Source organism: Pseudoalteromonas arctica (genome assembly GCF_012927645.1).
Taxonomy (GTDB): Bacteria; Pseudomonadota; Gammaproteobacteria; order Enterobacterales; family Alteromonadaceae; genus Pseudoalteromonas; species Pseudoalteromonas arctica_A.
In genome coordinates this window covers 1-57,671 of sequence record NZ_JABBMT010000014.1, presented here as the reverse complement: position 1 = coordinate 57,671, position 57,671 = coordinate 1, and the positions used below count along the sequence as shown (strand labels likewise).

At 41.4% G+C, this 57,671-nt stretch carries 52 protein-coding genes and 1 tRNA gene (1 of these 53 running past the window's edge); 21 read left to right on the top strand and 32 right to left on the bottom strand.

The window, feature by feature from the left end; genetic code table 11:
- Together glnD and dapD are read left to right on the top strand one after the other, a co-directional pair.
- Positions 1-750 carry the 3' end of a [protein-PII] uridylyltransferase gene (gene glnD / locus HHO47_RS10555; protein WP_169020276.1) on the top strand. 1,869 nt of this gene lie to the left of the window's left edge, so the window shows 750 of its 2,619 coding nt (coding positions 1,870-2,619); its start codon lies beyond the left edge, outside the window; it ends in the stop codon at positions 748-750.
- A 9-nt stretch (positions 751-759) separates the two neighbouring features.
- Complete coding sequence (dapD, locus tag HHO47_RS10550; protein ID WP_169020275.1) at positions 760-1,587, top strand: 2,3,4,5-tetrahydropyridine-2,6-dicarboxylate N-succinyltransferase; 828 nt, start codon at positions 760-762, stop codon at positions 1,585-1,587.
- Positions 1,588-1,934: 347 nt separating this feature from the next.
- Here the strand turns inward: dapD and HHO47_RS10545 are convergent, their stop codons facing one another.
- From HHO47_RS10545 to HHO47_RS10525, 5 genes are read right to left on the bottom strand one after another with little or no spacing between them, the layout of a single operon-like run.
- Entirely contained in the window at positions 1,935-2,594 is a 660-nt protein-coding gene (locus HHO47_RS10545; protein ID WP_169020274.1) for a 3-oxoacid CoA-transferase subunit B, read from the bottom strand.
- 11 nt (positions 2,595-2,605) lie between these two features.
- The gene (locus HHO47_RS10540) at positions 2,606-3,313 is read right to left on the bottom strand and encodes a CoA transferase subunit A (RefSeq protein ID WP_169020273.1); all 708 of its coding nucleotides are present in this window, start codon (positions 3,311-3,313) and stop codon (positions 2,606-2,608) included.
- Positions 3,314-3,321: 8 nt separating this feature from the next.
- Positions 3,322-4,083 (bottom strand): 3-hydroxybutyrate dehydrogenase, encoded by a 762-nt coding sequence (locus tag HHO47_RS10535; RefSeq protein WP_169020272.1) that lies wholly within the window; start codon positions 4,081-4,083, stop codon positions 3,322-3,324.
- On the bottom strand, positions 4,076-5,272 hold the full coding sequence (locus tag HHO47_RS10530; protein WP_169020271.1) for an E22 family MetX-like putative esterase: 1,197 nt from the start codon (positions 5,270-5,272) through the stop codon (positions 4,076-4,078). The genes HHO47_RS10535 and HHO47_RS10530 overlap by 8 nt, the downstream gene beginning before the upstream one ends.
- 9 nt (positions 5,273-5,281) lie before the next feature.
- Positions 5,282-6,583, bottom strand: coding sequence for a GntP family permease (locus HHO47_RS10525; protein ID WP_169020270.1), 1,302 nt, complete (start codon positions 6,581-6,583; stop codon positions 5,282-5,284).
- A 255-nt stretch (positions 6,584-6,838) separates the two neighbouring features.
- Here HHO47_RS10525 and HHO47_RS10520 point away from each other — a divergent pair, with 255 nt between their 5' ends.
- The 7 genes from HHO47_RS10520 (at position 6,839) to HHO47_RS10490 (ending at position 17,242) form a co-directional block, all read left to right on the top strand.
- Positions 6,839-9,127 (top strand): TonB-dependent receptor, encoded by a 2,289-nt coding sequence (locus tag HHO47_RS10520; RefSeq protein ID WP_169020269.1) that lies wholly within the window; start codon positions 6,839-6,841, stop codon positions 9,125-9,127.
- Positions 9,128-9,226: 99 nt separating this feature from the next.
- Positions 9,227-9,892, top strand: a complete 666-nt coding sequence (locus tag HHO47_RS10515; RefSeq protein ID WP_169020268.1) for a response regulator — start codon at positions 9,227-9,229, stop codon at positions 9,890-9,892.
- Between the two features lie 152 nt (positions 9,893-10,044).
- The gene (locus tag HHO47_RS10510) at positions 10,045-11,322 is read left to right on the top strand and encodes an HlyD family secretion protein (protein WP_169020267.1); all 1,278 of its coding nucleotides are present in this window, start codon (positions 10,045-10,047) and stop codon (positions 11,320-11,322) included.
- Positions 11,319-12,071, top strand: coding sequence for an ABC transporter ATP-binding protein (locus HHO47_RS10505; protein WP_169020266.1), 753 nt, complete (start codon positions 11,319-11,321; stop codon positions 12,069-12,071). Before HHO47_RS10510 ends, HHO47_RS10505 begins: the two co-directional genes overlap by 4 nt.
- A gap of 1 nt (position 12,072) precedes the next feature.
- Positions 12,073-14,526: an ABC transporter permease gene (locus tag HHO47_RS10500; RefSeq protein WP_169020265.1), complete on the top strand. Its 2,454-nt coding sequence runs from the start codon at positions 12,073-12,075 to the stop codon at positions 14,524-14,526.
- A 53-nt stretch (positions 14,527-14,579) separates the two neighbouring features.
- Positions 14,580-15,956 carry a sigma-54-dependent transcriptional regulator gene (locus tag HHO47_RS10495; protein ID WP_169020264.1) on the top strand — a complete coding sequence of 459 codons (1,377 nt, stop codon included), beginning with the start codon at positions 14,580-14,582 and terminating at the stop codon, positions 15,954-15,956.
- A complete protein-coding gene (locus tag HHO47_RS10490; RefSeq protein WP_248290981.1) occupies positions 15,956-17,242 on the top strand; it encodes a sensor histidine kinase in 1,287 nt (428 codons plus the stop codon). Before HHO47_RS10495 ends, HHO47_RS10490 begins: the two co-directional genes overlap by 1 nt.
- On the opposite strand, the gene HHO47_RS10485 is transcribed toward HHO47_RS10490, so the two are convergent.
- The 17 genes from HHO47_RS10485 to HHO47_RS10405 all read right to left on the bottom strand — a co-directional run bounded on the left by HHO47_RS10485 (position 17,234) and on the right by HHO47_RS10405 (position 38,449).
- Positions 17,234-20,683 (bottom strand): PAS domain-containing hybrid sensor histidine kinase/response regulator, encoded by a 3,450-nt coding sequence (locus HHO47_RS10485; protein ID WP_169020263.1) that lies wholly within the window; start codon positions 20,681-20,683, stop codon positions 17,234-17,236. The genes HHO47_RS10490 and HHO47_RS10485 overlap by 9 nt on opposite strands.
- A gap of 137 nt (positions 20,684-20,820) precedes the next feature.
- Positions 20,821-21,153, bottom strand: a complete 333-nt coding sequence (locus tag HHO47_RS10480) for a Na+/H+ antiporter subunit G (RefSeq protein WP_169020262.1) — start codon at positions 21,151-21,153, stop codon at positions 20,821-20,823.
- An 11-nt stretch (positions 21,154-21,164) separates the two neighbouring features.
- Positions 21,165-21,434, bottom strand: coding sequence for a K+/H+ antiporter subunit F (locus HHO47_RS10475; RefSeq protein ID WP_016707651.1), 270 nt, complete (start codon positions 21,432-21,434; stop codon positions 21,165-21,167).
- On the bottom strand, positions 21,428-21,964 hold the full coding sequence (locus HHO47_RS10470) for a Na+/H+ antiporter subunit E (RefSeq protein ID WP_169020261.1): 537 nt from the start codon (positions 21,962-21,964) through the stop codon (positions 21,428-21,430). Before HHO47_RS10470 ends, HHO47_RS10475 begins: the two co-directional genes overlap by 7 nt.
- Positions 21,964-23,481 (bottom strand): monovalent cation/H+ antiporter subunit D, encoded by a 1,518-nt coding sequence (locus HHO47_RS10465; RefSeq protein ID WP_169020260.1) that lies wholly within the window; start codon positions 23,479-23,481, stop codon positions 21,964-21,966. The genes HHO47_RS10470 and HHO47_RS10465 overlap by 1 nt, the downstream gene beginning before the upstream one ends.
- Positions 23,478-23,825, bottom strand: a complete 348-nt coding sequence (locus HHO47_RS10460; RefSeq protein WP_169020259.1) for a Na+/H+ antiporter subunit C — start codon at positions 23,823-23,825, stop codon at positions 23,478-23,480. The genes HHO47_RS10465 and HHO47_RS10460 overlap by 4 nt, the downstream gene beginning before the upstream one ends.
- Positions 23,825-26,617: a monovalent cation/H+ antiporter subunit A gene (locus HHO47_RS10455; RefSeq protein ID WP_169020258.1), complete on the bottom strand. Its 2,793-nt coding sequence runs from the start codon at positions 26,615-26,617 to the stop codon at positions 23,825-23,827. The genes HHO47_RS10460 and HHO47_RS10455 overlap by 1 nt, the downstream gene beginning before the upstream one ends.
- A gap of 213 nt (positions 26,618-26,830) precedes the next feature.
- Positions 26,831-28,042 (bottom strand): hypothetical protein, encoded by a 1,212-nt coding sequence (locus tag HHO47_RS10450; protein WP_169020257.1) that lies wholly within the window; start codon positions 28,040-28,042, stop codon positions 26,831-26,833.
- Positions 28,026-28,904, bottom strand: a complete 879-nt coding sequence (nlpI, locus tag HHO47_RS10445; RefSeq protein WP_169020256.1) for a lipoprotein NlpI — start codon at positions 28,902-28,904, stop codon at positions 28,026-28,028. The genes HHO47_RS10450 and nlpI overlap by 17 nt, the downstream gene beginning before the upstream one ends.
- A 138-nt stretch (positions 28,905-29,042) precedes the next feature.
- Entirely contained in the window at positions 29,043-31,169 is a 2,127-nt protein-coding gene (pnp, locus tag HHO47_RS10440; RefSeq protein WP_169020255.1) for a polyribonucleotide nucleotidyltransferase, read from the bottom strand.
- A 341-nt stretch (positions 31,170-31,510) separates the two neighbouring features.
- The gene (gene rpsO, locus HHO47_RS10435) at positions 31,511-31,780 is read right to left on the bottom strand and encodes a 30S ribosomal protein S15 (RefSeq protein ID WP_016707659.1); all 270 of its coding nucleotides are present in this window, start codon (positions 31,778-31,780) and stop codon (positions 31,511-31,513) included.
- Positions 31,781-31,888: 108 nt separating this feature from the next.
- Positions 31,889-32,839 carry a tRNA pseudouridine(55) synthase TruB gene (truB, locus tag HHO47_RS10430; protein WP_169020254.1) on the bottom strand — a complete coding sequence of 317 codons (951 nt, stop codon included), beginning with the start codon at positions 32,837-32,839 and terminating at the stop codon, positions 31,889-31,891.
- Positions 32,823-33,269 carry a 30S ribosome-binding factor RbfA gene (rbfA, locus tag HHO47_RS10425; RefSeq protein ID WP_169020253.1) on the bottom strand — a complete coding sequence of 149 codons (447 nt, stop codon included), beginning with the start codon at positions 33,267-33,269 and terminating at the stop codon, positions 32,823-32,825. The genes truB and rbfA overlap by 17 nt, the downstream gene beginning before the upstream one ends.
- A gap of 110 nt (positions 33,270-33,379) precedes the next feature.
- Positions 33,380-36,037, bottom strand: a complete 2,658-nt coding sequence (gene infB / locus HHO47_RS10420; protein ID WP_169020252.1) for a translation initiation factor IF-2 — start codon at positions 36,035-36,037, stop codon at positions 33,380-33,382.
- 25 nt (positions 36,038-36,062) lie between these two features.
- A complete protein-coding gene (nusA, locus tag HHO47_RS10415; protein WP_169020251.1) occupies positions 36,063-37,562 on the bottom strand; it encodes a transcription termination factor NusA in 1,500 nt (499 codons plus the stop codon).
- Between the two features lie 38 nt (positions 37,563-37,600).
- A complete protein-coding gene (gene rimP, locus HHO47_RS10410; protein ID WP_145240432.1) occupies positions 37,601-38,056 on the bottom strand; it encodes a ribosome maturation factor RimP in 456 nt (151 codons plus the stop codon).
- Between the two features lie 316 nt (positions 38,057-38,372).
- Positions 38,373-38,449 (bottom strand) — tRNA-Met (locus HHO47_RS10405).
- A 447-nt stretch (positions 38,450-38,896) separates the two neighbouring features.
- Between HHO47_RS10405 and HHO47_RS10400 the strand changes: the two genes are divergently transcribed.
- From HHO47_RS10400 to HHO47_RS10385, 4 genes are all read left to right on the top strand, one after another.
- Complete coding sequence (locus HHO47_RS10400; RefSeq protein ID WP_169020250.1) at positions 38,897-39,361, top strand: globin; 465 nt, start codon at positions 38,897-38,899, stop codon at positions 39,359-39,361.
- 198 nt (positions 39,362-39,559) lie between these two features.
- The gene (locus HHO47_RS10395; RefSeq protein ID WP_169020305.1) at positions 39,560-40,573 is read left to right on the top strand and encodes a phospholipase; all 1,014 of its coding nucleotides are present in this window, start codon (positions 39,560-39,562) and stop codon (positions 40,571-40,573) included.
- Positions 40,570-41,763: a peptidyl-prolyl cis-trans isomerase gene (locus HHO47_RS10390; protein WP_169020249.1), complete on the top strand. Its 1,194-nt coding sequence runs from the start codon at positions 40,570-40,572 to the stop codon at positions 41,761-41,763. Before HHO47_RS10395 ends, HHO47_RS10390 begins: the two co-directional genes overlap by 4 nt.
- A complete protein-coding gene (locus HHO47_RS10385; protein WP_169020248.1) occupies positions 41,760-42,320 on the top strand; it encodes a hypothetical protein in 561 nt (186 codons plus the stop codon). The genes HHO47_RS10390 and HHO47_RS10385 overlap by 4 nt, the downstream gene beginning before the upstream one ends.
- Positions 42,321-42,424: 104 nt before the next feature.
- On the opposite strand, the gene HHO47_RS10380 is transcribed toward HHO47_RS10385, so the two are convergent.
- Positions 42,425-42,871 carry an Hsp20 family protein gene (locus HHO47_RS10380; protein WP_169020247.1) on the bottom strand — a complete coding sequence of 149 codons (447 nt, stop codon included), beginning with the start codon at positions 42,869-42,871 and terminating at the stop codon, positions 42,425-42,427.
- A gap of 376 nt (positions 42,872-43,247) precedes the next feature.
- On the opposite strand from HHO47_RS10380, the gene HHO47_RS10375 reads away from it, so the two are divergent.
- The gene (locus HHO47_RS10375) at positions 43,248-43,511 is read left to right on the top strand and encodes a GrxA family glutaredoxin (RefSeq protein WP_149983014.1); all 264 of its coding nucleotides are present in this window, start codon (positions 43,248-43,250) and stop codon (positions 43,509-43,511) included.
- A gap of 160 nt (positions 43,512-43,671) precedes the next feature.
- On the top strand, positions 43,672-45,492 hold the full coding sequence (locus tag HHO47_RS10370; RefSeq protein ID WP_169020246.1) for a DEAD/DEAH box helicase: 1,821 nt from the start codon (positions 43,672-43,674) through the stop codon (positions 45,490-45,492).
- Positions 45,493-45,592: 100 nt separating this feature from the next.
- Here HHO47_RS10370 and HHO47_RS10365 read toward each other — a convergent pair whose 3' ends face one another.
- The 5 genes from HHO47_RS10365 to HHO47_RS10345 all read right to left on the bottom strand — a co-directional run bounded on the left by HHO47_RS10365 (position 45,593) and on the right by HHO47_RS10345 (position 50,500).
- The gene (locus HHO47_RS10365; protein WP_169020245.1) at positions 45,593-46,720 is read right to left on the bottom strand and encodes a hypothetical protein; all 1,128 of its coding nucleotides are present in this window, start codon (positions 46,718-46,720) and stop codon (positions 45,593-45,595) included.
- A 106-nt stretch (positions 46,721-46,826) separates the two neighbouring features.
- On the bottom strand, positions 46,827-48,386 hold the full coding sequence (locus HHO47_RS10360) for an AbgT family transporter (protein ID WP_169020244.1): 1,560 nt from the start codon (positions 48,384-48,386) through the stop codon (positions 46,827-46,829).
- Positions 48,387-48,541: 155 nt separating this feature from the next.
- Positions 48,542-48,817, bottom strand: coding sequence for a YfcL family protein (locus HHO47_RS10355; RefSeq protein WP_169020243.1), 276 nt, complete (start codon positions 48,815-48,817; stop codon positions 48,542-48,544).
- 2 nt (positions 48,818-48,819) lie between these two features.
- Positions 48,820-49,956 (bottom strand): ATP-NAD kinase family protein, encoded by a 1,137-nt coding sequence (locus HHO47_RS10350; protein ID WP_169020242.1) that lies wholly within the window; start codon positions 49,954-49,956, stop codon positions 48,820-48,822.
- Entirely contained in the window at positions 49,946-50,500 is a 555-nt protein-coding gene (locus tag HHO47_RS10345; RefSeq protein ID WP_169020241.1) for an elongation factor P hydroxylase, read from the bottom strand. The genes HHO47_RS10350 and HHO47_RS10345 overlap by 11 nt, the downstream gene beginning before the upstream one ends.
- A 361-nt stretch (positions 50,501-50,861) precedes the next feature.
- Here HHO47_RS10345 and HHO47_RS10340 point away from each other — a divergent pair, with 361 nt between their 5' ends.
- A complete protein-coding gene (locus HHO47_RS10340) occupies positions 50,862-51,461 on the top strand; it encodes a 2'-5' RNA ligase family protein (protein WP_348981650.1) in 600 nt (199 codons plus the stop codon).
- A gap of 5 nt (positions 51,462-51,466) precedes the next feature.
- On the opposite strand, the gene HHO47_RS10335 is transcribed toward HHO47_RS10340, so the two are convergent.
- Together HHO47_RS10335 and HHO47_RS10330 are read right to left on the bottom strand one after the other, a co-directional pair.
- A complete protein-coding gene (locus HHO47_RS10335) occupies positions 51,467-51,826 on the bottom strand; it encodes a DUF4112 domain-containing protein (RefSeq protein ID WP_169020239.1) in 360 nt (119 codons plus the stop codon).
- Positions 51,827-51,860: 34 nt separating this feature from the next.
- On the bottom strand, positions 51,861-52,364 hold the full coding sequence (locus HHO47_RS10330; protein ID WP_348981649.1) for a glutathione S-transferase: 504 nt from the start codon (positions 52,362-52,364) through the stop codon (positions 51,861-51,863).
- Here HHO47_RS10330 and HHO47_RS19775 point away from each other — a divergent pair.
- Positions 52,294-52,491: a helix-turn-helix domain-containing protein gene (locus tag HHO47_RS19775; protein ID WP_169020238.1), complete on the top strand. Its 198-nt coding sequence runs from the start codon at positions 52,294-52,296 to the stop codon at positions 52,489-52,491. The two genes, HHO47_RS10330 and HHO47_RS19775, sit on opposite strands and share 71 nt — an antisense overlap.
- Positions 52,492-52,627: 136 nt before the next feature.
- The gene (locus HHO47_RS10320) at positions 52,628-52,888 is read left to right on the top strand and encodes a hypothetical protein (RefSeq protein WP_169020237.1); all 261 of its coding nucleotides are present in this window, start codon (positions 52,628-52,630) and stop codon (positions 52,886-52,888) included.
- 15 nt (positions 52,889-52,903) lie between these two features.
- Here the strand turns inward: HHO47_RS10320 and HHO47_RS10315 are convergent, their stop codons facing one another.
- On the bottom strand, positions 52,904-54,901 hold the full coding sequence (locus tag HHO47_RS10315; protein WP_169020236.1) for a winged helix-turn-helix domain-containing protein: 1,998 nt from the start codon (positions 54,899-54,901) through the stop codon (positions 52,904-52,906).
- A 129-nt stretch (positions 54,902-55,030) separates the two neighbouring features.
- Here HHO47_RS10315 and HHO47_RS19355 point away from each other — a divergent pair, with 129 nt between their 5' ends.
- The 3 genes from HHO47_RS19355 (at position 55,031) to HHO47_RS10305 (ending at position 57,259) form a co-directional block, all read left to right on the top strand.
- Positions 55,031-55,912: a hypothetical protein gene (locus HHO47_RS19355; RefSeq protein WP_248290980.1), complete on the top strand. Its 882-nt coding sequence runs from the start codon at positions 55,031-55,033 to the stop codon at positions 55,910-55,912.
- A gap of 41 nt (positions 55,913-55,953) precedes the next feature.
- Positions 55,954-56,736, top strand: a complete 783-nt coding sequence (locus HHO47_RS19350) for a hypothetical protein (protein WP_248290979.1) — start codon at positions 55,954-55,956, stop codon at positions 56,734-56,736.
- A 364-nt stretch (positions 56,737-57,100) separates the two neighbouring features.
- Positions 57,101-57,259, top strand: a complete 159-nt coding sequence (locus HHO47_RS10305; protein WP_169020235.1) for a hypothetical protein — start codon at positions 57,101-57,103, stop codon at positions 57,257-57,259.
- Positions 57,260-57,277: 18 nt separating this feature from the next.
- Here the strand turns inward: HHO47_RS10305 and HHO47_RS10300 are convergent.
- Positions 57,278-57,671: IS66 family transposase (locus HHO47_RS10300; protein WP_169020234.1), on the bottom strand; the 394-nt coding region annotated here is incomplete at its 5' end.

Genomic DNA, 57,671 nt, shown 5'->3' with positions numbered 1-57,671 from the left:
AAAAAGCATCAGGCCAAACAACGCCTCATCAACAATGGCTATGATGAAAATCAGATTGATTTAATTTGGAGCCGCTTTAAAGCAAATTACTTTACCGCCTTTAGCGAACAACAGCTATCATGGCATACCGAGCACCTACTAAACTGTGACGATTTAAGCCAACCCAGTGTTGCGGTATCAAATACAGCCATGCACGGCGGTACCCAAGTATTTGTCTACAGCCCCTACTCTGGCGCTTTATTTTCTCGTTTGGTCAGTGTGATTGGCTCTAAAAAAGCACAAATCCAACACGCCCAAGTGCTCACCACGCGTGACGGCTATGTATTGTTTAGTTTTGTGGTACTTGAAGTCAGTGGCGATCCGATTGCCAGTGCTCAAGCGCAGTCAATCAAACGCGGCCTTGATCAAGCACTTGCCGATCCGAGAAAGAAAATTCGCTTTAAAAAGAATCGCTCACAACGCTTTAAAGATTTTAATATTAAGCCAAAAATCATCTTGCGCCCACACCCGCGTAAAGATCGCAGCTTAATCGAAATTCAAGCGGTGGATATTCCTGGTTTATTAACCAAAATTGCTGAAGTGTTTCAAGCCCACTTATTACATATACACGCCGCGCGGATCACCACTGTAGGTGAACGTGCAGAAGATTTCTTCGTGGTATCGAATAACGAATACCAAGCCCTTACCGATGAAGAACAAGCAAAAATTCATCAAGCATTGCGTAAAAAACTCAACGCAGAAACCGAATAAGAGGATCTTATGTCAGATTTAAAAACCACCATTGAAAACGCCTGGGATAACCGCGATAACATCAGCCCAAGCACAGTATCTAGTGATGTAAAACAAGCCATCATCGATGTACTTGAGCTACTTGATAGTGGTGCAGCCCGGGTTGCTGAAAAAATCAGTGGTGAGTGGGTTGTGCACCAATGGCTAAAAAAAGCCGTGTTACTGTCGTTTCGTATTCGAGACAATCAACCAATGAACGACGGCGTAAACCAGTTTTACGACAAAGTACCGCTGAAATTTAGCGACTATACGCCGGAACAATTTCAGCAAGGTGGCATGCGCGTAGTACCAAATGCCGTTGCCCGTAAAGGCAGCTTTGTCGGCAAAAATGTGGTATTGATGCCATCATATGTAAACATTGGTGCTTACGTTAGCGATGGCACTATGGTTGATACCTGGGCCACTGTAGGCTCATGTGCCCAAATTGGTAAGAACGTACACTTATCAGGAGGTGTTGGCATAGGTGGCGTTTTAGAGCCATTACAAGCCAATCCGACTATCATTGAAGATAACTGTTTTATTGGCGCACGTTCTGAAATCGTAGAAGGCGTGATCGTTGAAGAAGGCGCTGTTATTTCAATGGGTGTTTACATCAGCCAAAGCACTCGAATTTACGACCGCGAAACTGGCGAAACTCACTACGGCCGCGTACCAGCAGGTGCAGTAGTCGTGCCTGGTGCATTGCCTTCAAAAGATGGTACACACAGCCTATACGCTGCTATCATTGTGAAAAAAGTGGATCAACAAACCCGCGAAAAAGTAGGGATTAACGCATTGTTGAGATCGATAGACGAATAATAGAGAGCTGAAAAAGCTCTAAACGATAAGCTGATTTACATTAACAGTAAATAAATGAAAGCCCTAAATCTATATAGATCTAGGGCTTTTTCTATCTGTACTATTTTCTCTTCTATGAAAAATATCACCTTTAAATACAACATGCTTGATAGCTAAGAACTTAATATGGTCTATTAACTTTGATTTTTAAACTGTGAACTGTGGCAACTATAATTATCTATCACATCATTAAGTTATTGAGTTCAGCGCGTGTCTATATGCCGAAAGCTATACCCAAAGTTCAGGTTAAGCTAGTTGTTGGGTTTTGTATACATTTATGTAAAATTGGTGGATTCAAAACCTCTAAGTTAATTAAATTTCATTTGTGGAATATCGCCAGAGACAATTAATTTACCTGCCGTTTTATTTATTATTTCTTCTATCGAAACCCCTGGCGCACGCTCAAGTAAATAAAACGCACCGTCTTTTATAGCTAATAAAGCTAAATCAGTGATCACTTTATTGATACACCCCACTCCCGTGAGCGGTAAGCTGCATTCGCTGAGCAATTTAGACTCACCATGTTTATTAGCATGAGTCATAGTGCAAATAATATTTTTAGCACCAGCCACTAAGTCCATTGCTCCGCCCATACCTTTCACCAACTTATTGGGGATCATCCAGCTGGCTATATTGCCATGTTGGTCAACTTCAAAAGCTCCTAGTACAGTTAAATCTACGTGACCACCACGGATCATTGCAAAGCTCTCTGCAGAACTAAAAATGGCGGCACCTTTAGCCGCCGTGACCGTTTCTTTCCCTGCGTTAATCATATCGGCATCCACTGCATCTGTATCAGGGTAAGGCCCCATACCTAACAAGCCATTTTCTGATTGCAGCATTACTTCTATACCATCAGGCACATAGTTGGCAACTAAAGTTGGAATGCCTATTCCTAGGTTCACATAGTAACCATCTTGCAGTTCCATCGCTACACGTTTAGCGATTTGTTCTCGTGATAATGCCATCAGTGGGTTCCTTATTTATTGTTATCTCGGGTGGTGACTTTTTCTATGCGTTTTTCAAATTCACCTTGAATCACTCGGTCAATATAAATGCCAGGTGTGTGAATTTGGCTCGGCTCAAGTTCACCAGGCTCAACAATCTCTTCAACCTCTAAAACTGTAATTTTACCTGCAGTTGCAGCCATTGGATTAAAATTCATAGCAGTATGACGATAAATACAGTTGCCATAGCGATCCGCCTTATACGCTTTAATAATGGCAAAATCACCGGTAATACTGGGCTCTAATAAGTAATCGCGGCCATTGATATGGCGAATTTCTTTCCCCTCAGCAACCGGAGTACCTACGCCGGTTGCCGTGTAAAAAGCAGGGATCCCCGCACCACCAGCACGCATTTTTTCAGCCAAAGTACCCTGCGGTGTTAACTCAACATCTAACTCACCACTAAGTAGCTGTTGTTCAAAAAGCGTATTTTCACCCACATATGAGGCTATCATTTTGCTAATTTGGTTATCTTCAAGCAATATTCCAAGGCCAAATCCATCAATTCCACAGTTATTAGAAACCACAGTTAAATCGCGTGTCCCTTGGCGTTTTATTTGCGCAATTAATCCCTCAGGGATACCACATAGTCCAAAACCACCAGCGATCACAGTCATACCATCGGCAAGACCAGCCATTGCTTCACTGTAATTTGTCACTACTTTATCAAAACCAGCCATAATTCCTCCTATTGAGCAGTCCAACCACCATCAATGGCAATGGCTTGTGCAGTTATATTACGCGCTTCATCAGCCATTAAAAAACAGATGGTATGCAGTATTTCATCTAACTCAATGAAGGCTTTTTTTGGCATGGGCGCAAGCATGATTGTGTCTATAACTTGCTGCTCTGACATTCCATGCTGCTTTGCCTGCGCGGCAATTTGCTGCTCAACTAAAGGGGTTTTTACATAGGCAGGGCATACTGTATTAATGGTAATATTGCTGTCACCAGTTTCTAATGCCATCGTTTTAGCAAAGCCTATTAAACCGTGCTTCGCCGCAACATAAGCAGATTTATATTTAGATGCAACTAGCGCGTGAATAGAGCCTATATTTATAATACGACCAAAGCCTCGGTCGCGCATACGTGGCAACACAGCTTTGCTCATTATCGCCGGCCCGACCAGCATAACCTGCTGTAAAAATTGCCATGTCTCTGCTGGAAACTCTTCTAGTTTTGCTACATGCTGAATGCCCGCATTATTAATAAGTACATCTATCGGCTGTTTAAACTCATTAAAAAACGCCTCTATTGCATTACTATCTGCCACATTCAGTGCAAAGCCTTGTGCATTACCCCCTTGCTCAATGATTTTAGCAGCAGCTTGTTCGGCGCTGTGCTGATGTAAATCAGTGACAATAATATGATGGCCAGCTTTGACTAGTTGCTCAGCAACATAAAAGCCGATGCCACTGGCAGCCCCAGTAATTAATACTGTTTTACTCATGCGATTCCTCCTTTAAAAAGTCCCTGATTAGCTGAGCCTTTGGTGAGATAGAAAAAATGCCATCTAAATGCCCCCACCCGCCTTTAATCTCTGACATTTCAACTTCTTTACCTGCTGTTTTCATGGCGCTATATACTGCTTGCATATTTTCAGGACGCAATAATAAATCGTTTGTTGCAGGCAGCAATAAGGTTTTTGCTTTCACTTTTTTTAGTGCGCTAGTTAAATCGTCTTGCATACCCGCGGTAAAAAGCTGTGATGCACGGACTAAATACAACACGTGATTTGCATCTTGGGTTTTCGCGCGTGCCATAGCTCGTGTTGCTAATGTTTGGCTAAGTTGTGGCAAGGTGCGAATATCATTTAATGCCCCTTGATCAAGCACATTAAAGTTCGGGAAACTGGCGTTATAAATAATCGGGTGCATAGCATCTTGAGTAATGTTCAGCATAGTTGCAGCCAAACCATCCAGCGGGCGCTCTTTGTTGTAATAATCGCCTTGCTGCCAATTTTTATCTAACCGAATTGGCAATGCCCATTTTTCAAGGGCCGCCACCGTCCAAGCATCCATCGTCGCTGCGCCAATTACATGAATAAGTCGCTCAACCTGATCGGGGTAACGTACCGCCCATTCTAACGCTTGGAACGAGCCCATGGATGCGCCCATCACCGCATGTAATTTCTTTATACCTAAGCTATCAAGCAAACGTTTTTGTACATTAACAAAATCAGTAATGGTCACTACAGGGAAATCAAGTCCATAAGGTTTACCTGTAGCGGGGTTAATCGATGCAGGTCCTGTAGTGATGACATTGGGGTCATGCCAGTTAGCATTGACTAGCGTATCTGAGCTGATCACAAAATATTTATCAGTATCAATAGCTTTGCCTGGGCCAATAATCGCGTCCCAATACCCTAGCAGGGCGTCATCGGCTTTGTATTTACCCGCCGCATGAGAAGTACCAGAAAAGTAATGAGTGATTAAAATCACATTATCTTTGGCTTCATTTAATTTGCCGTAGCTTTCCCAACCAATATCAACTTTGGTAATGGTCTTTCCTGACACAGTGGTGAAATTTTTGGTGGTAAAATGTTGTTTTTCCACCAGCATAGGCGCAGCTTTATCTGCACAAAACGCGGCACTCGTATAAAATAAAAGCAATCCGATAATTATTAGTGTTGTTTTCATTGCCCTTCCTTAAAAAGTTATAAATAGACCCAATGCCAATGCGACGCCAACAAGTGGTATAACCACGGTTAACGCAGCCAATGGCCAGTAAGCACGTTGGTGAGTTTCTTTACAAATCGCCCGTATAGTCGTGACCACATAACCATTATGCGGCAAGCTATCTAGCGCCCCTGAACTAATTGCTACCACCCGATGCAATTGTTCTGGGTTAACACCCATCTCTACATATTGCGGCGCAACTAATGGTAGTGCAATCGCTTGTCCACCGGATGCAGAGCCAGTTAAACCTGCAATAACACTCACAGCAACAGCTGCCCCCACTAGTTCATTGCCCGGCATATGCGTCATCGTATCAACGGCTGCGATAAATGCCGGTGAGACTTTTGCCACCGCGCCAAAACCCACAACGGCGGCAGTATTGCCAATGGCGACTAAAGCACCTGTAGTACCCACATTGATTGCATTAGCCATATTATGGAAATACTTATAGTTAATAACCACAATACTTAATACACCACCAAGCAATGCAACTATTAATGCTGTTTGCTGTAATACATCATGCAAAGTAAAAGACAGCAACAACACCACCAATAATGGAATGATGCCAGTAATTGGATGTGGCCGCTCACGTTTAATAATCACAGGATCATCATCACGTGCTGCAAAACACTCTCCATTTGCTTGCGCTTTTTTGATCATCTTATTGAGCCAAAAGTAACCAACCGTTGCCATAAAAATTGCAACCACTAAGCTCACTTCCCATGCAGCATAGGGAGAAGTGCCTAAGTATTTAACGGGGATCCAATTTTGAATCTCAGGTGATCCCGCAGAAGTCATCGTAAACGTCACCGATCCAAACGCCAAAGTAGCTGGAATAAAGCGCCGCGGTAAATTAGCGTCTTTAAACAAACTTAGTGCCATTGGATAAACTGAAAACGCAACGATAAACACACTTACCCCACCATAGGTTAATACAGCACACGCAATCACCACAGCCAGCACTGCGTGTTTCATGCCTAATTTACCTACAATGTAGCTTGCTACGCTATCAGCAGCGCCGGTATCTTCCATAAACTTACCAAACAGAGAGCCCAGTAAAAACATAAAAAACCACGCACTTAAAAAGCCAGCAAAGCCATCCATATAAGCATTAATAAAGTTACTATCCGCAGTGACTGGAAATATCGCCATATCACTACTTAGTGCTACTAAAAGTGCACAGATTGGCGCGGCTATAAATAAATTTACGCCACGCAACGTTAAAATAATCAGCAGTATTAAACCACTTAACAGCCCTATCATACTCAGCATAGACATTCCTATAATTATTGTTATTACCCAAGATGAGGTGACATCGCAGTAATTGTTTTAGTTTTACTGTAAACCACCAAAAAAGACATAGCACTAAGGTGCTACATATTATAAGTTCGGCTTAAATCCCTTATAAGTCAATTAATTAAATACGTATAGCACTATGGTACTAATTCCTTTTTTGCAACTATCTTCTACATTGAATACAGGTGACATGAGCAAACCATTAACGATAACAATAAACAGGAACACACCATGAGCAAGCTCAATCAAAACATCACACCGATAACACTCGCCGTTTCATTAGCCTTATTAAGTGCTAATAGTATTGCCGCGGAGCAAACGAATACTGTAAAAAAAGGCGAACTTGAGCGTATTGAAGTTACTGCGCGAAAAACGGTTGAAAACTTACAAGAAGTGCCTGTTGCCGTAACCTCGATAGGCGCCCAGCAACTTGCCGAAAATGGCATCAGCGTGATGACTGAAGTGCAACAGTTTTCGCCAAACACCACTTTACAAACAAGCCGTGGTACTAACTCTACCATTACCGCCTTTATTCGTGGTGTTGGCCAACAGGATCCGCTGTGGGGTTATGAACCTGGCGTGGGCATTTATATTGATGACGTATATTTAGCGCGCCCGCAAGGTGCGGTACTGGATTTACTAGACGTACAACAAATTGAAGTACTACGCGGCCCACAAGGTACGCTCTACGGTAAAAACACCATTGGTGGAGCCATTAAATATGTCACTAAAGAAATGACTGGCGATGCCACTTTAAACGTACAAGGCACAGTCGGAAGTTACAATCAAAAAGATTTGAAGATCACCGGACAACTGCCGCTGATTGATGAAAAGCTCTATGTTGGTTTTGGTTTTGCTACCTTAAACCGTGATGGTTTTGGAGAATTTCTAACTTCAGATTTAGATAATCAAGACCGTGAAAACTACAATAAAGATGTAACCGCCGCACGTGTAACCTTAGAGTACACCCCCACCGATGAGCTGTTTTTTCGCCTAACATGGGATAAAACCGAAGATGAGTCTAACGCCAAAGGCGGTTACCGTTTACTGCCTAGCTTACTCACTGATGCACCAGTACCTGACAGCGTATACGACTCTTATACCAGCATGCCAACATGGAACAAGGTTGAGCTTGAAGGCTACAGCTTAACTGCGCGTTGGGACATGAATAGCAATACCAGTTTAAAATACATCGGTTCTAGTCGTGACAGTTATTCGCCGACTAATATCGACTTTGATAACACCTCAACTCGCATTTTTGATGTGCCAGCAATTTATGATGACGAACAAACTACGCACGAATTACAACTCAATCACCAAGGCAATAACTACAAGCTGGTATCTGGTTTATATTACTATGATGGTGAATCTTGTGGGCAATTTGAAGCTATTTTAGAGGAACTCGGTAAAAGCCTTGGCGCTCCAGGCCTCACTCGTGAAGTTAGCGGATGCAGCAACTCAAGCAGTAAGGCCGCGTATATCCAAGGCACTTATGATTTTGATGATAAGTGGTCAATGACCTTAGGTGCTCGCTACACCAAAGACAGCAAAGACGCGATTGTAAATAACGGCCTCATATTTGACACGGTATATCCTGAGTCGGGTTGGATACCAGGTTATGTTCGCCCTGAAGGACAACTAGTCCCCACAGTATTAGATGACAGTGCAGATTGGTCACGCTTTACTCCACGTGCTGGCGTTGAGTATCAATATAGTCGCGATATTATGTTCTTTGCCAGCTACGCACAAGGGTTTAAATCAGGGACTTTCAATCCTCGTGCCACCACGGCTGAACCTGCCGCTAAGCCTGAAATTGTAGACTCATTTGAATTTGGCATGAAAAGCGAATGGAACGATAACCTACGCGCCAACGTAACTTTGTTCACTCTTGACCATAAAGACCGTCAGTACATCTCTGTATTACCGGGTGATAATGCTGCGGATTTAAATCAACGCTTAGGGAATATTGGTGAATCTACTTCTGATGGTATAGAAGTAGAACTTAACTATATAGCCACAGAATCTCTCAGCTTTGATGCGTCAATTGGTTATATAGATAGTAGCTTTGATAATGTTATAGATTACGATCCTGAAACGGGTGAAGCATTTGATAAGTCTGATCGCTTTAGTGTATCAAATACGCCTGATTTAACCTTTAACCTCGGTGCCACTTATCGTATGTATACTGAGATAGGCGACTTTGTTATGAACGGTAACTATTATTACCGTGGTGATTACGCGCTATTTGAAGAAGATAGCCTACTCACTCAAGATGCTTACGGCTTACTCAACATTGGTATAACCTGGTACAGCACTGATGGCCAGTGGAGTGCCGGGTTATATGGTAAAAACCTCACTGACGAGGAGTATATGATTGGTGGCTACCAATTTGTTGCACCTGATCCTAGCAACCCAAGTGATGTCAGCAAATATACACCTGGCCTTGGTGGAGATAATACCTTAATTGGTTATTATGGCGACCCTCGTACAGTATCACTCACTGTAGGTTACCGTTTTTAAGTTATTATCTAAAAAGGTTTGCCTATTTTCTCCCCCATAGGTAAACCTTGTTTCAAAGTAAGAAATCATTTATAACATACCACATTGGAGTTTTAGGGAATGTCTTTAACAGTGAGCACTATTATTGCCGATGATCATCCATTATTTAGAAACGCACTTCGCCAAGCAGCGGCAACCTCAGTACCTGAGCAACATATAAAAGAAGCCAGTGACATTGATGGTTTATTTACCCTATTAACCGAGCACCCTGAAATAGAGTTAATTTTTTTAGATTTAACCATTCCTGGTGCTAATGGCCTACAGGCATTATCGCAACTACGAAATCGTTACCCTGATATAGTTGTTATTATGGTATCGGCCAACGAAACCCCCACTATAATCAAACAAGCCATGAGCTTAGGTGCCGCGGGATATATCCCAAAATCATCATCCTTGGATATCATAAGCGAAGCCATTAACCATGTTCTCAACGGCGACTCTTGGTTACCACCTGAAATCGACTTAACAGACATAGTTATTAACGACGAACAAAGCAGCTTTGCCCGCAATCTTGAAAGGCTCACCCCGCAACAGTACCGTGTTTTAGCCATGATTGCTGATGGGCTGCTAAATAAACAAATCGCGTTTAAAATGTCGATTCAAGAAACCACTATCAAACAACATGTATCCGCTATTTTGCGCAAACTCAACGTATATAACCGCACCCAAGCAGGCATTTTATTTAACCAGCTATCTCAGGTGGGGAAAACCGAAGGCAGCCAATAAACCAAAACGCTTCCCAGTTTCATTTTGGAAATCCCATTTACGGGAAAACCAGTTCCTACCAAAAACTAAAAGCCAATTAAATTCAAGGCTTTAAAAATTGGCATATTCCTCGCTACCGTGTTTACTTATTAGAATATAATGAAACACAGCCAATGGATTTAGATAGCACCTTAAAGCCCAGTAACAAACCAAATCAGCGTAGAAAACTCATTATTGCAGCCTTAATTGTTAGCATCATCATTATGATATGGCTGGTACAATCTTGGCTTGCCCCCACAACAATTCCTGCCAGCCAATTACAGATTGCCAGCGTGACACAAGTGGATTTTGTTGTAAAAGTCAAAGGCTTTGGCCGATTGAAATCCAAGTATCAGCGTTATTTAACCAACACAGATGTCGCAATGGTCGAGGCCATCCATGTGTATCCAGGTACGCGTGTAAGCAAAGACACGGTTATTATCAGCCTAGTGAACCCACTACAAGCGCAGCGTTTGTCGGTCGCAAGACTGGAACTTGCACGCCAACAAGCAAGCTTTAGCGAGCAAAAAATCAATCAAAAAAGTCAGCTATTGGAGCGCGAAGCTAACCTAACTCTTTTACAGAGTGAGCTTGAAAGCGCCCAGCTAAGAAGCGAAGCCGAGAGTCAATTAATCGAACAAGGCATTGTTTCAAGCCTTGATTACAAACGTAGCTTACTCACCGTAAAACAGCTCAAGCAGCGCGTTGAGATTGAACAAAAACGTCTCGTGCAATTAGCGCAAATGCACCTGCAGCGCAGTAAGGTTCAGCAGGAGCTATTACGCCAATTTGAGTTAAATTATAAAGTACAACAGCAAGCTTTTGATGACCTAAAAATTACAGCAGGCATTGACGGCATGCTGCAAGAGCTCAACGTAGAACTAGGCCAAAACCTCACACCAGGCACTCGCTTAGCTGTGGTGGGTTCTGATAGCGCACTCAAAGCAGAGCTCAGTATTAAACAAAGTGACGCTGAAAAAATCGCACTCAATATGCCAGCCCGCGTCAATACCTTTAGCAACTCAAAGCAAGGTGAAGTGACAGCTAAAGTGACCAGAATTGATCCCATCGTGAGTGATGGTCGGGTAATGATTGAGCTCGACCTTATTGGTGAATTACCCGCTAATGCACGCCCCGACTTAAGCATTGAAGGCCATGTTATAAGTAATGTAATAGCGAATGCACTGACCATTAAATTACCGCAAAAAGCAAAAGCTCATTCAAAAGCGATGCTTTTTAAACTTAACCCCAACACTCATTTAGCTGCCCCGATAAATATTGAGTTTGGTACACTCAGTGATAATAAAATTCAACTTTTAGATGGCGCTACGGTGGGCGAACAGCTGATCATTTCAGACCTTTCAAAATGGCAGCATTTGGCAACTATAAAAATCGAACAGGAAAGTTTATGAACAACAATACGCTTATCTCACTCAAAAACATCGCCAAGGTTTATCGCAGCCAAAACGTTGAAACCTATGCTTTAAAAAATATCGACCTGACTATTAATGAAGGTGATTATATTTGTATTAGCGGCCCATCGGGCTGCGGAAAATCGACCTTGCTGTCGCTATTAGGTTTACTTGATAGCCCAACAGGTGGTCAATATGCCATTAAAAATGTCGATACCAAAACCCTTGATATGGACCAACAAGCCGAACTACGTAATTTACACATTGGCTTTATTTTTCAGTCATTTAATTTAATCGATGAGCTATCAGTATTTGATAACGTTGCCCTGCCGCTGACTTATCGCGAGCCCGCGATGAGCCAAGCTGATATTCAAAGTGCAGTAAAACATGCCCTTGATGAAGTTGAAATGGGTCACCGCGCACAACATAAGCCCAACCAGCTCTCTGGTGGCCAACAACAGCGTATTGCTATTGCTCGCGCACTTGCCGGAAAGCCGAGTATTTTATTGGTCGATGAGCCAACCGGTAACCTTGACTCTAAAAACGGCGATGCCGTGATGGACCTACTCGATGCACTTAATCAAAAAGGCACCACCATTTGCATGGTAACCCATGATTTACGTTATGCCGGGCGGGCAAAAACTCAGCTAAAACTACTCGATGGCGAAATTGTCTCTTACTCGCATGCACGCGAAAACCAAGCGGCACCAACAGCCAACTTAGCAACTGACAGTGCTGAGGTCGTTTAACATGAGCCGTTTAACTAAAACACGAAGCCAACTGCGCTTAGCATGGGCATCACTGATGAATGCACCAGGATTTGTCACCGCCGTTGTTTCAACACTCGCACTGACTTTAGCGGCATTATTTGTTGTATTGAGTTTAGTGAATAGTTACTTTTTAAAACCGCTCGATGTATTTGATGAGAACCGCATGGTGGTGGTTGAGCAAAGCCTCACTTATGATGATTATGATGCGGTTGGCTTTCAAAGTTATCAATCCATGGTGCACTGGATTAAGAACAATCAAAGTTTTGAGCAGGCATTTATGATGAATGCCGCTGAAAATATTTTTTTAAACTTAGACGGTCAACCAAAAAAAGATGTGCTGTATGTAGGTGGTGAATACTTTGAACTCCTACATACTCCTTTTTTACTCGGACGTGGCTTTAAAAAGGGCGAAACCTTAGAGGAAGTTGATAATAGTGTAGTCATTTCAGAGAAGTTCTGGAAAGAGCATTTTAATAGTGACCCTAATGTAATTGGTAAACCCTTAAAAACAGCCAGTGAAATTGAAGGTGATGGGCATATTATAACCGGTGTTGTAGCGGCTAATTTCAGCCCACCCTACATGATTAAAGCGGGCTCTGTTGATGTTTGGTATCCAAGCAGTGCCGATCGTCGATTTTTTCATAACGATGACTGGCAAAGCCCATGGACTAACACCTTTAGAAATCTCAAGTTAATAGCAGTATTAAAGCCTGGAGTCACTACTTCGCAAGTAAAAACCGACTTAAAAGCCCAAATTGATACCATAAAATCTGAGTGGCTGAACAATGGTGGTATTACAGATGTGAACCCCGTTGTCACGCCTTACCGTGAAGTAGAGCTAGGTAACAACGATGATTTAAGCTTAATGATGCTCGCTGGTGCGTTAGGGCTACTCGTCATTGCTGTACTAAACGTCAGTACCTTATTCTTTTCTCGAGCGTTAGCGCAACATAAAACCTTAGCTTTACAAGCTGTGCTGGGCGCAAAACGTAAAACATTATTTAACAGCATTTTACTACAATCGCTTATATTGATGAGTATTTCGGTCAGTATTGCGCTGTTTTTGTCAGTCTGGGGAATTAGGCTATTTAAAGTGCTTGCTGAAGGCCGCTTACCATTAGTGAATAGCCTAGCTGTAGATATCAACTTGGTACTTATCGCCATAGTGATGTGTATTGCTTTAGCGTACATTTTCTCAATCATCACAGCGTATTTAATTAATTATAAAACCCTCAACCAGCAAATGCAGAACAGCGGTAAAGGCGGTGTTTCGCAAGTATCAGGGCGTACTGTTCGTTTATTAATTGGCGTGCAAATGTTTGTAGCCGCTTTACTGGTTAGCTTCTCGGTCATGGTGGTGAGTAAATCCTTAGAGACCATCAACCGCCCTTTAGGCAGCGATACTGAAAACCTGTATTTTGCACAATTATTTCAAGTTAATAACGATGCAACATTAGCTGAGCGCTACGAGCAAATTAAGCAGTATCAAAAAGTATTACAAAACAGTGAAGGTATTAAAGATGTCGCACTTGGGCAAAGCCCAGTATCGCCAAGGCAAAATGCCAACACCCTGACCGACGTTGAAGGTAAAAGCTCCATCTTCTTCCCCAGCCAATGGGTCGGGCCTGATTACTTTGACTTAGTGAACACCAAAATACTCGCAGGGCGTACTTTTAGCGAACAAGCTATGCGAGGGGAAACAAATGAACTTTTGGTATCTATTAGTGTGGCTAAATGGTTATTACCTGATCAAGAATACACAGACATTATCGGTAAAAGCTACAAAGGCCTTGAAGATAAAATGTTTGAGATTGTCGGCATAACTGAAGATTTTAACCACCCTAAATATTATGATGAATCATTTGGTCGGCACATGTGGTGGCCGGCACAACCTTGGAGTTATATGTTTGTTATTGAAACAGAACCCAGTGTTGAGCTTACTAGCAAGCAAGTTTTGAATTTATTAAGAAAAGCCAATAGTCACCTAACCTTATGGCAATTTAGAGACTTACAGCAAGAGTACGATGGTTTGCTGTATATGAGCCGCCTTACAGTAGTATTGTGTTGTACGCTGGCGCTTTTTACTCTATTACTCGCTGCAATAGGTATATTTGGAGTACTTAGCTACAACTTAGGTCTACGTCGGTATGAATTTGGTATTCGTATGGCGCTAGGGGCTAAAAAAGCACGCTTATTTAAACTTATGAGCAAAGAAGCCGTACTCCCTGTGTTAATCGGTTTTATTTTAGCGCTGAGTGTAATGATAGCCGGCTACCATAGCCTGCAAGAACAGCTTGTATCTTGGTTAATTTTAGACGTGCGCTTGCAATTAATGGCGTGGTTTATCACTTTGATTATTGCAATGTTCGCCTGCTTTAGGCCACTATTGCTATTAATTAAAGCCAAACCCATGGCCTCACTTCGTAACGAATAATAATGATAAGGGTGGCCCAAACAGGGCCACCACGACAGGATCATACATATAAAATGGACCCAATTTTAGTAATCGACGACCAAGCTGATGTTCGCATGGCCGCCATCGTGGCGCTAAACCAACTTGGCTTACAATGTATTGAAGCACAAGGCCCTGAGCAAGCCCTCGAAATTTTAAACTGTAATGCAATTAGCCTTATTTTGCTCGATATGAACTTTAAGCTCGATACCACCTCAGGGGATGAAGGGCTGCGATTTTTAAAGCAACTGCAGTCTATTAGTTCAACCATTCCTGTTATCGTAATGACCGCATGGGCAAGTGTTGATGTCGCGGTCAAAGCCATGCAGTTAGGCGCTGTTGACTTTCTTGAAAAACCTTGGAATAACCTGCGTTTAACTAGCGTTGTACAACAGCAACTAACGCTGAAAAAAAGCAATCATGATAATGCCTGTTTAAAGGCGCTAAACTTACCAAAAAGTACTGATTACATTGCTAATTCAGCGGTGACGCAACAATTACTGACACGCGCTAAGCGCGCCGCAAAAACCGATGCCAGTATTTTAATTACCGGAGAAAATGGCACCGGTAAGAGCCTGCTAGCAAACTATATTCACCAACACTCTAATCGCTGCGAACAACGCTATGTGAGCGTTAATATTGGTGCTATTGCGCCCTCTTTATTTGAAAGCGAATTATTTGGCCACAAAAAAGGCGCCTTTACCGACGCTAAAGAAGACCGTCTCGGCCGCTTTGAAATAGCCAATGGCGGCACCTTATTTTTAGATGAAATAGCCACACTCCCCCTTGAGCTACAAAGTAAAATGCTGCGCGTACTTGAAAGCCAAGAGTTTGAAGTATTAGGCTCAAGCCAAACCCAAACAGCGGATGTACGGATTATTGCTGCCACTAACGCAGAGCTAGCTAAAGCCATTGAGGCGGGGGAATTTCGCCGCGATTTATTGTTCAGGCTCAACACCATTGAACTACATATTCCGCCACTACGTGAGCGTCCTGAAGACATTATAGAATTAGCACATCACTTGCTTGCAACGCACAGTAAAAAATACCAGCGTGAAGGCATGTCACTTTCAGCTACTGCAATTCAGGCGCTCACGAACTACACGTGGCCGGGCAATGTGCGAGAACTTAGCCATTGTATTGAACGTGCCGTGATCATGAGCGATAACGACAATATCGATGCCAATGATTTGATTCTTGAACAACCCAGTAGTGATGCAAGCAACAGCGCAACGAGTGATTCATTACCGTTGCTGCCACTGGAAGAACTTGAAAAACAAATGATTCAAAAAGCGTTGGCGCAATTTAATGGGAATGTTGTTGCCGCGGGTGAGTTTTTAGGCTTGAGTAAATCGGCGATTTACAGGCGAATCGATAAGCACCAGCTTGATTTAAAAGAAGCAGACTTTTAATGGCCCGCACTCACTCGCTCGAACAGCGACTAATGCGTTATGCCGCCTTAGTGATGTTTATTGTATTAATGCTGTGTATTTTGCTTGTAATAACGTGGGGGCTCGATTGGTTTGCAAGCATTAGTATTATACTCCCCGTCGTTGCAGTTAGCCTGTTTGCAGTAGTCAAAAGCTACAAACTGACCCTTGATGTTATCGAACGCTTTGGAACACAGCTTGATGCACTGGCTAACAACGAGAGTAATAGTTGGCATTTAGCACAGTATCAAAACGGGCGAGTAGCCAACCTTAAAAATGACTTTACCAAGCTCACTAACAAAATAGCGCAAAGTAAACGTCACTATATGCAAACTGAAGAGTTCGTGTTTGAGTTTGCTAAAATGCTTGATTTACCCATTGTTATTTTAGACCCTCACGGGCAAGTTTACTTTACCAATAACGCATTTTTAAACACCTTAACAGCACCCAATGTTGAAGGATTAAGTAGCACCGATCTAGGGCTGATTTATAACAATGGTCGTTGGCAAATAGAGAAAGAGTCGCGTTTTAAACGCCGTTTTATCGTATCAGCACAAACATTTTGGCGCACAGGGCGAAATTACGAGCTGCTTACGCTATTTTCTATTGAACAACAGCTACGCGCAAATGAACAAGACATTTGGCAGCGCTTAATTCGCGTGCTCAACCATGAAGTGCGTAACTCCTTAACGCCAATTTACTCCATGAGCCAATCACTGCAAACCATGAAACAGCAAGGGCAAATAACCCCAGGCCCAGACCTTGCCCAAGATATGCTGCAAGTGATTGAAAAACGTGCGCAACATTTGCTTGATTTTGTAAATAGCTACAGCGCATTCTCAAAACTCCCCTCGCCAAATAAACAGCAAATCAATAACGAACAAGTGAACTTACGACTACAGGCAATATTCCCTGAGCTCGAAATTCACCCTTCTCAGCCTGTGAATTTTACAGCCGATTTAGGCCAGCTTGAACAAGCACTGATCAACCTGATAAAAAATGCCTTTGAAGCAGGCGGTAACACGCCTCCCACGCTTAACTGGCAACAGCAAAACGATGGCGTTGTGATTGAGCTGACTGACAACGGCACGGGCATTGCCAACCCCGACAACCTATTTGTGCCCTTTTATTCTACAAAAGCACAGGGCGCGGGCATTGGTTTGGTGATCAGCCGCGAATTGATACGCAACCAAGGGGGTGAGTTGAGTGTTAACGCACGCGCAAATAAATCGGGAACCCAAGTATTCGTGTCCTTGCAATCACGTTAGCCGTTTTATCATTCGCTTTAAGGCGGGCGCTTTGAGTGGTTTATACAATAATGGATAACCGGCATCAAGCACACTCTCTCGAATACCCTCATCATGATTGGCGGTATTTACTATTGCCGGTAACGCTTCAAGGCCTGCCTGCTTAATAACGTCAAGCCCAGTCACACCGTCGTCTAGTTGATAATCAACGATCAGTAGTTGCGGTAAATTTTGAGCCGCTTTTAATTGCTCAAGCTCGGTTAAGTTAGTAGCGGTGGCAATTGCACAGCCCCAGTTTTCAAGTAATTGTTTGAGCGCTTCAAGCACATTGCTATCGTTATCAACTAACCAAATATGTAAACGCCCTAGCTCGGTTTCTTGGCCTTGCTCTGCACTGTGTAGCGCAGTGCTAATTCGACCCGCTTTACATGGTAAGGTTAATGTAAATTGCGTGCCTTTGCCGAGTTCAGAGCCCACCATTAAGGGAATTTTCAATAAGTCACAAATTCTTTTGGTAATAGCTAAGCCAAGTCCTAACCCTTCAGCATTGGGCTTTGCCCCTAGCTGTTTAAATTCCTGATATATCGTTTGTTGATCACTTGCAGCAATGCCGATCCCTGTATCTTCAATAATGAATGAGACCTGTTGATCATGACGTTGCATTTTTAAGCGTACTTCACCTTGTTCAGTGTAACGTATGGCATTACTGAGTAAATTTCGCAACACTCGCCGTAATAATGCTTTATCGGTAACTAAATGGACATCGCACGTCTGCATAATGAGATTAAGCCCTTTTTCTCTCGCAAGCGCAGCATAATCATTGCGTAATGGCTCGAGTAAGCTACTAACTGCAAATTCACTGTACTGAATTTTAAATGCTCCAGAGTCTAGTTTTGTCAGTTCTAAAATGCTCGACAACAACTCTTCAGCATTCCCTAATGAATTTTTAATATTGAGCGCCAGCTCTTGTAACTGAGTGTCTTGTGCTTTTTCATTCATTAATGAGCAAAACAAACTTGCGGCATTAAAAGGTTGTAATAAGTCGTGGCTAGCTGCAGCAAAAAAGCGGGTTTTGCTAACCGTTGCTTGTTCGGCAACTAACTTTGCCGCAGACAGCTCATGGTTAGCTTGTGTTAAAGCTTTAGTGCGTGTAGCTACTTTTTCTTCAAGGCTAACATTTGCCTCTGTGAGTGCTTTTTGCTGTTTAACAAACTCTGAAATATCAGTATAGGTAGTTACAAATCCACCGCCTGGTAACGGGTTACCTTGCATCTCAAATACACGGCCATCATTGTGAGAACGCTGGTATTTATAAGCACTGCCTTGTTTTAAATAACCTAAGCGCTTTTCTACCTCGATATTAATATCTTCGCCGCTAAACAAGCCTCGTTCGGCATTAAAACGAATAATATCAGCCACTGGTCGGCCAATATAAAGCGCTTCTTCTGGATAAGAGAACATGCATTTATAGCCTTGATTCCAAGCAACTAAACGCAGCTCACTATCCACTACACTTATGCCTTGTTGAATGTTTTCAATAGTAGCTTGCAGTAAATCACGATTAAACTTCAGCACTTGCGTAGCCTCATCAACAAGTTCAGCAACTTGCTCTAGTGGCTGACGTTGCTCATTTTTTGCAACATCCAAAATAAGTCGTGCCGATGCACCGCCTATCACTGCAGACATTTCTCGTTCTATTAATAACTCAAGTTGCAGATCCGCAGGGTGTTTCCACTTACTTCTATCTGTTGGAAAGTAGTGATTTACTAATAGTTGACTGGCATCTTTTTCGGCAAACCGCTGTAACAGCGCACCTAAATCATGGTAGTTCAATGGTTGTAAGGCGGTATTAATTCGTGAATCGGATAATTGTGGCATAAATTTATTGCTTTGTAATCGCTCTGCTAAGGTCGCTTGGCTCAATAGCGGCACTAAAAAATACACCAAGCAATTTGCCCCTAATGACAATAACACCGCTTGGCTAATACCCTCTAAACCCAGAGAGAATAAGTTAGTGGGTGCTAACCAAGCAACTTGCCATGGTCCTTCTATCAACCAACGACTATCATTACCAAGCCCGCTAGCAAGGTTGGGCAATAATAAAGTGTAACCCCAAATTATAAAGCCAGTTAAAATACCCAGCTGTGCCCCTCGACACGAAGCGTGTCGCCACCATAAGCCTATCACCATTGCAGGAGCAAATTGCGCAACTAAGGTAAACGACATAAGACCCACATTGGCTAATGTGTTGGCCTCTCCAAGAATACGATGGGTAAAATAACTAAGTAATAAAATTAATACTATGACGATTTTACGTGCATGAAGCAGATTATTTTTATCAAGCCCACGACTGCTCGAAGTCAGCTGAGAACGACGTAAAATAAATTGATTGATAAAGTCATTGGTGATCATCACAGAAAGTACAATAGCCGATACGATTACCATGCTGGTTGCCGCTGAAAAACCGCCCAAAAAAGCTAACAATGCCACCAGTGGACTGTCTGCCGCCATCGGTAACGCCAAAACAAAAGTATCGTAACCAACTTCTGTACCTTGAAAGTAAATCAATCCCGCATATGCAATAGGTAAAATAAATAGATTGATTAGCAGCAAATAAATAGGGAATAGCCAGCGTGCAGAGGCCAGCTCTTTATCATTATTGTTTTCTATAAAGCTCATGTGAAATTGCCGAGGCAAACACAAAGTAGCTAATACCCCTAGTAATGTATGTACAACATACACATAAGTTGGACTTTGTGTCGCGGCCACCTGCTTATCTATATTTAGCTCTGCGGCTTTGGCAAATAAAGCAGCTGGACTATCAAAAAGCGCAAAGCAGACATATAAACCCACTACCACAAACGCCAGTAGCTTAACCATAGATTCAAAGGCTATACTGGCAATCAGCCCAGGGTTGTGCTCGCTCGGTCTTAACCTCCTAGCACCAAATAAAATGGCAAACAATGCTAACAGCAAAGTGATATAAAACGTACTATCAGCCCAGACTTGATGGCTTTGCGATGCAGCTCGTGCAGTTAATAAATTAATACTTTGTGCGGTGGCACTCAGTTGTAATGAAATATACGGCACAATAGCAATCACAGAAATAAGCGATATTAAACCCGAGAGACTAGAAGACTTACCATACCGCGTGGCAATAAAATCGGCCATTGAGGTAAGCTTTTGCTGGCGACAAATATGCGCAATGCGACAGTATATTTGCCAACCAAAAATAAACAACAAAATAGTACCAGCGTAAGTAGGGGCAAGCCACCAACCATTATGTGCGGCTTGGGCTGTAGTACCAAAAAATGCCCATGAGGTACAATAAACACCTAACGATAGTCCATAAGTTAGCCCTTTAAAAGGCAGCATTTTGCGTTTATCTGCCCACCCCGCCACAGCAAATAAAATTCCCAAGTATACAATGGCGAGTAAGCTTATTGACCAAATAGAAAACATAACCGCTGATATTTTTAATTATTATTTAACCAGCATAGGCGCTTTAGATAAAAAAATCAGCACTAACTTTAGTACTAAACAATTGTTTCATATGTAGCTTTAAACAATCTAAAAAATGATCATTATTTCAAGTTGTATTAATCGTCTTCGATGTTATCTAAGCCTTTGGTGCCGTCTTTAGCTTTGAGTTTATGGTGGATTGCTGATTTTATCAGCATATAACCGCTGATCGGTGCGGTGATCAATAAGAAAATTGAGATCAATAACTCTTTGACACTAACGCCATCTTGCGTGTTGCTAAAAAATATCATTGCAGCGATGAGCATTCCAGCCATGCCAAGGGTTGTGGCTTTTGTAGGACCATGCAGGCGCATAAAAAAATCCGGCATTTTGATAAGGCCTACCGAGCCTATTAAAATAAATGCACCACCAATTAATAATAATATAGAGACTATCCATTCACTGATCATGTTATTACCCTTTATTCGATGATATCGCCACGTAACAAGTACTTACATACCGCTACTGTACTTACAAAGCCCAGCATCGCGATTAACAGTGCAGCTTCAAAATACAGTCCTGTGCCCATACTCATACCGTATAAAATAATTAATGCTATGGTATTAATATACATAGTATCTAGCGCTAAAATGCGATCAGGTACTGAAGGGCCGACCACTAAACGCCATAAGTTAAGTAATAGCGATAAACCAATCATTGCAAAAACAATTAAAAAGACTGTTTCTAACATTGAAATATCTCCTTCAGTGGTGCTTCGTAACGCTGTTTAATGGTGTTGATCAACGCTTGTTCGTCATCTAAATCTAATACATGAATAAGCAAATAACGCTGCATTGGTTGCTCACCCTCAGCGAGAGATTCAGGTATTGGGTATACCTCAGCACTTACGGTGCCTGGTGTAAGCGACACTGTGCTTGCCAAAATAGTGATCGGCATGGCATGACTAAGCTCTATTGGTACTTTTACAAATGCGGGACGCAGCTTTTTAACTGGCCCTAAGATAAGCAATGCAACTTGCATATTGGCGGTAATAATATCGTACATCACGATAATTAACTGCTTTAGCGCTAAACCGGGCTTAATAATAAGCGGTTGCGGTTCACGAAATGGAAAACTAACTAAAGGAATTAAAATAGCGAATATCACGGCCAACACTAAATGGCCAGCCGATACGCTGTTATTGAGTAGCAGCCATACGACAAACAATAATGCACTGCGAAAAGGTGTTGGTAACCAACGAAAACGTGATTCTAAACGCATTATAAGCCCTCTCCAAGTACCGTCTTGATACCGCCAGTAATATCATGCAATTGCGTAGCAGCAGCAATCATATATTCACTTACTACGGCGCCAAAGATCACTAACAAAGGCGAACAAACTAATAAAGCAATTATTGCCGTGACCTGCAATGGATGCGCTTTTACTCCTTCTGTCGGTTCACAGTCTTGATGTTTTCGTTCCCAAAATAAGGTAGTACCCGCTCGAGATAATGCGACTAATAATGCAAAGCTGGCAAGCAAGTAAACAGGCCAAAATAGTAATGCTTTTTCGCTATCTAAGGTAGTTTTTAAAATCCATATTTTACCAACAAACCCTGACAGTGGTGGCATGCCTACTACTGCTAAAGCAGCAATAATAAAACACACGCCTAATAAGTATGGTTGCGCTACACCGCGTCCTGGCGCTAAACGATCCGCAACTTTACCACGCTGATGAGCAATCAGATCAGCCACTAAAAACAAGGCCGCGCACACGAAGGTTGAATGCACTAAGTAATACAACAGTGCCGCTGTGGCATTAATGTTTTGCAATGCGACTAACGCCACTAACGTCCCCACCGATACAACCACTAAATTAGCAGTGAGCTTGCGTAAATCTTGCGCGGCAACAACACCAATAGAGCCAACTATAATAGTTGCAACAGCCAGACCCCACAACCAAGGTTGTGCCATGTGTGCAAGTTGCCCTGCTTCATCACCAAAGATAACGGTATAGACACGCAGCATTGCATATACACCCACTTTAGTCATAATTGCGAATAACGCTGCCACCACAGGCATTGCACTGGCGTAAGTATTGGGTAACCATAAGTGCAGTGGTAACAATGCACCTTTTAACGCAAAAACAACCAGCAGTAATAACCCACCAATTTTTGCAAGGTAGACGTCATCGCCCTGTAACAGCGACACTTTTTGTGCCATATCAGCAATATTCAACGTGCCTAATACACCATATAAAATACCCAGAGCAATCAAAAACACACTCGAACCAATCAGGTTTAAACTCACGTATTGAATGGCCGATCGTGTTTTGTGTTTATCACCGTCATGCATTAGTAATGAATAGGAAGCAATTAACAGTACTTCAAAAAATACAAACAGGTTGAATAAATCCCCTGTTAAAAACGCACCGTTAACACCCAGTACCAAAAAGTGCACTAAAGGATGAAAAAAGCCCCCTTTTTCATCATCTCCCATACAGCTGTAAACAGTAACAGCCAAACCTAGAAATGACGTTAATAACACCAGTAAGACTGACACTAAATCAGCAACTAGTACGATCCCAAATGGCGCTTGCCAGCCGCCGATGGCATACACAATAATGCCTGACTGGAAAACTTGCCATAATAATAGCGCACTAACTAAGGTACTTAATAATGCCATGACGACAGAGGCTACACGACGAATTGGAATGCTTTTGCCACAAGGAGGTAACAGTAAAATAATGCCGCCAAGCATAGGTAATAAAATTGGCCAAGAAGCTAGATGCTGGATCATTTGTGCTCCTTGTGTTCTGCTTTACCTAAGTGACCATCTACATGATCATTGCCTAAATCGGCACGACCACGAATTGCCAAAATTACCACAAAGGCGGTCATTGCAAAACCAATTACAATAGCAGTCAAAACTAAAGCTTGCGGCAGCGGATCGGCATAGTCAGTGCCAGTACCAAGCACGGCGGCTTTATTAATAGTTAAACGCCCTGCAGAGAATAAAAATAAGTTCACTGCGTATGACAGCATCGTTAACCCTAATACTACCGGAAAAGTTCGTGCTCTTAGGATCAAGTACACCCCACAAGTCACCAATACACCAACGCATGATGCGTATAACAGTTCCATTAAATATTTACCTCTTTCTTAGGTGTATCTGCGGTTAACTTACCTAGGCTTGCGAGTATCATTAAGGTCGCGCCAACTACGGTCATGTAAACACCTAAATCAAATACGATGGCACTGGCCAATTCCACTTTGCCGATAAATGGCACATCAAAATATTCAAACCAGGTAGTTAAAAACGGTCGTCCAAACGCCCAACTTCCTAGCCCTGTTAACATTGCAATGGCAATACCCGAGGCGATGATCTTTCGATAGTTCACATCAAAACGCTCAGAAATCCAAATTGAACCATGAGCCATATATTGCAAAATAAAGGCAATGGCAGTGACTAACCCAGCAATAAAGCCCCCACCAGGTAAATTATGACCGCGCAAGAAGATATATGCAGAAACCAATAACGCCAATGGCAATAAACTTTGTGAAATACTGGCTAATAACAGTGGATGGCGTTCTCGCGCCCAAGGGCGACCCTCACTGTCGCTGGCTGGCATAAACAATGGTAGATTAGTTAATACTTTATAAATACCTAACGCTGCAATACCCAGTACCGTGATTTCTCCTAGGGTATCAAAACCTCTGAAATCAACCAAAATAACATTAACGACATTAGTACCACCGCCGCCAGTTTTTGCATTGGCAATAAAGAAATCTGAAATTGACTCAAGCGGACGCGTTAATAATGCATAACAAATACTGGCAATAACCACCCCCACTGCTGAGGCAATCCCTAAATCACGTAAAATACGTAATGAGCTCGACTCTTTGGGGGTGCGTTGCGGTAAGAAGAATAATGCTAGCATTAATAAAATGACTGTCACTACCTCTACAGTTAACTGAGTAAGCGCTAAATCGGGCGCTGAAAAGCGTGTAAATGCCACTGAAACCATTAACCCTACGATCGATATCATCAATAACGATACCACCCGAGAGCGATGCCAGATCACAGTACTAATGGCACCGATAATCATTAAACCTGCACCAATGGCATTATGAAAATCAATCGGCGTACGTGGCGCACTACCCGCCAAAGCGTTCATTTCAAACAGTGGCCAACCAGCGCACAATAATACCACACCCAACATCACAACAATGTAACGTTGCAAAGAGCCATTTTCGGTGCTGCTGATTTTTGCTTGACTCCACTTAATAATGACATACAAAAACCGTTCAAAGGTCTTTTTAGCATTTAATGGGGGTAATGACGCTTGAAACTTGAATAGGTGCTTACGCTGAATATATATAAATACACCGCCCACGACAGCCATAGCACTCATAAGCAATGGTAAATTAAAGCCATGCCAAATTGACAACTTAAACTGTGGTGCCGCTTCCCCAAGAACGGCTAGCGACGCCGCCGACAAAATGCCATCCACCACAAAGCTTGGAAACATACCGACTAATAAACACAACACAACCAGTATTTCGATTGGCACGCGCATATAACGAGGAGGTTCATGCGGTGTTTTTGGTAAATTGATTGGGTCGCCATTGAAGAATACATCGTGAATAAAGCGTGCCGAATATGCCACAGAAAAAGCAGCTGCTAGAGTTGCTAATACAGGAATAAGCCACGACATAGAACCAAGTATTTGTTGATGCAAGGTTTCTGCAAAAAACATCTCTTTTGACAAGAAGCCATTTAATAACGGCACCCCAGCCATTGCCGCTGCGGCAACCATTGCCAGAGTAGCGGTGTAAGGCATAAATCGCCACATACCATTGAGCTTGCGCATATCTCGCGTACCTGTTTCATGATCAAGAATACCGGTAGCCATAAATAATGACGCTTTAAACGTTGCATGGTTAATAATATGAAATATTGCTGCCACTGTAGCAAGTTCAGTATCTAACCCGAGTAATAAAGTGATCAAACCTAAATGGCTAATGGTTGAATACGCCAGTAGTCCTTTTAAATCATGCTTAAATAAAGCGATGTAGGCGCCAACCAATAACGTAGTTAAGCCGGTCATAGCAACCAAAATAAACCAGATATCTGTTCCTGCTAATGCTGGATAAAAACGTGCAAGTAGGAAGATACCTGCTTTTACCATAGTCGCTGAATGTAAATAGGCACTCACTGGCGTTGGGGCAGCCATTGCATGGGGTAACCAAAAATGAAATGGGAATTGAGCTGATTTAGTGAATGCACCTAGCAATACCAACACTAATGCTACTTCGTATAAGTCATGTGATTGGATCAAGGTTTTACTAGCTAAAATAACGTCTAGATCATAGCTACCAACAATATCACCGAGCAGTAATAAGCCACCTAGCAGAGCCAATCCACCGGCTCCAGTGACTGCTAATGCCATACGCGCCCCTTTGCGGGCTTCTGATTTATGCCACCAAAAACTGATTAACAAAAATGAGCTGATACTAGTTAATTCCCAAAAAAGCCATAGTTGAATCACGTTATTTGACATCACAATACCGAGCATTGCAGTCATAAACAGCATTAAGTAACAATATAATTTTGGCATCGAGTCATTATTACTTAGGTAATAACGGGTATAAAAAATAACCAGCAACCCTATTCCTAAGATCATAAAGATAAACAATAAACTTAAACCATCTAAACGAAAAGCCAGCTCCATACCCAAAGCTGGGATCCATTGTGTGGTAAAGCGAATAGTCTCACCCGCTAAAACCGCTGGCGTGTGATAAATCGCAATTGCTAAGGCGCATAAAGGCGTTAGCATAGTTAAGCTCGTAGATTGATTACGAGTCAATTTGCCGGTGCAGGAAGAAATAACACTGCCAATTAAGGATAACAAGGGTATCCAGAGCAAAGTCATACAGAGAAACCTTTTGAAGTCATAAGAGTATCAATACACTGCTAGTTAGTTTTAGTTTAGTACTGGTCATTTCGGATGGTTTTAATTTTAGCTTCAATAAACGCTTTATAGATATACAGTTATACTGATCAGGGAGGATTTTGTCTATAGTAAGCCCTCCTACCTGCTGCTATTTTGTACTATTTTAGTGCTGACAGCATATTATTTACAACTTTATCCCTCAATATTTTTTTTTGTCATTCTGTTTATAAAGTTCGTAGGTACTTTAAATTGCTGAAAATAGTCGCTAAATCGTACTGGCTGATAGCTCGGATCAGTAATGTGTTGCAACCATAATTGTTGATAGTGCACTGACAAAGGGATGTGTTGATATTGCATAATTGACCAGTTATTACTTGGTTTATATGCCTTGATTGGTGTTTGACAACTATCACTTAGCTGCCAGCCAGCCGGTGGTGTAAGATCATTGGCAATAAAAAGGTTAGGCGCCACCAAGCCTTTTTGATTACATAACCACGCTTGCTTCATTGCGGGTAACGCATACTCATCTTCAAAGCCGTTAAAGTGCATCAACTCATGTAAAAATAAGCCATAATTACTTGCAGAGTTTAAGTGCATTATGCCACCTTGCACATTGCCTGAGCCGCTCTGCGTCATCATCACAATAAAATCAAAACCTGTAGGCCAACTTTTCTCTGCGATTAAAGGCCGCCAGTCACATTTAGCTGCCGAGCTTAGCTGCTGTTGGCAGTTTATGGTGTCCCCTAAATAAATAGGTTTACTAAAACAAAAGCTGTCGGAGCTCGGTTGGGGTTGCTGTTGATAACGAATTTTAAATGCATTAAGTTGTGCAATACCTTGGCGATGATCTGTCATCATTAATACATTAAACTGACATTGAGGCGTTGCTTCAAGCTGTGAAAAAGCCAGTAAGAACCCTTCATCATTAGCAAAAGCGGTCTCAATCTGCTGCGGCGCTACTTTGCGCTGCAATTTAAAATGCTCTGCAACATAACTGACAGGCAAAAGGTGTTGCTCTGCCAGTGATGTTAAATCATCCCAACGTTCTGATTGCAGTAACAATGCACTGAGTTTCCGGCGCTTATCAACACTTTGCTGAGCCACGCTAACACGCCAAAAAGGTAAAGCCGCTTGTGGCTTTTCATTATTTAATAACCGCAGTGCCCAAGCAAATTGTGCATCCGTAACGGCATTTACAGCTAATAAGTATAGAGTAGTATCAGTCAATGAATTTAGCTGAGCATTAAAATCGTCAATAAAACGATAATAACTAATAAGAATAGAATCTGGGGTATGTTTTACATGCCAAAAGGCAACATCACGATGCTGATTTACTGAGCTTGGTAAATACCCCAAACTCAGCATAACAACAACGCTAATAAATAACTTAACTGTCGTTTTCACCAGCCATTAACTCAAGCTCTAAACGGGCATATTTATATTCCACAAACTCATGCACATTGGTGGCAAGTGCTAAACGAAAAAAATCTGCGGCTTGATAATCAAGTCCTTTAGCTTGATATATTTTGGCTAAATAAAAGTAAGCCTCGCATAGCCGCTGCGCATATTCTTGCTCAGTTTTCACACCATCGGCAAGACTTGTTAAAAAGCTCTGCTCGCTCATATCACCCAAATAAAGTGATATTAAACTATACGCCCACTGGCTATCATCCAGCCCTTGTGCGTTGCTTTTTAAGTTTGCTAAAGCTTGCACAGGATCAACGCTTGCTTGCGCTAAATAAAGCCATAATACCCGGTAAGGATCACTGGGCGAACGTGATAAAAACTCTTTAAGATCAGTCGCAGCAAGATTTGCTCTATCGCCATAGTAAAGAGCAATACCACGATTTAAGTAGGCATATTCGTGTTGCTCATTGAGTTCTAACGCTGAATCAAAAAATTCATATGCTTTTTCAAATTGTTGCATCAAGGTATGGTGAATACCTAAAAAGTTATACACTTCGGCGAGATCTGGTTTCATTTGTACGGCACGATTAAAATCAATCCGCGCTAAGGTAGCCATACCTAAACTATCAAATAATACGCCACGGTCATAAAATAATTTTGCTTGTTGATCTGGTGTTAGATCAGCACGATTTAATAATTCAGAATAACGAGCTATCGCTATTTCACTACGAAAATCAGACGCTAAAGGCGCAGTGAAAGGCACATTCACAATCGCAGTCGGTTGTGCTTGCGAAGTAGATTGACAGGCGCTTAAAGACAGAATAGCAAACGATGCCAAGGCTATGTGTTTAAGTATCATTAAAATCCTTTATACCAAGATAAGTAGCAAACAGATAAGACAAGTGCTATCCAAAGAGGTTTCATTAAAGCATAAAAAAAGAGGCTATACAGCCCCTTTTTATATTATCCAGAGAATATCTGGATTAAATATCAACAATTAAGCATCAGTTGGCGCATCAGCTGAAGGTGCCGCCGCTTCCATTGCTTCTTTGATACTTAAACGTACGCGACCTTGACGGTCTACTTCTAGTACTTTAACTTTAACTTCTTGACCTTCAGATAGGTGATCTGTCACGTTATTTACGCGCTCAGTACTGATCTGAGAGATATGCACTAGGCCATCTTTACCAGGAAGAATGTTTACAAACGCACCGAAATCAACGATACGTACAACTTTACCTTCGTAGATAGTACCTACTTCTAGTTCAGCTGTTAATTGCTCAATGCGGCTGATTGCATTTGCTGCACTTTCGCCGTCTGTTGCTGCAATTTTGATTGTACCGTCATCACCAATTTCAATCGTAGTACCTGTCTCTTCAGTAAGTTGACGAATAGTCGCGCCACCTTTACCGATAACTTCTGCGATTTTCTTCTGTGGTATCTTCATTGTGTAGATACGTGGAGCAAACATTGAAAGCTCTTCAGATGGTGCAGAAATCGCTTCGTCCATCACACCTAAAATGTGTAAACGTGCAGCTTTTGCTTGTTTAAGCGCAATTTGCATGATTTCTTGCGTGATACCTTCAATCTTGATATCCATTTGTAGTGCAGTAATACCTGCAGCAGTACCGGCTACTTTAAAGTCCATGTCACCTAAGTGATCTTCATCACCTAAGATGTCAGAAAGAACCACGAATTTCTCGTCTTCTTTAACTAGACCCATCGCGATACCCGCAACAGACGCTTTAATTGGTACACCCGCGTTCATTAACGCAAGTGACGTACCACAAACAGAAGCCATTGAAGATGAACCGTTTGATTCAGTGATTTCAGATACAACACGGATTGAGTAAGGGAACTCAGTTAACGTTGGCATTACAGCTGCAATACCACGTTTAGCTAAGTTACCGTGGCCGATTTCACGACGCTTAGGAGAACCAACAAAACCAGTTTCACCTACGCAGAACGGAGGGAAGTTGTAGTTAAGCATAAAGTGGTTTTTGTGTGTGCCCGTTAAATCGTCGATTAACTGTGAATCACGTTCTGTACCAAGTGTAGCAGTGACAAGTGCTTGAGTTTCACCACGGGTAAAGATTGCTGAGCCGTGAGTACGTGGCAATACGCCAGTCATTACGTCAAGTGCACGGATCATATCTGGTTCACGACCATCGATACGTTTTTCGCCAGCAGTGATGCGACCACGAACGATTTTCTTCTCAAGTGAACCGAATACTTTACCTATTTCTTGCTTATCAAGCGTTTCGCCTTCAGCAAGTTCAGCAGTTAATACCGCAACAACTTCGTCTTTAGCTACGCCAAGTGCTTCTTTACGAGCCACTTTATCAGTGATGCGGTAAGCTTCGCCTACTTTATCAGCTGCGATTGCTGCTACTTTATCTTCTAAAGCAACATTTTTCTCAGGAGCAGACCAATCCCATGTAGGCTTGCCAGCTTCTGCTTTAAATTCGTTGATTGCGTTGATGATAGCTTGAGATTGCTCATGGCCGTATACAACTGCACCTAGCATAACGTCTTCTGCAAGTACGTCAGCTTCTGATTCAACCATAAGTACTGCGTTATCAGTACCAGCAACAACTAAATCAAGTTGGCTTTCTTCAAGCTCTTTTAGCGTTGGGTTAAGTACGTATTCGTTATTGATGTAACCAACACGCGCTGCACCAATTGGGCCACTGAATGGAATACCAGAGATAGCAAGTGCTGCTGAAGTACCAATCATCGCAACCATATCAGGTTGGATCTCAGGGTTAACAGAAACAACAGTTGCAATAACTTGTACTTCGTTTACAAAACCATTTGGGAAAAGTGGACGAATTGGACGGTCAATAAGACGTGCAATAAGTGTTTCACCGTCGTTTGGACGACCTTCACGCTTTAAGAAACCACCAGGGATACGACCTGCAGCGTACATACGCTCTTGGTAGTTAACAGTTAGTGGGAAAAAATCTTGGCCAGGTTGTGCTTCACGCTTACCAACAACCGTTACTAATACTGATGTATCACCAATGCTTGCTAGTACTGCGCCATCTGCTTGACGCGCAATAGCACCTGTTTCTAGGGTAACTGTATGTTGACCTAGTTGAAATTCTTTAATAATTGCTTGCACTTAAAATATCCTTTAAATGTAAATAAGTGTTCCATCAAAGTACCAATTACAGTACATAATTGTATTCAGTTGGAAATCAATTAAGTACTACAATTGGCAATGATGTAAATAACCGTAGATAAACCTTTTTATCTACGCGCATAGTATATACCAAAGCAACGTAAAAATGCGAGTCCAGCAACCAGATTATAATGCTCTTGTTACTTGAATACATTGCTGTATGTAATGGTGGGGATTTAAGCTTGTTTTTCAAGCATTTTAGGATAAAAGCAGCAAAACCTGTGACAAATTTCAGGCACAAAAAAAGGAGCTAACAAGCTCCTTTTTATGAAATCTAGTTCTTAGCGACGTAGGCCAAGTTCTTGGATTAACGCAGTATAACGTGCAATGTCTTTACCTTTTAGGTAATCAAGCAGTTTACGGCGAGTGCTTACTTTACGAAGCAGACCACGACGTGAGTGGAAGTCATGCTTGTGATCAGCAAAGTGACCTTGAAGCTTGTTGATATCAAAAGTAAGAAGTGCAACTTGTACTTCAGGTGAACCAGTGTCGCCCTCTGCACGTGCGAATTTTGCGATGATATCGATCTTTTCTTGATTGCTTAGTGACATAGTAACTCCAAAAATAAAATTTAAAAGGTGTCTTAGCCGATCACTAATTCAGCCAAAACGTTTAGCGGGCGTATTCTACCAGCTACGACAATAACTACAAGCTAAACTTTACGTTGTTGTTTCTTGCTGATTTGACAAGCCGCGTTTTGACTTTAAATGGCCATCAGGATTTCTTTCTCCAGTACCAATAAATACACCATCAGCGAGCACTTTAATTGCGCCTTCTGGCAGTTCAATATCAAGCACAACCGCCTGACCATGACTGAATGAAATCCCTTGTTCTTTACTGAGCTCAACCACAGGTAAATCAACTAAAGCGGTATCCATTGGTAATAACAGTTCATCAAGGTAAGTAGACGGGCTTAAATCTTGCTCTTTCGCTTTAGCAAGTAACTCTTCTAACTGCTCAAGTGACACCATTTTATCCACTGGGTAATGACCAACAGCAGAGCGGTGAAGCATAATAACATGCGCGCCACAACCCAGGTTTTCACCTAAATCGTCAACAATAGTGCGGATGTAGGTGCCCTTAGATACATGAGCAGTCATTTGCACTTCGTTGTTCGCTTCATCAAACTCATCAAGCGTTAAACTAAATACATTGATTTTTCGACACTTGCGCGGGACTTCAATGCCTTCACGCGCATATTTATATAACGGTTTGCCTTGATACTTTAGCGCTGAATACATTGACGGGTATTGATCTGATTCACCTAAAAACTTAGTAATTTCTGCATTAAGCTGCTCAGCCGTCACATTGACACCTTTAGTGCTAACAATCTCGCCATCAGAATCTGATGTTGTTGTTCTTTCACCTAATTTAGCGCGTACCACATAGGTTTTATCAGTATCGAGTAAAAACTGGGTAAACTTAGTGGCTTCACCAAAACAAATTGGCAGCATGCCGGTGGCTAAAGGGTCAAGGGCACCGGTGTGCCCCGCTTTTTGTGCAAAATACACACTTTTAGCTTGCTGTAACGCTTTATTTGATGAAATGCCTATTGCTTTGTTTAACAACAAAATACCGTCAACTGGGCGGCCTTTACTGCGCTTTGCCATCTGTATTTGTGCCTTCTTCGCTATCTGTTTGACCTTGGCTACCTGCATCATCCGCATCAGGTACATGCTTTGCATTATCTTCACGGATAACTGAGTCTACTAAGTTAGAGATGCGCATCCCTTCCATTAGTGAGTTATCAACCACGAATTTAAGCTCAGGCATAATACGAGCACGAATACGCTTGCCCAATAACGAGCGAATATAGCCAGTGGCTTCATTTAATACTTTAGCGCTTTGCTTTGCAGCATCTTCATCTTGGGTGTTAAACACGGTAATAAAGATTTTTGCGTAAGATAAATCACGTGATACTTCTACAGCTGATACTGTAACCATGCCTAAACGTGGATCTTTAATTTCACGTTGCAAAATAACAGCAATCTCTTTTTGGATTTGCTGAGCAACACGATCTGTACGAGAAAACTCTCTCATTATACTCTACTCTGAATTTATAACTTATTGAGAAATATAAATAAGTTATTTAAATAATAAATACACAAATGGGGGCTAAGCCCCCATTTATTATCTTAGCTTACGAGCAATTAAAGTGTACGTTGTACTTCAACTGTTTCGAATACTTCGATTTGGTCACCAACGCGAACGTCGTTATAGTTCTTAACGCCGATACCACATTCCATGCCGTTACGAACATCAGCAACATCGTCTTTAAAGCGACGAAGTGACTCAAGTTCACCTTCGTAAATAACCACATTTTCACGTAATACACGAATTGGTGCGCTACGTTTAACAACACCTTCAGTAACCATACAACCAGCGATTGCGCCAATTTTAGGTGACTTGAATACATCACGAACTTCAGCTAGGCCAATGATCTCTTGCTTAAATTCAGGCGCTAACATACCAGACATAGCTTGCTTCACTTCGTCAATCAAGCTGTAGATAACGCTGTAGTAACGTAAGTCTAAGTTTTCAGACTCAATTACTTTACGCGCTGAAGCATCAGCACGAACATTAAAGCCAACTACGATTGCGTTAGATGCTGCTGCAAGGGTTGCATCAGTTTCTGTGATCCCACCTACGCCAGAACCAACAATCTTCACTTTAACTTCATCAGTTGACAGTTTAGTCAATGAATCAGAGATTGCTTCGATTGAACCTTGAACGTCTGCTTTAAGTACTACGTTAACTTCAGAGATATCGCCGTCAGTCATGTTAGTAAACATGTTTTCAAGCTTCGCTTTTTGTTGACGCGCTAGTTTAACATCGCGGAACTTACCTTGACGATAAAGGGCAACTTCACGGGCTTTACGCTCGTCTTTAACTACTGTTGCTTCATCACCGGCAGCTGGAATACCAGATAGACCTAAAATCTCAACGGGGATTGAAGGACCTGCAGATTTGATGTCTTTACCGTTTTCATCGCGCATTGCACGAACACGGCCATACTCAAGACCACATAATACAATGTCACCTTGGTTAAGCGTACCTGATTGTACAAGTACTGAAGCAACTGGACCACGGCCTTTATCAAGACGCGATTCAATTACAACACCTGCCGCCATACCTACACTTGGTGCAGTAAGCTCTAACAACTCAGCTTGCATTAATACAGCTTCTAACAGCTCATCAATACCTAAACCAGTTTTAGCAGAGATATGCACGTATTGTGTATCACCGCCCCACTCTTCAGGAATAACGTCTAGTTGAGCAAGCTCGTTCTTAACGCGATCTGGGTCTACGCCTTCTTTATCCATTTTGTTAACAGCGATGATTAAAGGCACGCCAGCTGCACGCGCATGCTGTACTGCTTCTTTAGTTTGTGGCATTACACCATCATCTGCTGCAACCACTAGGATTACGATATCTGTCGCTTTAGCACCACGCGCACGCATAGATGTAAATGCCGCGTGACCAGGCGTATCTAAGAAGGTGATCATGTTGCCGTTCACATCAACATGGTAAGCACCAATGTGTTGAGTAATACCGCCGGCTTCGCCAGACGCTACTTTTGCTTCACGAATATAATCAAGTGTTGACGTTTTACCATGGTCAACGTGACCCATTACAGTCACTACTGGCGCACGTGGCTCAGACTTACCATCTTCATGGCGGTCATTAAGCACGGTTTGCTCTAATTCGTTTTCTTTAACAATAATAACCTTGTGACCCATTTCTTCTGCGACAAGTTGTGCAGCTTCTTGGTCAATCACTTGGTTAATGGTAACCATGTCACCCATTTTCATCATTGTTTTTACAACTTCAGCACCTTTAACAGCCATGCGTGATGCAAGCTCGGCAACTGTAATTGTTTCACTAATACGCACTTCGTTTTTCACATCAATTGTTGGTTTTTGGAAACCATGTTGTAGTGAAGCAGGTGCTTTTAGCTTGCTTTTCTTGCCTCTTGAAGAAACGAATTTCTCTTTCGCTGGGGCTTTTTTCTTTTTCTTCGCACGGCGTGTACCTTGCTCATCACGCGCATCAGCAACATCTTCTGCTTCACGTGCGTAAGTTGAAGTCGTAAGGTGGTGATCAGCGGTTTCTTCACGCTTCTTACGTTCTTCTTCTTCTTTCTTCCAGCGAGCTGAATTTTCTTCTGCTAGCTTTCTTGCCTCTTCAGCTTGACGTTTCGCTTCTTCTTCAGCTTTCTTCAATGCGGCCTCTTCTGCTTCTTTTTGCAGACGCTCAGCTTCAACGCGATCTTTTTCAGATTTAGCGCTTTGTTCTGGAGTCATCTGCTTCTGTTTTGCTGCACGTTCAGCATCGGCTTTACGTTTAGCTTCTTCTCTCGCTTTACGGTCAGCCTCTTCTTTGGCTTTACGCTCTGCGTCTTGTTTTGCTTTTAGCTCAGCGGCTTCTTTTGCAGCTTGTTGCTCCTGCTCACGACGTGCAGCCTCTTCAGCTGCAATGCGTGCTTGCTCTTGTTCTTGCTCAACAGCGCTTTTCTTCACGTAAGTACGTGTTTTACGAACTTCAACTTGCACTGATTTTGCTTGACCGGTAGAACCCGTCACACTTAATGTGCTTTTACTCTTACGTTGTAATGTCATGCGTGCTGGGCCGTCTGAGCCTGTACCGCCATGTTGCTTGCTTAAGTGATCAAGTAACGTTGCTTTTTCAGCTTCAGTTACATTATCATCCGCTTGCTTAGTGATACCGGCTTGCGATAATTGTTGCAGCAATTTATCGACAGTTGTACCAATATCCCCGGCTAGTTTTTCAACATTTACTTCTGCCATAGTCTCTAATACCTCCGTTAATAAATTACTCGTCTGCGAACCAACAAATGTTACGCGCAGCCATAATGAGCTTACCAGCTTCTTCAGGAGAAACTTCTGTGATATCAACTAATTCATCAATACCTTGCTCAGCTAAATCTTCAAGCGTTACTACACCTTTGCTTGCCATAACAAACGCAAGGTGACGCTCTAATCCTTCTAGTGCTAATAAGTCTTCAGCAGGCTCTGCACCGTCTAGGCTTTCTTCTGTTTTTAGTGCTTTAGTCGTTAATGCATCTTTTGCGCGTGAGCGTAACAAATCAACAGTATCTTCGTCTAAACCATCAATTTCTAAAAACTCAGACGCAGGTACGTATGCAACTTCTTCAAGGGTTGAGAAACCTTCATTGATGAGCAGCGTTGCAAAATCTTCATCAATGTCTAGGCTTTCTGTGAATAAGTTAATTAACTTATCCGATTCAGCTTCGTTCTTAGTACGCATCTCTTCAACTGTCATTACATTCAATTCCCAACCAGTTAACTGGCTAGCAAGACGAACGTTTTGGCCGTTACGACCAATTGCTTGTGCTAAGTTATCTGCTTCAACAGCGATATCCATTGAATGGGTGTCTTCATCCATTACGATTGACGCAACTTCAGCCGGTGACATAGCATTAATAACAAACTGCGCTGGATTATCATCGTAAAGTACGATATCAACACGCTCACCACCTAACTCGGTAGAGACAGCTTGCACACGAGCACCACGCATACCAACACAAGCACCAATAGGGTCGATACGTTTGTCGTTAGATTTAACGGCGATTTTAGCACGCGAACCTGGATCACGCGCTGCAGCACGTAATTCAATCATTTCTTCACCAATTTCTGGCACCTCAATGCGGAATAATTCCATCAGCATTTCAGGCTTAGAACGCGTTACAAATAGCTGTGCACCACGTGCATCTGGTTTTACTTCGTAAAGCAAACCACGAATACGGTCGCCAGGACGGAAGTTTTCACGTGGTAGCATGTCATCACGGTAAATAACCGCTTCAGCATTGTTACCTAAATCTAAAACGATTGCATCACGCGTTGCTTTTTTCACAACACCTGTTACCAGCTCACCTTGTTGATCCTTATACGCTTCAACAACTAATGCACGCTCAGCTTCTCGTACTTTTTGTACGATTACTTGCTTTGCCATTTGTGTAGTAATACGGTCAAATTTAATTGACTCGATTTGCTCTTCAATGAAATCACCAATCTTAATATCTGGGTCATCAACCTGAGCCGCTTCTAACGTGATTTCGCTGTATGGGTGCTCTAATGAGCCATCTTCAAGTACTGCAGCAATCTGCCAACGACGGTAAGTGTCGTAGTCACCTGTTTTACGGTCAATTGCAACACGGACTTCAATTTCACCCGTATGTTTTTTCTTAGTCGCAGTCGCTAATGCGAACTCTAACGCTTCGAAAATCTTTTCTTTTGGAACCGCTTTCTCATTGGAAACGGCTTCAGCAACCAATAATATCTCTTTTGCCATGGGTTATGCCTCGCTTGCCCTATTCCTTCGCACTCGAATTAAAACTTTGCGATAATATTCGCACGTTCAATGTTACTTAGCATGATTAATTGCTCAGTACCGTCATATGAAAGTGTGATCATATCACTGCTAACTGCTATTAGATCGCCTTTAAAATTACGACGACCGTCTTGTGGAAGTTTAGTACGCACGCGTACTTCCTCTCCTTGCGCCTTCTCGTAGTGATCTTGTTTGAATAATAGACGATCAACACCAGGAGACGATACTTCCAAATCATATTCATTTGTAATCGGGTCTTCGACATCTAAAATTGCGCTTATTTGACGACTTGCATCAGCACAGTTATCAACCGAGATCCCCGCTTCGTGATCGATATAGACCCTAAGCGTAGAATGGCGACCCGCTTGCACAAACTCTAGACCATGTAATTCAAAGCCTAACATTTCAACTGACGGTGAAAGCATGGTTAATAAATCTTGCTCAAGTTTTGTCACGAAAATTCTCCATACAAACAAAAAAAGGGCTTATAGCCCTAAAATACTTAGCTTATTCCTTGGGTTAAAATCAAGTGGTGCAGATACAACAACGCCCCGAACCAAGCGGGGCGTCACACCTAAAGCATAAAACTGTGTGGCCATGGGCCAAGCTTGGTTGCGGATAGTTAACACCATCTATAAACCCAAAGGCTTAAACGCAAAACGCGCATTACATAGAATGCGCGACTTCGAATTAGTAACTAAAATCGCTACTCAAAAGTATAGCTTCAAGCAATGAGAAACATTAATTAAACTAATAGCTTATCTCAAAACTTGGTTGCGGGAGCCGGATTTGAACCGACGACCTTCGGGTTATGAGCCCGACGAGCTACCAGGCTGCTCCATCCCGCGCCAACTGGTATCAAAATAATCTGATACCTGCCTAGCTAATTAAGCGAGCTAGACAATGGCGGCTATTATAAAGAGGCTTGTTGGAATTAGCAACCAAAAACTGGTAAAGAATAACTAGATTAGAACAATTCGCTATGACCACACCGAAAACGCCTTTTTTTAAAAACCAACATAGTATTTTGCTAAACTTTTCTTAAACCAATTTTGATTACAAACACTCAACTACGTATTTAACACCATATTGGACTGACCCCGTCAGCGGATTAAGCTTGCCTTAGCAAGTCACGGTAATCGCAATAGTTCAAAACCCCAAATTAAGCAGTTACTGGCATTAATACAGTATGCTATGACGCAATTTTTATAGATTTACTCACCTTTTCCAATACAGCGTCTATACTAAGTTTTTAATGGCAACCTGCATATTTAAGGCTATTTAGAGAGCGTATTATGAGTATTTCTGCTCATCATCAAAAAATGTTATTACAAAGTATCGCAATAATAAAACCCAACTTTCACTGTTTCACAGTTACTTTTCATGTGCTGTTAAAACGTCATGCCCTAACTATACAATGGCCAAGCCGTGAGGTAATAACTGAAAAAAGTTATTGTTTGTATTGCTCATTGGAACGCACTATTACCCATTTAGATAGCTTATTGTCTGTATTACCTTTTATTCATTATCATGCTAATAACCTCAGCAAATCTGGCCTTACTTGTCAGGACGTTGATTTAGTGTGTCATGCTTTTATAGCGGCGCTGAAAATTCATTTGGGACGGGAATTTACGCCGAGCTTAGAGCAAGCTTGGCGTTATGCACTCAGGATGTTTAACAGCATCGTGAAAAGCTACTTATTTAATACCAGTAACATAGTTGCAATTAACAAGGCTGCGCAGCAGCAAATGAGTTCATAACAAATAATCTACACGTATTATTCTTATTATCTGCATCTTGAGGTGGCTTGGGTATAAGTATATAACGTAAAAAAGCTCTAACACCAAAGTCCCATATTAGGTAATGTTATTAATTAAATGTTTAATTATTTTATCATTATAGTGTAACGACCCTACTTTCTAATATTAGAAATTACTCCACAACACTATGAGAACATGATGAAAAAACAGTTTTTAACAGCATTATTACTGCTCAGCGCAAGCCAAGCAAACGCATTTAGCCAAGAAACTCACAAACGTATTGTTATTGATGCCGTAAATTATATGCAGCAACATCCGAGTAGCACGCAATTTTCGGCACTTACGCGCTATGCACAACAAAATAATATGACGATAACACAGTTAGCCGAAGTACTAGGCCAAGCCGCCTATGATGTGGATGACTTTGAAGATACCTTCTTTTGTGGCAATGTGATAGGCTCATGTGTCCAAGCACCTATATGGGGAGCTGCTGAGAGTATTGTAAAATATACCAGCTATTGGCATTTCCAAAACCATACCCAAGGGGCTGATCAACACGGTAACGACTTTGGTGGTTACAATTACCAAAAACTGACGGTGTGGGGCATCGTTGATAACTTGGCTTCAATTTGGTTAAAAGGTGACTACCTTGATGACGGTCAAGGCGGTGAAACAGGCTGGTTCAATGCAGATTCATCAAAGTACAACAGCTATGGGATCACTGAAGCCAACTACCGTATTGACAGCCAATCAAACTACAGTATGTACGATGACTTTGAAGAGATGCCTTTTCAGCCAATTGATAATTTGGGTCAATATTGGTATCAAAGCTACCTGCAAAGTGGTAATCCGCAAGTGTTGGGATTTGTTTTTCACACGACTGATCTACTACAACCGCATCACACTTGGACCACATCAGCTCTAAATCATGCAAGCTGGGAAAGCTGGGTGAAAGACTACTATGATCAGGAGCAGCTAAACGATACGGTCTTGATCACACAAGCCATGCAAACATTCTCACCACTGGATATAAACAGCCAAGACGTACGCCCTTTATTAACACAAGGCGGTGCATTTTCTTACGCACAAGGCGGTATTGTGCTGAACTCAAAAGATCATTACGACCGTTTAGATACCGCAAAACAAGTGATCCCGCATGCGATTGCGATGGTTATACATTTACTTAACCATGCGATGGTAGCACGCCAATGAAAACACTGAATACCTGCATTTTGTTATTGTTAGGACTGCTTTATAGCAGCCTAACAATAGCATCACTTAACCAATATAACGATGCTGAAGTGCGTTTAATGCAGCAAATTTATCAGCAAGATAATACCAATATTAGCTTTAAAGAAGTGCGTAGACGAATGTTTGAAAATCAGTTTTTACTATCTCAAGCTGAGCAACTGATGCCAGAGCTGATTGAACGTCAATCTATGGTAGGTTTTAGCACGCAGTACCATGTTGAGCGGTATTTAATGAGCATACTTGACTCACAACTCAATTTATCAACACGCTATGTTAAACGAGGTAATCTCACACAATATAATATGCAGTGGCTACTGAAAGTGTTACCTAACTACCCTGCTGATGGCCAATACAACGCTGAACAAATCAAAAAAATGCAGCACACTGATCTCAGTAAACTCTTTACAACCGCCGTTAATCTTTATGAGTTTATTGCGCCTTTATCTATGCAAGTTCGTTTTCGACTGCACCAAGGCGAAAGTGACTTATTTAAAACTGAAGTGATAAAAAAGCAGCAATTTGATGCGTTGCTTTTAAAAGCAACACCATTACTTTTAAAGCAAGGGATCAGCATTGCGCACTTAGAAGAACTGGCAAAAGGCGATATTTTACGGCCTTCGATTCAAAGTTGGCTAGGCATCAAAGAAATGATGCACGTACAAAGCCCAATACTCGATAGTCTTGAACAACAAATATCCGATAAAGAAATAAAAACTTATTATCAGGCAAATAAAGCCCGCTTTAAATACCTTAGTGAGGTAACAGCTTACGGCGTTGCGTTTACTGATCGAGAGCAAGCAGTACACTTTAGAAATACAGCAAAAGCCAGCTCTTTTAAAGATGCATTACATATATCACATCGAAACGACATTTATGCTCAGTATCACAATAAACTAACCCGCAAAAATAAAAGCAATTGGGCTGTGCAACTGGCTTTTACACTAAAAGCAGGAGAATTATCAGCGGTGATGCGCTCACCTGAAGGTCTATGGGTAGTTGTAATAAGTTATAGTCATCAATATAACTATTTTAGCGCTACTGACGAAACAGTTCGTTATCAAGCTAAAAAAGCCATCGCAAAACACCAAGCGCAGCAACGCTATCAGCAAAACTGGCTGGCTTGGCAACAACAAAATGCAGTAAAACTATGAATAAAAAAGCTATCTATTTTAGTGCAATCATCATTGCAATCATCGGTTTTTTAGTAATCAATTTAACTACTGAGCCAAAACGTGAAATAACCCCCATCCGCGCTGCTGATGATTTAACGCCGGTAACGCCCGCGCCACAAATAAATAATGCGTCTGCACCGACTGCTATTAACCCTGATATGACTGCTGAAGCGGCGATTGATAGCCATACTCCAGTAAAAGATACTGACGCCAGTCAACAACTGCCACCCATTACTACACCGAGTTATTTGCCTGTCATCGCAAAAAAACCGATCACCGCGAATCAATTTCAAGGCGACTTAACCGATCATCAGGCTTACCTCAATTTTCATGAACAGCAGCAAACTCAGCTTGAACAACGCTTTATAATAGCCGCACAACAAAAAATAACTAACCTTGAAAGTTTACTCGAAAAAGGTCGTCAAGAAGGCCTCCCTCAACAGCAGCTGCAAGTTGCTATTGATAAAATTGCCGCTTTAAAAGACATGCAAGCCAAGTTAAAAAATAAAAGTACTAACTTGGCCACACATCATTAATCACCAGCTATAGTGCTAAGCGAAACCGAGGTTTAAGCAGAACAAAATAAAGCCGCCTCAACTGAGGCGGCTACTTGAAACAGGTCAACGTGGTTATTTAGCTACTATTTGCCTTCTAGTAAGTTACCACTGCCAATTTCAATTTTACGTGGTTTAAGTGCTTCAGGGATCTCACGTTGCAAATCGATGCTAAGTAGCCCATTGGCTAAATCTGCGCCGAGTACTTTAACGTGGTCACCTAACTGGAATTTGCGCTCAAAGTTGCGCTCAGCAATGCCTTGATGAATAAATTTGCGCTCTGCGCTATCATCTTTATTGGCTTTAATCCCAGCAACTTTTAAAGTGTTATTTTCTGACTCTATCGTCAACTCATTATCACTAAAACCGGCAACAGCCATAGTGATGCGATATTTGTCTTGATCGAGTGCTTCGATGTTATACGGAGGAAAACTTGGCTGCTTGTCAGTGCGAGCTGCCGCATCCATTAAAGATGCTAAATGATCAAAGCCAATGAATGAACGATAAAGTGGTGATAAATCTACTGTACGCATAATAATACCCTCATATTTAAGCGATATTTTGCATGTGCTTTTCGATTGAACAAGCGCAGGCAAAGTTTAATTAATAATATAAATTTCAATTACTTCTATTTAATTGGGACCCATCAGGCGTCCTCACTAAACTATATATGGACGGCAAAATTGTTTTCAAGATTATTTTTGAAAAAAATAATGAGTTTGCTGATCAATATAATTATGTGGTCAATGAACAACCACAGTTCACAGCGCGCTCAATGGGCTATTCGAGTAAATTAGGAATAAATTTGCGGACAAGTAACTAAAAAATTGAACACGCCAATCGCTTTTTTACGCTTTTTTTATTTTTTTTATTAGTTAAGATGAATGTAAATAAATAGAGGAGAGCGATATGTTAACTGTAATTTTTGGCCGTGAAGGCTGCCCTTATTGTGTACGTGCTAAAGATGTTGCTGAAAAACTAGCAAATGAACGTGATGATTTTAAATACCGTTATGTTGATATTATTAAAGAAGGCGTGAGTAAAGCCGATTTAGAACAATCAGCAGGCAAACCTTGCCCAACCGTGCCACAAATCTTCATTGACCAAGCACACATCGGTGGTTTCACTGAATTTGAAGCTTACGCTAAAGAAAATCTTGGACTTTATCAATAAGTTCTGTATAAAATTTGTTAATCAATTTGATTTACCCACAATCAAATTGATTAAATTATAACCAACATCAACTACATACAAATTAGTTTCAATTTATACAAGCATTTGCCTCGTAAATCCTATATAATGCGCGCCTCTTTAAATTCGTTGAGGCGTATTAATGTCAGAACCAGTCACGTTTGAATCTCTAAATCTTTCTCCTGCAATTTTGAAGGCAGTTGAAGAGTTGGGTTACAAGACACCATCTGAAATCCAAGCTCAATGTATACCGTTATTGCTAGAAAGAAAGGACGTACTGGGACTAGCACAAACGGGTACAGGTAAAACCGCAGCATTTGCACTGCCGTTACTAAATAATATTGACCCGTCTGTGAAACAGCCACAGATCCTTGTACTCACACCTACACGTGAGCTTGCGATCCAAGTTGCTGAGGCATTTGAACAATATGCAAAAGGTACTCGTGGTGTTGAAGTATTAGCACTATACGGTGGCCAAAGTTACAGCATTCAATTAAGCGCACTTCGTCGTGGCGCTCAGATCATTGTAGCTACTCCAGGTCGATTAATCGATCACATAAATCGTGGCACTATCAAGTTTGACAGCTTACAAGCACTCGTACTTGATGAAGCCGATGAAATGTTACGTATGGGCTTTATCGATGATGTTGAAAACATCATGGAAAAAACGCCGCGTGAAAAGCAAACATGCCTTTTCTCTGCGACCATGCCTAAGCAAATTCAAAACATCAGCAGCAAATATATGAATAACCCTGAACAGGTTCATATCTCTGCGCGTAACTCAACGGTATCATCTGTTGAGCAAGTGTTTTGGAATGCCAGCGTACACAAAAACAAAGCGATTGTTCGCTTTTTAGAAGCTGAACAATATGAAGGTGCGATTGTTTTCGTACGTACACGTAACGATACAGTGCAACTTGCTGAGTTATTAGAGCGCGAAGGTTTCTCTGCAGCTCCACTTAACGGTGACATGAACCAGCAAGCACGTGAACGCACAGTAGAACGCTTAAAAAGTGGCATGCTAAATGTTGTTATCGCAACAGACGTTGCAGCACGTGGTCTAGATGTTGACCGTTTAAGCCTTGTTATCAACTACGATATCCCACAAGATTCTGAAGCCTACGTTCACCGTATCGGCCGTACAGGTCGTGCTGGTCGTACTGGTAAAGCGATTCTTTTCGTAAAACATAACGAACGTTATTTACTTAAAAATATCATTCGTCATACAAATTCAGATATTGCACAAGTTGAATTACCAACGGCTAAAATTGTTGAAGAAAAGCGTATTGCAGCGTTACAAGCTAAGCTTACTATCGCGCTTGAAAACAAAGACATTACTTTCTTCAATGAAGTTGCTGCTAACATGGCGCAAAAGCTTGAACTTGCTCCTGAAGACCTTGCGGGTGCGTTATTGTGTTTAGCACAGCAACAATCACCTATTAAAGTTGAAGAAGTTAAGATTCAACCGCGTGAACGTAACGAACGTAATCCTCGCAATGAGCGTAGTGATCGTGGTCGTCGTAACGAACGTGGTGGTGAACGCGCTGAGCGTAAACCTCGCGAGCGTAACAGCCGTGATGCAGGCCCTATGGATACATACCGTATCGAAGTAGGCCGCGAGCATGGTGTTCAGGTTAAGAACATTGTTGGCGCAATTGCTAACGAAGCTGATATCTCAAGCAAGTTTATTGGTGACATTCGTTTACACGATAATCACAGTACGGTTCAATTACCGCAAAACATGCCAAAAGATGTACTTGATCATTTCCAAAAAGTGTTTATTTGTAAACGCCCAATGGGAATGACACTAACAAAAGCTGAAGCAGCTTCTGAGCGCCCTGAGCGTAGCGAACGCCCAGCTGGTGATAAGAAACGCAGCTTTAATAAAGATGACAGCCCACGCGGTGATAAGCGTAGCGGTCCTCGTAAAGAACGTCGCCCAGTAAGCTTCACCGCTAAGTAAGCAACGACTCTTTAGTAAAAAACCTTGGCATGAAAGTGCCAAGGTTTTTTTGTGCCATTTTAGCGTAAGTCGTCAGCTATAAGTCAATTCTGCGTTAAGATTAATGCCGCAGGTTAAATTGATTTACACTTGATGGTTCTAGCTGCTCGAGGTTACTCTTAGCATAACGAACAATTTTACTGTCATATTCATTTTTATCATTTAATGTATTGAGCAGACTATAATATCGATTATTACCTTGTTTCCCAATGACTTTTATTAACCAAGCTACAGCATCAATAGTATAGCTATCTTCTTGATAACGATTTTTCCAAATAGCACTAGCAACTTTATCTAGCTCCAACTCTGAGAGTTCGTCTCTTTTATAATATTCTTTGGCTATATGCTGCAAAGTGAGCCCTGAAGATTCAAGCTGGTTGGTTAATTGCGTGCTACCATCAAAAATATTTGGAAATACCCTTAATACATACCCAGCTTGTTTATCACGCTCAGTAAATTGAATTTTACCTAACTCGTTATAAACATATTCAAAGTGGCTTCGGCGCATAGTAAAAAAATTGCCTTTATCATAAACAATTGAGTCAGGCTCCCCTATTTTAGCTAACACTAAATCAAGACTTTCGCCTCCCTTTATATTTGAAAATAAAGCTAGTTTATCTTTTTTCACACCATGCGATGAACGAGTTGTATCAGTGTTTTTTGCTATAAATGAGTTCGTAGACTCAATCGTTGGCGTAGTGTTACCTTCTGAAAGTACAACTACTTGTGAAACAATATCGCCATTAATATCCTCAATCCACACTGCTGAACGCTGTTTATTTAATTCACCAGAAACCAAATAGTGTTTATTTACTTCAGGCAGAAACTCTATTTCGCCACTAACAACATAATTTGCATCTGAATTAAACAGGTAACCAACAGGTGCCCCATGCATGATCTCACCCGATAATAATAACTTAGTTTTTACTGCTGGCAACCGATGTGAATACCCTTGAGTATTAAGTGCACCATTTTGACCACTAGATGCGCTATAGCTCTTCGTATAGGCGTTTACAACATCTTTTCCATTTACTTTTTGGATATAAAACATGCCTGCAGTTTGAGAACTCGATATTTTGAAACTGTCGTCGATTGTGCTTAATGGGCCTGTGTAACCCTCGGGGATTGGGTTATGTGTAGTTACACAACCGCTCAATAGTAAACTAAGTATAATAAAACTGTATTTCATAAAAAATGGATCCATAGTGATTAATATTTAAATTAATTTTAGTAAATAGTTAAGTGTTGCCTCAGACTAGAAAACCTTATCACTTTTATGATGAGGTTATTCTATATTAAGGCGCTAATGCCGGGTATACATAGCTGGCATCTAATCCAAGCGGAATACCAAGTGCCCAGTAGCCGAGTAGAAATAAACTCCAACCAATTAAAAAGGCGATTGAGTACGGTAACATCATCGCGATGAGCGTGCCGATACCGGTGCCTTTAACATATTTTTGGCAATACACCACGACCAGCGGGAAGTACGGCATTAATGGCGTGATGATATTTGAGCTGGAATCCCCTACCCGATATGCCGCTTGAGTTAGATCCGGTGAAATCCCCAGCTGCATCAACATAGGTACAAATACAGGGCCTAACAGCGCCCATTTAGCTGAACTTGAGCCAACAAACAAGTTGACAAAACCTGTTAAAAAGATAATGCCAACAACGGTTACCGCACTCGGTAATTGCATGGCTTTTAACAGCTGTGCCCCTTCAATTGCCAATAATGCGCCTAAATTAGATTTACTAAAGGCTGCAATAAACAAGGCACAGAAGAACGCCATTACAATGTAATACGCCATGCCGCTCATTGCTTTGCTCATGGCATCTATCATATCTTTAGAGCTTTTAAAGGTGCCGACGGTAAAACCATAAACTGCACCAGGTATCCAAAACAGTAGAAAAATTAGCGGCACGATAGATTGCATTAAAGGCGAGCGAAAGTTAGTTAGCGAGCCATCAGCGCTGCGCATTGCTGAATCTGCAGGCGCTGACACAAACGCTAATAATGCAAGGCCTGCGACCATTACTGCACTTGCAATAAAAAAGGCACGTTTTTCGTCGCTATGGGCATCTTCAAACGCAGGTAAGTCTTCTTTGTTACCATCCAACTCGGTATTTTTTAACCGTGGTTCAATAATTTTATCGGTGATATACCAACCTAACATCACAATAAATAAACTTGATGCTGAAGCAAAGCCCCAGTTATTAAGCGGGTTAATCGACATCGCTGGGTTGATAATTTGGGCTGCACTTTGGGTAAAGCTTTGCAGTAATGGATCGATCCCTGATGGAATAAAATTAGCACCAAAGCCACCACTTACTCCAGCAAAGGCGGCGGCAATACCTGCAAGTGGATGACGTCCTGCGGCATAAAAAATAACCCCTGCTAGTGGAATAACTAACACGTAACCCGCATCAGTTGCGGTATGGCTGACAATAGCAACGAGGATAATTGAAGGGGTAAGTAATTGCTTAGGTGTTACTTTAAGCAGTAACTTTAAACCGGTATTGATAAAACCAGAATGTTCAGCCACACCTACACCTAGCATAGCCACTAACACCACGCCCAATGGCGCAAAGCCAGTGAAGGTTTTTACCATTGACGATAAAAAGGTGGCTAATGAGTCACTTGCTAACATATTATTGATTATGATGGCTTCGCCAGTACGCGGATCGATAGCGTCAAAATTGACACCCGATAACCACCATGACAACAACCAAATTAGTAACATGGCAAATAAAAAGATAATTGCCGGATCAGGTAGCTTGTTGCCCACCCGCTCTACAACGTTTAAAAATCGTGCAACTAGCCCTACCGGCATTGCTGCATCATTGTTATTATTCATTTCGCTTGTTCCCTAGAATTAATACTTAGCTACATTACCGTAAATGCTGCTTTAGGTAAATTTTAAGTGAATAGAAAACACTCTTTTTAGGGACGTTATTATATCGAGCGCACAAAAAACGGCTAAAGAGCCGTTTTTTGTGCATGAGCTGAATATTAAGCCAAAGCTTTTACTTCATCCCATAATCTTACGACAAGGGTTTTGTCTTCTTCATTAAGCTCGCCGTTGCGATACGCTTTCACTAAGCTTTTTTCAACGGTTTCGTTAAGCTCATCAATTTCAAGGTTCAGTTCTTCAACTTGCGCATAACCTACCGCTAAATCAAAATGGCCTCGTAAATAACCACCGGCAAATAACTCATCATCAGTAGCTTTGATCACTAAGTCATCAAAATACTGTTGGGCTGCATCAATATAATTTACTAAACTCACTTTTACTTCTCCTGTGCTTGCAGGGTATCTTGGTGACCCACAGCGTACATAACATGGTCGTTAAATCCGGTTGTTACCCGAATATAACCGCTTAATTGATCATCTAATTCGCTATCACCGGTATCGGCAATCAGCGGTCGGCCATTTAAGGCCTGTAATTTAGTTTTGGTAGCTACAACGATAATATTGTCTTTACCAATAGCGCGAATGAGTGCGGGGCTTAATTGCTGATTACCCCGGCCAAAAATGTGGCCTTGCCCACCAATTAGCGTGATCACTAATTTAGTGCTGCGTGCATAGGTAATTGCTAATAGCTGTTGCGCTGTTAAGTCTTGTGCAACTAAGTTTTGATTCTCAACTAAATCAACCCCTAACAAGGTATTTTCAAGCCCCATTTCTTGCATGATGGCCTCAACCGTTGAACCACTCCCCATCACATACAAGGTGTCTTCTTCCATTTCACTAACAACATGCGCGGCAATATCTGCCAGCACCAATTCGTCGGTTTCTTTACCGCCATTTTTAACCGCTTGTACATAACGTACTTCACTGGGCACTTGCATTTCGCCGTAACGTTTTGCTTTTACTGTCCCTAGGCGGAACGCATCCTCGTCAATATCCATCACATCCGCATCAGCTAGGGTTACTAACTCACCTTTAACTAGCATTTCAACAACTCGACCTGCTGCTTTTGGGGTAATAGCATACACGCCCGAGTGAATTTTGCAGCCCGCAGGAATACCCAGTACAGGCACTGTGTCTGCCACTGCGTGACATATATTACGGGCTGTGCCATCGCCACCGGCAAATAAAATTAGGTCTACGCCCAGTTGCTGAAATGCTTGAGCGGCAAGCTCAGTATCTGAACTCGTGGTCGAACGCTCGCTGTGATAAATAACCTCAGTCGCGAAACCAAGCTCTTTGGCCGTATTCTCGCCCATTGCATCATTAACAGTGTAAATGCTAAGCAGATCCTTATAAGGCAATAACACCTCAAGCGCGGCCTTGGTGCGCAAATTTGCTTTAGGCTCAGCACCGAGCTCTATTGCTTGGTAAGCCATACCGTCACTGCCTTTAAGTGCTACGCTACCACCTAACCCCGCTACTGGGTTTACAATTAGCCCTAACTTAAACTGCATTACTGAACTCCTGAGGATGTTGCCATACAAACTGTGTGGCAGTTAAAGGCCATGGCGTATTATAAAAATCGCTTAACGCTTTTAAAAGAGCAGTAGTGCGAGGATTAAAGCCATTTTTTATTAATTGTAGAAGCTGTTGATGTACACGCTTCTGGAAATCAAATCGACAGGTTTGCTCACCATTTAAGTTATCGACCGAGACATTAAACTCAAAACTGGCAGCAACACTAAGCGCCCATTCAATGGCCTGCGGCTTTACTTCAACCGCTTCAAATTCAGCTTGCTGCGCTTTATCACGGCCATCTGGGCAATACCAATAACCATAATCTTCCAATAACCTACGCTTATCTCCCGCCACCAGCCAATGAGCTATTTCGTGCAGTGCACTGGCATAAAAACCATGCGCAAACACAATTTGATGATACGGCGTATCAGCGTTAGCTGGCGTGTAAATAGGCTCATGCACGCCTTTGATCAAACGCGTATTATGGCTTTGATAAAAGATAGTTTCAAAAATAGATATCAGATCGGCTATTTGATGCATAAAAATTTGATTATTTACCTTACTAAAATGCGGCTAACACAATTAAAAACGAGGCGAATTGTACGGGCTTTTAGCAAGAATGTAAAAGTGGATAGCCGCTAGGCAACCTCTCGTTGTTGGCTGTTCTTTATTTCGTAAGTTTAATTAATATGCATAAGGCAAAAATTAACTATTTACTGCAATCTATCTCCTTTTATTTACTGTTTGAGCAATAAACTTTACCATCTTTGTACTTAGTAAATAAAATTCTAAAGCCATGCTGAAATTATCTGTTAGAAATCGACCAAAGCTTTTACTTGTTTCTTTAATTGCCCTAATAAGTATACCCCTGCCCTTATTTGCAAAGAGTATCAGCATTAATGTGTTTGCAATTCCTTCAAAACCAATCATTAATCTAGTTGAGCAAACCAGTGATGCCTTAAAAAAACAAGGAATGATCAGTTTTTACGAAAAAGGCAAGCCAGTGCACGCTACTTTGTATTTAACTGATTTTACTGAAGGGTCTGAGGAGGCAATTAAACGTGCGGTAAAAGCTATCACCGAGCAGCATCAAGCGTTTGCTATAACAGCACAAGGCTTTACTGTGACACAAAGTAATTGGGCGTTTATTAACTTACAGTATTCATCAAAGCTGCAAAGGCTATCGGATGAAGTAACAATGGCGATAGAGCCATTACGTGACCCAAATACCGCCATACCCGATTGGGTTAAAAACTATCCGAATAAACTCATGGCGTTTGAACGCTATGGTAGTCCTAATGTATTTCAAAACTTTCAACCTCACCTAACCTTATTAGCAAACGAAAAAAGCCCTAAACTGGCTATTTTAAATAAACAAATGCAGGCTAAACCGCCTCGAGCAGAAGGGAAAATAGTCGGCATAGGGATTGGCATTTCAGACCAATTTGGCCAACAAAAGCAAGTGATTGCAGAATATTTTTTCCAAAGCGATAACAACTAACTTGTTTATTGTTGTTGCTTTGCTAGATAATTTTTTAGCAATCGGGTGTTACGGGTATTTGCTTTAAAGTAAGCATCAAAAATATCACCGACAAGCGGAATTAGGCCACCAAAAAAATCAATCAGCATATTGATCACTATCCGTAATTTTATACGTTTACTGACTCCTAAGCGCTGGGCTTCAAACAAAACATAGCTTGATAAAATAAGCCCAGCCAAATCGCCAATACCAGGTAGAATACCGATCAGGGCCTCCACGCCAAACTTGAACCGAGTAAAAGGAATACCAATACTGCTGTCGGTAAAACGACTAAACTTCTCTAACCGCTTTAAAGCAGCTTGGTGTGATAATTTAATCTGTTCCATACATCCTCATAACTTTAGCGCTTGGCAAGTTACTTTAAATAACATCAACCCCCGCTTCATCGCAAGCAACAATATCTGTTTCTTTACTTGATCCAATGATCCACTGTTGTAATGTAGGACAACTTAAAACATGCTGACAATAGTGCTCAGAGGCAGTGGATAATGATATTTGATAGGTTTTTAATCTAAGTACAACAGGCGCATACATAGCATCAGCTATACTAAATTCACCAAACAACCACGCATTTGGGTAACGTGCTTGTTGTGTAGCAAAAATTTCATCAATACGGGCGAGATCTTTTTTCGCCGCCGCCGATAACTCAACTTTACGCGTTGCACGAATATTCATTGGCATTTCATTACGCAGCGCCATAAAGCTTGAATGCATTTCTGCACTTAAACTACGAGCAATTGCTCGCTGCACACTATCCGTAGGCCAGGCTGCATTAGATAGATAAGCATCATTGATGTATTCACAAATTGCTAATGAATCCCATACCTGTAGTTCAGCATCAATCAAAGCAGAGACTTTTTGCACTTTTGTTGAAACAGGCAGTTTTACTCGCGCTGCTCAACAAGTATGCCGCACCCAATCGGCAGTGAGTATGCAAATGAAAAAGCACGAACAAGAGCTGGATAATCCATTGTTTGTCAAACAAGGCTGACAGCTTGTACTATCCTCAAGTGGCGTTCACTTAGCCAGCTACGCAAAACAATTATTAGCACTACATGATGAAGCCTATAAACAACTTAAAATCGGAGGAGGGCAAACCCGCGTACGCTTAGCCTGCCCAGACGATTATGCAGGGACGGACTGTATTACCTAAAATTGTGGCTTTATTACATCAGTATATAGCACACCTTGATTTACAAATTAGTTGCGCACCCACTAATCAACTCAAAGCACAACTCGACCAAGGTTTGCTTGATATGGTGATAGCGACGCGCTCGCCCAACTCTAAAGAAGGTTATTTTTTACAATCAAGTAAAGGTGTATGGGTTAAAAGTCCCGAATTTAACTATCACGCTGATATGCCCTTACCTTGTGAATCTTGGGTATAAATAAGTGTTTCAAGACTATCGCAGCCTTACCAAGGTGCGTGTTCTTTTCGGTTCAGTGAGATACAAAAACTGTGTACTATCGTGCGAGGCATTAATTAGCATATTACCCTTCTCATTCTCGATATGGTGTATTTCTGAGCGGGCACTTTGTAAATTAAGCTGAGTGAGCTGATAGCCCTGTTCCTGCTCTGAGGTAATGTTCAATGTTTGCTCATCGACCGCCAGACCAATAATATCACTATCATCTGCGTGCCATACTTGAGCAAAATTGCCATCTTGATCAAGTCGAAATACCTGTTTGTTGTTAGAAAAATAAATCTGATCGTGTTTATCTAAAGCCATTGCATAACAAGCCAATCGCTCTCCTTGGCCTGTGAATGGTGTTAAGCTTAATGTTTGTAAATCTAGTTTTGCAGGATGAAATGTAACGCCATCGTCAGAGCGATATGAAACCAAGATAGCCTCTTCATTATTAAACTTTTCTCTGAGATAAAATGAATGGTGAAGATGGGGTATTTGTTGATAATCGCCGCTATTTAAAGCTATTCGAAATAACTTATCTTTACTTGCCGTGATCACTTCTTCACCATTTTTTGACCAAACCACCCCAAACAACTCTTCATTATTTGGGTTTGCAAAAATCAGCGTTTGTTTACCTTGCTCATATAAAAATAACTGTTTTAAACCAAACCGATGGGATTCAAATACAAACTTAGTTGAATCAGCTGAAAACACCGGTAAAAAATCAACCGACGAGGTATCAACAATTTTTTCATACTGCTGAGGGGCCGTATTTGTTGCACGTAAAATATCAACATCAACATTCACCAATTCCATCAAAATCTCCTCACCAGAGGGTGTAAATTTGGCATCACGAATAATTTTATAGTTATTAAAAGCGATATCCGTTGAGTTACCCTGGCGATCAATAAGTAATAGGTTATTGGTGTTGCTTATCAGCAAGTATTCACCGCTTGGATGCCAACTAAGCCCGTGAATACCATCTTCGATAACGGCAATTGCTTTGCTACTATTATCCGTTAAATTCAGTATTTCAATACGGTAGTTATTTTGTCCTGCTTCATAACCAAGCGCTAATTGCGTTTGATCTGGCGACAACGCATGTAACTTTAACCAGTCTTGCCCATCAGAGGCTTTAATTACCTGTTTTTGTTTGGTTTCTATATTGACTGTCGAAAGTTGTGTGTCATTTTTGTGTTTTCGTTGTTCAATAAAGTAAATCTGATTGTTATTAGTCCATTGTAATTGCTGGCTAGTAACTAAATATTCTTTAAGTTCCAGTACCTTAGCATAATTTAAACTCGTTAGATTTACCATATCTAGATTAAAATACGCTAATTGGCTAATATCATTTTGTTTTTCTATAAAAGCCAATGCACGATTATCCGCACTCCACCCTAGACTAGAGTAGGTCGATGGATATTGGGATAACTGTACCTCTTTCCCTGTCGCTAATTCTTTTAGCCAAATATGCTGGTTGTTATCATCGCCGCGAACAAATGCTAGATACTTGCCGTTATGAGATTGCGACAGATAGGATTCATTTGCTTCATTTGACGTAATAGGCACCAGTACCGAAAAATCTGTTTTTACTGCTTCTTGATCCAAGCTCAGCCAGCCGCCAATTAAACACAGTAGTATTACAGTCGTAAAAATCAGTATTGCTCTCGTTACTGTTTGTGGTTTCTCTTCATCAAGTGCAAGGCAATAACCCCGTTTCGGGTGGGTAATAATGAATTTGGGATTTTTAGAATCTTCATTTAATGCTTTTCTCAGCAGTGCAATATTGCGCTGCACATTGCTTGGGCTAAATACTGAATTTGGCCACACTGCTGCAAAAATTTCTTCTTGGCTAACGACATTACCCCGTTTGGAGTACAAAAATTGGAGTACATCCATGACCTTAGGTTCGACAACTTGTTCACTTTCAACGGATGAAATTTTACACCGACTAACATCAACAGTAAAATTCCCTATACGAAACCCAGTCACTTAAAACTCCAATAAATATATATAAATCATAGCTTAAGATTTTATTAAGATAAACTCAAGGGTTATTACATTGCTGACTTCATTAGTTAAGTTGATGGTTCGTGCACCTGTTACTAAGTAATAAAAAAGATGCAACGGATATTATCTACATTCATTATTTTTATTAGCGCGTTTTTGCTATTTCAAATTCAACCTATCTTATCAAAAGAACTACTGCCTGAGTTTGGTGGTGGCGCTTCAGTGTGGTCAAGCAGTCTGTTGTTTTATCAAAGCATGCTCTTACTGGGCTATTTATATGCCCATTTGTTAAGCCGTTATCAACTCAAGCAACAACTACTCACTCATACATTATTAATAGTTTTAGCCACTATGATCACCTTCAGTGATTTTGATTTCACTGTTTTTTTATCACTGTCACCGACTTGGTCGGTGATCGCCAAATTGTTTGTCCAAGTAGGCCTGATTTTTATGTTGCTTAGTGCCACCAGCGTGCTTTTGCAACGTTGGTATATTGAATCAACCAATGCAAAAGTACCATACCATTGGTATTCACTTTCTAACCTAGGCTCACTGATAGCTCTAATAAGCTACCCCTTTATTTTTGAAGTGGCATTTTCAATCAATGAACAAAAGCACTATTGGAAAACGGGGTTATTTACTTACAGTGCGCTGTTGCTGTGCTTGATTTATGTTTTGTTTAAACATGGTCAGCTTACAAAGCAAATAATTTTAAAACCAAAAACTAACTTGCTGATCAAACCTAACTTACTTTGGATTGCATTCTCTGCAACCAGTTCAATTATGTTAATTGCAACCACGCAGATGATCAGCATTAACATCCCGCCCATGCCGTTGATTTGGGCATTACCATTGGCAATTTATTTGCTGACCTTCAGTTATACTTTTGCTGCCGCAAAAAACTATAATCGCGCTCATTGGACATATTTACTTATGCTTAGCGTATTTGCAGGGCTTATTATGTTTTCCTCGGAAGCCAATTTAATGCCCTAGCCCAGCTGTTAATTTATAGTTTTATTTTATTTACTGTTTCTATGATTTGTCATGGTGAATTGCGTAAGCTCGCGCCAGATAGCTCGCTGCTTACAGTATTTTACTTATATATAGCCTTAGGTGGTGTGCTTGGTAGTTTACTCAGTGCAATACTCGCTCCTATGCTATTTGAACAAATAACAGAATATATTGTCGCGTTAGCTGCATTACTCATGCTATTTATCTATACACAATTCACACAAACAAAGCGCCTATCAACGCTTTATAAAACCGCTTTACTCGCCACGCTGATTGTTTGGGGGGCAAGTTACGGTTACCTCTTTATTAATTTCAATCAATACAATTTAGCCTCTGAGAGAAACTTCTATGGGTATGTCACTGTAAAAGACATAACAACCGCAAGTTTCGCTGAAAGGCGTTTAATCGACGGCACCACAATTCATGGTTCAGAGCCTCTAAATAAACAAACGGAGCTCACAAACAGCTATTACCATCAACATACTGGCATTGCAAAATCACTGTCAGCGCTAAAAAGTCAGCAAGATTTAAACATTGGCATTGTAGGCTTAGGGGCAGGTGTATTAGCAAAGTTTGGCGATCAACATGATAAAATCCGTTTTTATGAGCTTAATCCTGCGGTTTATAACATGGCGCTAAATTATTTTTCATATTTAGCAGATAGCTCTGCACAAATTGAGGTTGCCATTGGCGACGGTAGAATAACCTTAACAGAAGAAGTAAATAATAAAGCACCATTGATGAATGCATTGATCATTGATGCCTTTTCTAGTGATGTAATTCCAACTCACTTACTGACTGACTGAAGAAGCATTTGCACTTTATTGGCAGCGACTAACACGCGATGGTTTACTGATCCTACATATATCCAATAACCATATAGATTTAATGCCTGTGCTACAAATACACAGTAAGCGCTTTAATAAATCAATGCTGAAATTTAATTACAGCAGCAGTCTTTTAGGATCGCAATGGGTGGTACTGACTAATAACCAAGCATTTTTAAATTCGATTTCGCTTAGTGACTTATCACCCATTATTACCAATTCAAAAACACCTTTAGCTCAGTGGACTGATCAAAAACATAGCCTTATTCCACTCATAAAACTTTGATGCATTAAATGGATTACCTGTGTTATTGTTTTTCCAGCCGTTACTCAAGGAGCAGATATGTTTAGCTGGTTCAGAAAGAAAAAAGAAGTATTTTTAAGCCCAGAAGTCAATGGGGTTGTTACAGAAAATGGCACACCAATTGCCAACTTAGAAATCATTCGCTCATTAATCTATATAGATGAAAAAGTCCGCAGAGATATAGCAACTACAGAGTAAGCGTATAGCTAACGACACCTAGCCTTGCTTAATATTCCAAGGTAGCAGTGGCTCAAGGTTACTTGGCTGCTCTGCAATATGTTGCAAGCACGTTGAGATGTAGTCATGCACTACAAGATCATTTGCCTTTGCGGTTTCAACAAGACTATAAAGTATGGCGCTGGCATGTGCACCCTTGCAGGTATTTGAGAATAACCAGTTTTTTCGCCCTATTACGAACGGTTTTATAGCTCGCTCTGCTCGGTTATTATCAATACTGAGCCTGCCATCATCGAGGTAACGTCGGAATTTCTCAAACTGGTTTATCGCATAGGTAATTGCTTTACCTAGCGCCATTTGGGGTGGGATTTTATCTTTGTGCTTTATCAACCATTGATACAATTCATCAACGATTGGTTTGGCTTTTTGCTGT

What these genes read in the sequence shown, in the direction of transcription:
- dapD (WP_169020275.1), top strand. Translation starts at nt 760, where the DNA reads ATGTCAGATTTAAAAACCACCATTGAAAACGCCTGGGATAACCGCGAT.
- HHO47_RS10545 (WP_169020274.1), bottom strand. Translation starts at nt 2,594, where the DNA reads ATGGCATTATCACGAGAACAAATCGCTAAACGTGTAGCGATGGAACTG.
- HHO47_RS10540 (WP_169020273.1), bottom strand. Translation starts at nt 3,313, where the DNA reads ATGGCTGGTTTTGATAAAGTAGTGACAAATTACAGTGAAGCAATGGCT.
- HHO47_RS10535 (WP_169020272.1), bottom strand. Translation starts at nt 4,083, where the DNA reads ATGAGTAAAACAGTATTAATTACTGGGGCTGCCAGTGGCATCGGCTTT.
- HHO47_RS10530 (WP_169020271.1), bottom strand. Translation starts at nt 5,272, where the DNA reads ATGAAAACAACACTAATAATTATCGGATTGCTTTTATTTTATACGAGT.
- HHO47_RS10525 (WP_169020270.1), bottom strand. Translation starts at nt 6,583, where the DNA reads ATGCTGAGTATGATAGGGCTGTTAAGTGGTTTAATACTGCTGATTATT.
- HHO47_RS10520 (WP_169020269.1), top strand. Translation starts at nt 6,839, where the DNA reads ATGAGCAAGCTCAATCAAAACATCACACCGATAACACTCGCCGTTTCA.
- HHO47_RS10515 (WP_169020268.1), top strand. Translation starts at nt 9,227, where the DNA reads ATGTCTTTAACAGTGAGCACTATTATTGCCGATGATCATCCATTATTT.
- HHO47_RS10510 (WP_169020267.1), top strand. Translation starts at nt 10,045, where the DNA reads ATGGATTTAGATAGCACCTTAAAGCCCAGTAACAAACCAAATCAGCGT.
- HHO47_RS10505 (WP_169020266.1), top strand. Translation starts at nt 11,319, where the DNA reads ATGAACAACAATACGCTTATCTCACTCAAAAACATCGCCAAGGTTTAT.
- HHO47_RS10500 (WP_169020265.1), top strand. Translation starts at nt 12,073, where the DNA reads ATGAGCCGTTTAACTAAAACACGAAGCCAACTGCGCTTAGCATGGGCA.
- HHO47_RS10495 (WP_169020264.1), top strand. Translation starts at nt 14,580, where the DNA reads ATGGACCCAATTTTAGTAATCGACGACCAAGCTGATGTTCGCATGGCC.
- HHO47_RS10490 (WP_248290981.1), top strand. Translation starts at nt 15,956, where the DNA reads ATGGCCCGCACTCACTCGCTCGAACAGCGACTAATGCGTTATGCCGCC.
- HHO47_RS10485 (WP_169020263.1), bottom strand. Translation starts at nt 20,683, where the DNA reads ATGTTTTCTATTTGGTCAATAAGCTTACTCGCCATTGTATACTTGGGA.
- HHO47_RS10480 (WP_169020262.1), bottom strand. Translation starts at nt 21,153, where the DNA reads ATGATCAGTGAATGGATAGTCTCTATATTATTATTAATTGGTGGTGCA.
- HHO47_RS10475 (WP_016707651.1), bottom strand. Translation starts at nt 21,434, where the DNA reads ATGTTAGAAACAGTCTTTTTAATTGTTTTTGCAATGATTGGTTTATCG.
- HHO47_RS10470 (WP_169020261.1), bottom strand. Translation starts at nt 21,964, where the DNA reads ATGCGTTTAGAATCACGTTTTCGTTGGTTACCAACACCTTTTCGCAGT.
- HHO47_RS10465 (WP_169020260.1), bottom strand. Translation starts at nt 23,481, where the DNA reads ATGATCCAGCATCTAGCTTCTTGGCCAATTTTATTACCTATGCTTGGC.
- HHO47_RS10460 (WP_169020259.1), bottom strand. Translation starts at nt 23,825, where the DNA reads ATGGAACTGTTATACGCATCATGCGTTGGTGTATTGGTGACTTGTGGG.
- HHO47_RS10455 (WP_169020258.1), bottom strand. Translation starts at nt 26,617, where the DNA reads ATGACTTTGCTCTGGATACCCTTGTTATCCTTAATTGGCAGTGTTATT.
- nlpI (WP_169020256.1), bottom strand. Translation starts at nt 28,904, where the DNA reads ATGATACTTAAACACATAGCCTTGGCATCGTTTGCTATTCTGTCTTTA.
- rpsO (WP_016707659.1), bottom strand. Translation starts at nt 31,780, where the DNA reads ATGTCACTAAGCAATCAAGAAAAGATCGATATCATCGCAAAATTCGCA.
- truB (WP_169020254.1), bottom strand. Translation starts at nt 32,839, where the DNA reads ATGGCAAAGCGCAGTAAAGGCCGCCCAGTTGACGGTATTTTGTTGTTA.
- rbfA (WP_169020253.1), bottom strand. Translation starts at nt 33,269, where the DNA reads ATGAGAGAGTTTTCTCGTACAGATCGTGTTGCTCAGCAAATCCAAAAA.
- infB (WP_169020252.1), bottom strand. Translation starts at nt 36,037, where the DNA reads ATGGCAGAAGTAAATGTTGAAAAACTAGCCGGGGATATTGGTACAACT.
- nusA (WP_169020251.1), bottom strand. Translation starts at nt 37,562, where the DNA reads ATGGCAAAAGAGATATTATTGGTTGCTGAAGCCGTTTCCAATGAGAAA.
- HHO47_RS10400 (WP_169020250.1), top strand. Translation starts at nt 38,897, where the DNA reads ATGAGTATTTCTGCTCATCATCAAAAAATGTTATTACAAAGTATCGCA.
- HHO47_RS10395 (WP_169020305.1), top strand. Translation starts at nt 39,560, where the DNA reads ATGAAAAAACAGTTTTTAACAGCATTATTACTGCTCAGCGCAAGCCAA.
- HHO47_RS10390 (WP_169020249.1), top strand. Translation starts at nt 40,570, where the DNA reads ATGAAAACACTGAATACCTGCATTTTGTTATTGTTAGGACTGCTTTAT.
- HHO47_RS10385 (WP_169020248.1), top strand. Translation starts at nt 41,760, where the DNA reads ATGAATAAAAAAGCTATCTATTTTAGTGCAATCATCATTGCAATCATC.
- HHO47_RS10380 (WP_169020247.1), bottom strand. Translation starts at nt 42,871, where the DNA reads ATGCGTACAGTAGATTTATCACCACTTTATCGTTCATTCATTGGCTTT.
- HHO47_RS10375 (WP_149983014.1), top strand. Translation starts at nt 43,248, where the DNA reads ATGTTAACTGTAATTTTTGGCCGTGAAGGCTGCCCTTATTGTGTACGT.
- HHO47_RS10370 (WP_169020246.1), top strand. Translation starts at nt 43,672, where the DNA reads ATGTCAGAACCAGTCACGTTTGAATCTCTAAATCTTTCTCCTGCAATT.
- HHO47_RS10365 (WP_169020245.1), bottom strand. Translation starts at nt 46,720, where the DNA reads ATGAAATACAGTTTTATTATACTTAGTTTACTATTGAGCGGTTGTGTA.
- HHO47_RS10360 (WP_169020244.1), bottom strand. Translation starts at nt 48,386, where the DNA reads ATGAATAATAACAATGATGCAGCAATGCCGGTAGGGCTAGTTGCACGA.
- HHO47_RS10350 (WP_169020242.1), bottom strand. Translation starts at nt 49,956, where the DNA reads ATGCAGTTTAAGTTAGGGCTAATTGTAAACCCAGTAGCGGGGTTAGGT.
- HHO47_RS10345 (WP_169020241.1), bottom strand. Translation starts at nt 50,500, where the DNA reads ATGCATCAAATAGCCGATCTGATATCTATTTTTGAAACTATCTTTTAT.
- HHO47_RS10335 (WP_169020239.1), bottom strand. Translation starts at nt 51,826, where the DNA reads ATGGAACAGATTAAATTATCACACCAAGCTGCTTTAAAGCGGTTAGAG.
- HHO47_RS19775 (WP_169020238.1), top strand. Translation starts at nt 52,294, where the DNA reads ATGTATTCACAAATTGCTAATGAATCCCATACCTGTAGTTCAGCATCA.
- HHO47_RS10320 (WP_169020237.1), top strand. Translation starts at nt 52,628, where the DNA reads ATGCAGGGACGGACTGTATTACCTAAAATTGTGGCTTTATTACATCAG.
- HHO47_RS19355 (WP_248290980.1), top strand. Translation starts at nt 55,031, where the DNA reads ATGCAACGGATATTATCTACATTCATTATTTTTATTAGCGCGTTTTTG.
- HHO47_RS19350 (WP_248290979.1), top strand. Translation starts at nt 55,954, where the DNA reads ATGATTTGTCATGGTGAATTGCGTAAGCTCGCGCCAGATAGCTCGCTG.
- HHO47_RS10305 (WP_169020235.1), top strand. Translation starts at nt 57,101, where the DNA reads ATGTTTAGCTGGTTCAGAAAGAAAAAAGAAGTATTTTTAAGCCCAGAA.